The organism is Desulfosporosinus cupriresistens, from assembly GCF_001707885.1.
In the GTDB taxonomy this organism is placed as follows: domain Bacteria; phylum Bacillota; class Desulfitobacteriia; order Desulfitobacteriales; family Desulfitobacteriaceae; genus Desulfosporosinus.
This window is the reverse complement of the sequence record NZ_MASS01000005.1, coordinates 1-57374: the sequence shown is the minus strand read 5'-3', so window position 1 is coordinate 57374 and position 57374 is coordinate 1. Positions and strand designations below refer to the sequence as shown.

63 protein-coding genes and 1 riboswitch (1 of these 64 running past the window's edge) are annotated in these 57374 nt (G+C 45.8%); of the genes, 61 read left to right on the top strand and 2 right to left on the bottom strand.

Annotated features, from left to right (window positions below):
- From DSBG_RS03215 to selA, 48 genes are all read left to right on the top strand, one after another.
- A protein-coding gene (locus DSBG_RS03215) for a flagellin N-terminal helical domain-containing protein (RefSeq protein ID WP_068962786.1) crosses the window boundary here: on the top strand, window positions 1-939 show its 3' portion. Its footprint begins 825 nt before the window's first position; 939 of the gene's 1764 nt are visible here — the last part of the coding sequence; its start codon lies off the left edge, out of view; it ends in the stop codon at window positions 937-939.
- A gap of 429 nt (window positions 940-1368) precedes the next feature.
- Complete coding sequence (locus tag DSBG_RS03210; protein WP_068962785.1) at window positions 1369-1755, top strand: flagellar protein FlaG; 387 nt, start codon at window positions 1369-1371, stop codon at window positions 1753-1755.
- A gap of 22 nt (window positions 1756-1777) precedes the next feature.
- Window positions 1778-3511 (top strand): flagellar filament capping protein FliD, encoded by a 1734-nt coding sequence (gene fliD / locus DSBG_RS03205; RefSeq protein WP_068962784.1) that lies wholly within the window; start codon window positions 1778-1780, stop codon window positions 3509-3511.
- Between the two features lie 38 nt (window positions 3512-3549).
- Window positions 3550-3942: a flagellar export chaperone FliS gene (fliS, locus tag DSBG_RS03200; protein WP_068962783.1), complete on the top strand. Its 393-nt coding sequence runs from the start codon at window positions 3550-3552 to the stop codon at window positions 3940-3942.
- Between the two features lies 1 nt (window position 3943).
- On the top strand, window positions 3944-4276 hold the full coding sequence (locus DSBG_RS03195; protein WP_068962782.1) for a hypothetical protein: 333 nt from the start codon (window positions 3944-3946) through the stop codon (window positions 4274-4276).
- Window positions 4277-4288: 12 nt separating this feature from the next.
- Window positions 4289-4486, top strand: coding sequence for a YjfB family protein (locus tag DSBG_RS03190; RefSeq protein ID WP_068962781.1), 198 nt, complete (start codon window positions 4289-4291; stop codon window positions 4484-4486).
- Window positions 4487-4543: 57 nt separating this feature from the next.
- A complete protein-coding gene (locus DSBG_RS03185; RefSeq protein WP_068962780.1) occupies window positions 4544-5623 on the top strand; it encodes a glycosyltransferase in 1080 nt (359 codons plus the stop codon).
- A 126-nt stretch (window positions 5624-5749) separates the two neighbouring features.
- On the top strand, window positions 5750-6118 hold the full coding sequence (locus tag DSBG_RS03180; protein ID WP_083236705.1) for a flagellar protein FlaG: 369 nt from the start codon (window positions 5750-5752) through the stop codon (window positions 6116-6118).
- A 551-nt stretch (window positions 6119-6669) separates the two neighbouring features.
- Entirely contained in the window at window positions 6670-8883 is a 2214-nt protein-coding gene (locus DSBG_RS03175) for a chemotaxis protein CheA (RefSeq protein WP_068962778.1), read from the top strand.
- A gap of 204 nt (window positions 8884-9087) precedes the next feature.
- Window positions 9088-9534 (top strand): chemotaxis protein CheW, encoded by a 447-nt coding sequence (locus DSBG_RS03170; RefSeq protein ID WP_068962777.1) that lies wholly within the window; start codon window positions 9088-9090, stop codon window positions 9532-9534.
- Entirely contained in the window at window positions 9518-10696 is a 1179-nt protein-coding gene (locus tag DSBG_RS03165) for a protein-glutamate methylesterase/protein-glutamine glutaminase (protein WP_068962776.1), read from the top strand. The genes DSBG_RS03170 and DSBG_RS03165 overlap by 17 nt, the downstream gene beginning before the upstream one ends.
- A 3-nt stretch (window positions 10697-10699) precedes the next feature.
- The gene (flgC, locus tag DSBG_RS03160; RefSeq protein WP_068962775.1) at window positions 10700-11194 is read left to right on the top strand and encodes a flagellar basal body rod protein FlgC; all 495 of its coding nucleotides are present in this window, start codon (window positions 10700-10702) and stop codon (window positions 11192-11194) included.
- A gap of 7 nt (window positions 11195-11201) precedes the next feature.
- Complete coding sequence (fliE, locus tag DSBG_RS03155) at window positions 11202-11537, top strand: flagellar hook-basal body complex protein FliE (RefSeq protein WP_068962774.1); 336 nt, start codon at window positions 11202-11204, stop codon at window positions 11535-11537.
- Between the two features lie 98 nt (window positions 11538-11635).
- Window positions 11636-13234, top strand: a complete 1599-nt coding sequence (fliF, locus tag DSBG_RS03150) for a flagellar basal-body MS-ring/collar protein FliF (RefSeq protein ID WP_068962773.1) — start codon at window positions 11636-11638, stop codon at window positions 13232-13234.
- Window positions 13235-14239 (top strand): flagellar motor switch protein FliG, encoded by a 1005-nt coding sequence (gene fliG / locus DSBG_RS03145; protein ID WP_068962772.1) that lies wholly within the window; start codon window positions 13235-13237, stop codon window positions 14237-14239.
- A complete protein-coding gene (locus DSBG_RS03140; protein WP_068962771.1) occupies window positions 14223-15050 on the top strand; it encodes a FliH/SctL family protein in 828 nt (275 codons plus the stop codon). The genes fliG and DSBG_RS03140 overlap by 17 nt, the downstream gene beginning before the upstream one ends.
- Window positions 15007-16314 carry a flagellar protein export ATPase FliI gene (gene fliI, locus DSBG_RS03135; RefSeq protein ID WP_068962770.1) on the top strand — a complete coding sequence of 436 codons (1308 nt, stop codon included), beginning with the start codon at window positions 15007-15009 and terminating at the stop codon, window positions 16312-16314. The genes DSBG_RS03140 and fliI overlap by 44 nt, the downstream gene beginning before the upstream one ends.
- Before the next feature lie 11 nt (window positions 16315-16325).
- A complete protein-coding gene (locus tag DSBG_RS03130; protein ID WP_068962769.1) occupies window positions 16326-16775 on the top strand; it encodes a flagellar FliJ family protein in 450 nt (149 codons plus the stop codon).
- A 19-nt stretch (window positions 16776-16794) separates the two neighbouring features.
- On the top strand, window positions 16795-17007 hold the full coding sequence (locus DSBG_RS03125) for a flagellar FlbD family protein (protein ID WP_009623985.1): 213 nt from the start codon (window positions 16795-16797) through the stop codon (window positions 17005-17007).
- Window positions 17004-17435, top strand: coding sequence for a flagellar basal body-associated FliL family protein (locus DSBG_RS03120; protein ID WP_068962768.1), 432 nt, complete (start codon window positions 17004-17006; stop codon window positions 17433-17435). The genes DSBG_RS03125 and DSBG_RS03120 overlap by 4 nt, the downstream gene beginning before the upstream one ends.
- A 112-nt stretch (window positions 17436-17547) precedes the next feature.
- Entirely contained in the window at window positions 17548-18543 is a 996-nt protein-coding gene (gene fliM, locus DSBG_RS03115; RefSeq protein ID WP_068962767.1) for a flagellar motor switch protein FliM, read from the top strand.
- Window positions 18536-19804, top strand: a complete 1269-nt coding sequence (fliY, locus tag DSBG_RS03110; protein ID WP_068962766.1) for a flagellar motor switch phosphatase FliY — start codon at window positions 18536-18538, stop codon at window positions 19802-19804. Before fliM ends, fliY begins: the two co-directional genes overlap by 8 nt.
- A 30-nt stretch (window positions 19805-19834) precedes the next feature.
- Entirely contained in the window at window positions 19835-20182 is a 348-nt protein-coding gene (locus DSBG_RS03105) for a response regulator (RefSeq protein ID WP_491005700.1), read from the top strand.
- 1 nt (window position 20183) lies between these two features.
- The gene (gene fliO, locus DSBG_RS03100) at window positions 20184-20651 is read left to right on the top strand and encodes a flagellar biosynthetic protein FliO (protein ID WP_068962764.1); all 468 of its coding nucleotides are present in this window, start codon (window positions 20184-20186) and stop codon (window positions 20649-20651) included.
- 53 nt (window positions 20652-20704) lie between these two features.
- Window positions 20705-21418: a flagellar type III secretion system pore protein FliP gene (fliP, locus tag DSBG_RS03095; protein WP_242877394.1), complete on the top strand. Its 714-nt coding sequence runs from the start codon at window positions 20705-20707 to the stop codon at window positions 21416-21418.
- 35 nt (window positions 21419-21453) lie between these two features.
- On the top strand, window positions 21454-21726 hold the full coding sequence (gene fliQ / locus DSBG_RS03090; protein ID WP_068962762.1) for a flagellar biosynthesis protein FliQ: 273 nt from the start codon (window positions 21454-21456) through the stop codon (window positions 21724-21726).
- Window positions 21727-21889: 163 nt separating this feature from the next.
- On the top strand, window positions 21890-22669 hold the full coding sequence (fliR, locus tag DSBG_RS03085) for a flagellar biosynthetic protein FliR (protein WP_068962761.1): 780 nt from the start codon (window positions 21890-21892) through the stop codon (window positions 22667-22669).
- A complete protein-coding gene (gene flhB / locus DSBG_RS03080) occupies window positions 22666-23718 on the top strand; it encodes a flagellar biosynthesis protein FlhB (RefSeq protein ID WP_068962760.1) in 1053 nt (350 codons plus the stop codon). Before fliR ends, flhB begins: the two co-directional genes overlap by 4 nt.
- Window positions 23719-24106: 388 nt before the next feature.
- Window positions 24107-26176, top strand: a complete 2070-nt coding sequence (gene flhA, locus DSBG_RS03075) for a flagellar biosynthesis protein FlhA (RefSeq protein WP_068962759.1) — start codon at window positions 24107-24109, stop codon at window positions 26174-26176.
- Window positions 26166-27326 carry a flagellar biosynthesis GTPase FlhF gene (flhF, locus tag DSBG_RS03070; RefSeq protein WP_068962758.1) on the top strand — a complete coding sequence of 387 codons (1161 nt, stop codon included), beginning with the start codon at window positions 26166-26168 and terminating at the stop codon, window positions 27324-27326. Before flhA ends, flhF begins: the two co-directional genes overlap by 11 nt.
- Window positions 27319-28173 (top strand): MinD/ParA family protein, encoded by an 855-nt coding sequence (locus DSBG_RS03065; RefSeq protein ID WP_068962757.1) that lies wholly within the window; start codon window positions 27319-27321, stop codon window positions 28171-28173. The genes flhF and DSBG_RS03065 overlap by 8 nt, the downstream gene beginning before the upstream one ends.
- A 133-nt stretch (window positions 28174-28306) precedes the next feature.
- Window positions 28307-28957, top strand: a complete 651-nt coding sequence (locus tag DSBG_RS03060) for a flagellar brake protein (protein WP_068962756.1) — start codon at window positions 28307-28309, stop codon at window positions 28955-28957.
- Between the two features lie 3 nt (window positions 28958-28960).
- The gene (locus tag DSBG_RS03055) at window positions 28961-29557 is read left to right on the top strand and encodes a chemotaxis protein CheC (protein ID WP_068962755.1); all 597 of its coding nucleotides are present in this window, start codon (window positions 28961-28963) and stop codon (window positions 29555-29557) included.
- Window positions 29554-30036 (top strand): chemotaxis protein CheD, encoded by a 483-nt coding sequence (locus tag DSBG_RS03050; RefSeq protein ID WP_068962754.1) that lies wholly within the window; start codon window positions 29554-29556, stop codon window positions 30034-30036. Before DSBG_RS03055 ends, DSBG_RS03050 begins: the two co-directional genes overlap by 4 nt.
- Window positions 30036-30428: a hypothetical protein gene (locus DSBG_RS03045; protein ID WP_068962753.1), complete on the top strand. Its 393-nt coding sequence runs from the start codon at window positions 30036-30038 to the stop codon at window positions 30426-30428. Before DSBG_RS03050 ends, DSBG_RS03045 begins: the two co-directional genes overlap by 1 nt.
- A 202-nt stretch (window positions 30429-30630) precedes the next feature.
- Window positions 30631-31383, top strand: coding sequence for a FliA/WhiG family RNA polymerase sigma factor (locus DSBG_RS03040; protein WP_068962752.1), 753 nt, complete (start codon window positions 30631-30633; stop codon window positions 31381-31383).
- A 74-nt stretch (window positions 31384-31457) separates the two neighbouring features.
- Complete coding sequence (locus DSBG_RS03035) at window positions 31458-33041, top strand: flagellar hook-length control protein FliK (RefSeq protein WP_068962751.1); 1584 nt, start codon at window positions 31458-31460, stop codon at window positions 33039-33041.
- 11 nt (window positions 33042-33052) lie between these two features.
- Complete coding sequence (locus DSBG_RS03030) at window positions 33053-33574, top strand: flagellar hook capping FlgD N-terminal domain-containing protein (protein WP_068962750.1); 522 nt, start codon at window positions 33053-33055, stop codon at window positions 33572-33574.
- Window positions 33575-33708: 134 nt separating this feature from the next.
- Window positions 33709-34524, top strand: coding sequence for a flagellar hook-basal body complex protein (locus DSBG_RS03025; RefSeq protein WP_068962749.1), 816 nt, complete (start codon window positions 33709-33711; stop codon window positions 34522-34524).
- A gap of 42 nt (window positions 34525-34566) precedes the next feature.
- On the top strand, window positions 34567-35358 hold the full coding sequence (locus tag DSBG_RS03020) for a flagellar hook-basal body protein (protein WP_068962748.1): 792 nt from the start codon (window positions 34567-34569) through the stop codon (window positions 35356-35358).
- 5 nt (window positions 35359-35363) lie between these two features.
- Window positions 35364-35762 (top strand): flagellar basal body rod protein FlgB, encoded by a 399-nt coding sequence (gene flgB / locus DSBG_RS03015; RefSeq protein ID WP_068962747.1) that lies wholly within the window; start codon window positions 35364-35366, stop codon window positions 35760-35762.
- A 63-nt stretch (window positions 35763-35825) separates the two neighbouring features.
- Window positions 35826-36569 (top strand): flagellar hook-basal body protein, encoded by a 744-nt coding sequence (locus DSBG_RS03010; protein ID WP_068962746.1) that lies wholly within the window; start codon window positions 35826-35828, stop codon window positions 36567-36569.
- Window positions 36570-36571: 2 nt separating this feature from the next.
- On the top strand, window positions 36572-36751 hold the full coding sequence (locus DSBG_RS03005) for a CheW domain-containing protein (RefSeq protein ID WP_068962745.1): 180 nt from the start codon (window positions 36572-36574) through the stop codon (window positions 36749-36751).
- A 55-nt stretch (window positions 36752-36806) separates the two neighbouring features.
- Window positions 36807-37436, top strand: a complete 630-nt coding sequence (locus DSBG_RS03000; RefSeq protein WP_068962744.1) for a lytic transglycosylase domain-containing protein — start codon at window positions 36807-36809, stop codon at window positions 37434-37436.
- Between the two features lie 215 nt (window positions 37437-37651).
- Window positions 37652-38098, top strand: coding sequence for a hypothetical protein (locus tag DSBG_RS02995; RefSeq protein WP_068962743.1), 447 nt, complete (start codon window positions 37652-37654; stop codon window positions 38096-38098).
- Window positions 38099-38341: 243 nt separating this feature from the next.
- Entirely contained in the window at window positions 38342-38935 is a 594-nt protein-coding gene (locus DSBG_RS02990) for an adaptor protein MecA (protein ID WP_068962742.1), read from the top strand.
- A 247-nt stretch (window positions 38936-39182) separates the two neighbouring features.
- Window positions 39183-39332, top strand: a complete 150-nt coding sequence (locus tag DSBG_RS22835) for a hypothetical protein (protein WP_176716152.1) — start codon at window positions 39183-39185, stop codon at window positions 39330-39332.
- Window positions 39333-39482: 150 nt separating this feature from the next.
- Window positions 39483-40907 (top strand): L-seryl-tRNA(Sec) selenium transferase, encoded by a 1425-nt coding sequence (gene selA / locus DSBG_RS02980; RefSeq protein ID WP_083236704.1) that lies wholly within the window; start codon window positions 39483-39485, stop codon window positions 40905-40907.
- 24 nt (window positions 40908-40931) lie between these two features.
- Here selA and DSBG_RS22830 read toward each other — a convergent pair whose 3' ends face one another.
- Complete coding sequence (locus tag DSBG_RS22830) at window positions 40932-41090, bottom strand: hypothetical protein (RefSeq protein WP_176716151.1); 159 nt, start codon at window positions 41088-41090, stop codon at window positions 40932-40934.
- A gap of 227 nt (window positions 41091-41317) precedes the next feature.
- On the opposite strand from DSBG_RS22830, the gene bshC reads away from it, so the two are divergent.
- The 6 genes from bshC (at window position 41318) to DSBG_RS22825 (ending at window position 48577) form a co-directional block, all read left to right on the top strand.
- Window positions 41318-42895: a bacillithiol biosynthesis cysteine-adding enzyme BshC gene (gene bshC / locus DSBG_RS02975; protein ID WP_068962739.1), complete on the top strand. Its 1578-nt coding sequence runs from the start codon at window positions 41318-41320 to the stop codon at window positions 42893-42895.
- A gap of 173 nt (window positions 42896-43068) precedes the next feature.
- Window positions 43069-44115: an LCP family protein gene (locus DSBG_RS02970; protein ID WP_242877390.1), complete on the top strand. Its 1047-nt coding sequence runs from the start codon at window positions 43069-43071 to the stop codon at window positions 44113-44115.
- A 77-nt stretch (window positions 44116-44192) separates the two neighbouring features.
- A riboswitch (cyclic di-GMP riboswitch) is annotated at window positions 44193-44277 on the top strand.
- A gap of 221 nt (window positions 44278-44498) precedes the next feature.
- Entirely contained in the window at window positions 44499-46436 is a 1938-nt protein-coding gene (locus tag DSBG_RS02965) for a flagellar assembly protein A (RefSeq protein ID WP_083236703.1), read from the top strand.
- A gap of 257 nt (window positions 46437-46693) precedes the next feature.
- Window positions 46694-47908 carry a molybdopterin molybdotransferase MoeA gene (locus DSBG_RS02960; protein WP_083236702.1) on the top strand — a complete coding sequence of 405 codons (1215 nt, stop codon included), beginning with the start codon at window positions 46694-46696 and terminating at the stop codon, window positions 47906-47908.
- 2 nt (window positions 47909-47910) lie between these two features.
- The gene (mobB, locus tag DSBG_RS02955) at window positions 47911-48417 is read left to right on the top strand and encodes a molybdopterin-guanine dinucleotide biosynthesis protein B (protein ID WP_068962737.1); all 507 of its coding nucleotides are present in this window, start codon (window positions 47911-47913) and stop codon (window positions 48415-48417) included.
- Window positions 48410-48577, top strand: coding sequence for a hypothetical protein (locus tag DSBG_RS22825; RefSeq protein ID WP_176716150.1), 168 nt, complete (start codon window positions 48410-48412; stop codon window positions 48575-48577). The genes mobB and DSBG_RS22825 overlap by 8 nt, the downstream gene beginning before the upstream one ends.
- 151 nt (window positions 48578-48728) lie before the next feature.
- Here the strand turns inward: DSBG_RS22825 and DSBG_RS02950 are convergent, their stop codons facing one another.
- Window positions 48729-49649 carry a Na/Pi cotransporter family protein gene (locus DSBG_RS02950; RefSeq protein ID WP_068962736.1) on the bottom strand — a complete coding sequence of 307 codons (921 nt, stop codon included), beginning with the start codon at window positions 49647-49649 and terminating at the stop codon, window positions 48729-48731.
- 400 nt (window positions 49650-50049) lie between these two features.
- Here DSBG_RS02950 and DSBG_RS02945 point away from each other — a divergent pair, with 400 nt between their 5' ends.
- The 7 genes from DSBG_RS02945 (at window position 50050) to DSBG_RS02915 (ending at window position 57167) form a co-directional block, all read left to right on the top strand.
- Window positions 50050-51051: an aldo/keto reductase gene (locus DSBG_RS02945; protein ID WP_068962841.1), complete on the top strand. Its 1002-nt coding sequence runs from the start codon at window positions 50050-50052 to the stop codon at window positions 51049-51051.
- Window positions 51052-51183: 132 nt separating this feature from the next.
- Window positions 51184-51690 carry a GNAT family N-acetyltransferase gene (locus DSBG_RS02940; RefSeq protein ID WP_068962735.1) on the top strand — a complete coding sequence of 169 codons (507 nt, stop codon included), beginning with the start codon at window positions 51184-51186 and terminating at the stop codon, window positions 51688-51690.
- Window positions 51691-52178: 488 nt separating this feature from the next.
- Complete coding sequence (locus DSBG_RS02935; RefSeq protein ID WP_068962734.1) at window positions 52179-53672, top strand: TldD/PmbA family protein; 1494 nt, start codon at window positions 52179-52181, stop codon at window positions 53670-53672.
- The gene (locus DSBG_RS02930) at window positions 53669-54988 is read left to right on the top strand and encodes a metallopeptidase TldD-related protein (RefSeq protein WP_068962733.1); all 1320 of its coding nucleotides are present in this window, start codon (window positions 53669-53671) and stop codon (window positions 54986-54988) included. Before DSBG_RS02935 ends, DSBG_RS02930 begins: the two co-directional genes overlap by 4 nt.
- A 16-nt stretch (window positions 54989-55004) precedes the next feature.
- The gene (locus tag DSBG_RS02925) at window positions 55005-55766 is read left to right on the top strand and encodes a histidinol-phosphatase HisJ family protein (protein ID WP_068962732.1); all 762 of its coding nucleotides are present in this window, start codon (window positions 55005-55007) and stop codon (window positions 55764-55766) included.
- A 91-nt stretch (window positions 55767-55857) separates the two neighbouring features.
- The gene (locus DSBG_RS02920; protein ID WP_068962731.1) at window positions 55858-56349 is read left to right on the top strand and encodes a hypothetical protein; all 492 of its coding nucleotides are present in this window, start codon (window positions 55858-55860) and stop codon (window positions 56347-56349) included.
- 122 nt (window positions 56350-56471) lie between these two features.
- Window positions 56472-57167 carry a hypothetical protein gene (locus tag DSBG_RS02915; RefSeq protein WP_068962730.1) on the top strand — a complete coding sequence of 232 codons (696 nt, stop codon included), beginning with the start codon at window positions 56472-56474 and terminating at the stop codon, window positions 57165-57167.
- The last annotated feature ends 207 nt before the right edge of the window (window positions 57168-57374 follow it).

Below are 57374 nucleotides of genomic sequence, written 5' to 3'. Positions count from 1 at the left end.
ACTGGGACAGATGCAGGTGCAGATGGTACGATTGGCGGTTCAACAGCTGATATGGGCACTGCCGCAGCTGCTAATACAGGTAGTACAACGTATGCTACACAATCTACATCGACGATCGACTTCTCCACAACGGCTAATACCGTTGCTGGTGCAACAGCTTTAGTAGGCAAAGGCATCACGATTAACGGTACCGAATTAGAGTTTTATGATTCTAGTAATGGAGCCTATTCAGGTTCTCAACAAGGTATTGATATCAGCAGCGCTATCACTGCAACCGCTGGAAACAACGCTGCTGCTGTCGTAGCCGCAATAGTAAAACAGGCGAATGTTTCTGGAGTCACGTTGTCTGATGCAACCGGTGGCGTAATGAACGTAACTTCTGTTCAGACTGGAACAGCAGCGAATTCCATGACAACCCAAGATGGTGGCGTGCAAAAAGATTTCCAAGCTACTTTCCAAATCGGTGCTAATACTGGGCAAACGATGACAGTGGCTATTAAGGACATGCGTTCACAAGCTTTGAATATTTCGGGGACTACGGCAGGTGGTACTATTACTGCCTCGAATGGATCGGTAGCAACCCTAACAGCTGTAAAATCAGCATCCAATGGATCTGACAACAAAAATGTTGAATATACCCTTGATGTTTCTACTGCTGCTAATGCAACCGCTGCAATCAGTGTTATCGATGATGCTACCGCTGCAGTATCTGCTGAACGCTCCAATTTAGGTGCTGTTCAGAATCGTCTTGAACACACCATCAACAACTTGGGAACTTCTTCCCAAAACATCACCACTGCTGAAGGCAATATCCGTGATGTAGATATGGCTAAAGAAATGACCGCTTTCCAAAAGAACAACATTCTCCAACAAGCTGCGCAATCCATGTTGGCGCAAGCTAACCAACAGGGCCAAGGCGTTCTGAAATTACTACAATAATTGATTTAGTCGAATCATAGATACTATAAAAAGCCAGGGGCGTTTTTCGCCCTTGGCTTTTCTCTAGAAAAAAGATGTCAGGCTTTATAAAAGGGCCAACAGTGATCGGTGAAAACTATTTGAACCAGAAATTAGAATAGGTTAAGTATCGACTAGAGCGGTTAGACCAGATAGAGAGTCAAGTTGACCGAAATGAGAAAACTGGCTGAATATGCCAGAGACAACAAGCTTAGTAAGAAACAAATCAATGTAAAGTTCAGTAATAGGTGAGGCATATCGGTTATAAAAATGGCAATAAGCGTTGAAAACAACTAAAAGTAGATTCTTAGTAAAAATATAAATAGGAAGAAAAATAGTTAAGTAGTTCTAAAGATTTCTCTCCAGTGTGTCGATAAAGAACTAAGAGAAAATCGATTTGAGGTGTTCTATTTGGATATAGGGGCCATACAAACAGCTGTCAAAGAGGGGTCTGCTTATACTGCTAAGGAGGCTTTGGTTGTTCAGGCTGTGACCAAGGTTCAGGTCGGGAATAGCAGTGATGTATCTGCTGCTGCAGTGGGTAGCCCGGATAAAGTCCGTCAAGAACCGGTCAAGGTACAAGATGTGAAAAAAATGACCGAGGCCATGAATCAGTTCATGCGCGAGATTGATACGAATATTCATTTTAAGTATCATGAAAAGGCACAAGAACTGATGGTTCAGGTTGTTGACCAAGCAACAGATAAAGTGCTTAAAGAGATTCCAACCCACGAATTCCTTGATACAATAGCTTCAATTCGAAGTCTAGTGGGGGTTCTCTTAGACAAAAAAATATAATAGTAATGTAAGGAGGTTGGATATGACAACTAGTACGACAAGTTCAACAGCTTCGACTAGTTCGTTAGCCGGGACTTATGGACTTTCTGGTTCGGGTATTGACGTTGATGCCATTGTTAAGGCATTAATGACTGCTCAGCAAACAAAACTGGATAAACTTACGCAACAGAAAACAGTCTTACAATGGCAGAAGGCTGCCTATAATACGGTATATGATGATATAAGTACTTTCAGTAGTGCGATGTCTAATTATAAACTTCAAAAAACGTTGTCCCCCAATACGGTGTCGACGAGCAACGCCTCGGTGGTCACTGCCAAAGCAAGTGCAGCGGCCTTGGATGGCACACATTCTTTGGTGGTAGCCCAACTGGCCAGTAGTGCGAATTTGACAAGTACTGAGGCTATTACTCCAACAACTTATGTTTCAAAGAAATCGATCACCGAGCAACTTTATAATGGAACCGAGCCCACAGGGGCGTTAAAGGTAACGATCGCTAATGGAAGCTCGAGTGCGACGATTACCGTGGATCCCACAGGGACCTTAAATGATCTTGTCAGTCAGATCAATAAAGCAGGGATCAATGTTCAGGCAAGTTATGATAGTAATTTGGATCGCTTTTTTTTGGCCAGTACGAATACTGGGGCTGCGGCTAATATTAGTATCACTGACTTTACGTCAGGTGATACGGATGGGACAGATTTTTTTGTTAACAAATTGCACCTGCCTTTAACCCAAGTGGGTTCAACCGATACTTACAGTAGCGCGGGCAAAGATGCTGTGTTTCAACTTGATGGGGCACGCTTAACTGAACCCAACAATTCTTTTACTATTTCGAACATCACCTACAACTTGACTGGAGTCTCTTCGGGGACAATTCCTGCTGACATAACTGGAACCGGTTTTACAGGGGCAGTGACGAGTGTGAGTGTGAGTAATGATATCGATAGTGCGGTAAAGAGTATCCAGTCCTTAGTAGATTCGTATAATACAATCTTGGAGGAGCTCAATGCTAAGGTGTCGGAAGCAAGGTATACTGATTATCCCCCGCTTACGGACGCTCAGGAAGCCGATATGTCAGAGTCGGAAATTAAGAAATGGAATGAGAAAGCAGAGAGCGGGATGCTCTATAACGACTCTACTCTGACAGGTCTGATCAACTCCATGCGGAGTGCTTTCTCTTCGACTGTTAAAGGCGGTAACAGTACGTATAATAGTGCCTCTTCGATTGGGATTACCACGGCTGACTATACTGAGGGCGGCAAGCTTCACTTGGATACAGATAAGCTAGAGGCCGCATTGAGTGCTGATCCCAATGTGTTGTATGAACTGTTTGGAGCTCCTGGAACAGCGGTGACAACGACGACAGCTGGGGGTGTGACAACAACAACGAAAACGGCAGCTGATGGGACAACGACAACAACAACTGCAACGGCAGCGGCCGGGGCAGCTGATGGGACAACAACATCGACGGAATGGTCAAGCCAAGGGATTTCCGGACGGATTTATGATAGTCTTAACAGCGCAAGAACTAAATTGAGAACGATAGCCAGTACTTCGTCACTGACTGAAACAGATAGCAGTAGCAATTATGCGCTGAGAATCATTGCGCTCAACAAGCAAATTACATCAGCTGAAGATACCTTTGACATGATGCAAGATACCTATTATAAGCAGTATAATGCCATGGAAGTTGCTTTACAATCGCTGAGTTCGCAGAGCAGTTGGATAACCTCGATGCTTTCTTCCAGCAGTTGATTGTAGGTGAGTAATGTAGTAATTAGGAGGGAATGCAGATGTTGAACGCCCAGATGGCTAATGTCTATAAAAATCAGCAGGTGATGACGTCCTCACCTGCTCAGTTAACCTTATTGCTCTATAATGGGGCGCTACGATTTCTGAGTGAATGCATTTTGGCGACCGAACAGGGAAATATTGAAAAAGCACATCACGCTAATCAGCGTGTGCAGGCTATCGTGCACGAATTTGTCGTAACATTGGATATGAGCTATGAAATATCGAAAAACTGGGCCCGACTTTATGAATACACGGAACACTGTTTAATTCAAGGGAATATCAAAAGAGATGTGCAACAACTGCAGCAAGCTAAACATGTGTTGCAAGAGTTACGAGAGGCGTGGGTTGGGGCTATGGAACAGACACATGTCGCTAGAGCAGTAGGCAAGTAGGATGGCTGGCAGGAAAACAAGTGATTTGTGGCAGGATTTTCGCTTTTTGACCAAAGAGATGGAAAAGTTTTTGATCAAACAGGATATGCAGCTCTTTTACGACTTGCTGAGTCAGAGAGAACGTCTCCAGACCATCATCGACCAGACCGCTGATGATGGTTACAAAGATTCGCCCGAAGGGCAAAGGGTACTAAATGAAATCCAGCAAGATAGCCAAAGTGTCATCTCTAAGTTGCAGTTAAGGATGTGCGTTAGTAAACGGCAACATCACGTAAGAGAAGCCTATAGTGGTGGGAGCCCTACGGTTCTTAGCCGAATGAATTGGCAACGTTAAGGAGTGATCTATATGGATATAGCAGCTATGTCAGTTGTGCTTAATCAAAGTAAAGTTCAGCAACAGGTGGGCATCTCGGTCATGAAAATGGCGATGGGTGTTGAAGCGACACAAGGTGACTCAATAACGTCTCTAGCAGGCGAGTCAACGAAGGCTATGGAGTCGTCCATTCAGCCAAATTTAGGATCTACGTTTGACGTACGGGTCTAAGGAATCGCCACTAGTTTAGAATATCGAGCTAGTGGCTTTATTAAATTTCGAGAGTAAATGTGTTCATTTATATTAGCATTTTCAGGGAAGAGCGTGGTGGCAATGGAACTAAGCCTATGTATGATTGTGAAGAACGAAGAAGAGTTACTCGAGCAAAGCTTGCACCAGCTCTGCCCTTATGTTCAGGAAATCATCGTGGTGGATACTGGCTCCACAGATCGGACGAAGGAGATCGCGTTGAATTTCACTCAGCAGGTCTATGATTTTCCTTGGGTGGATGATTTTGCTGCTGCCAGGAACTTCTCTTTAGAGAAAGCGTCTCATGAATGGGTGCTAGTGATGGATGCGGATGAAGTCATCACCGAGTTTAAGACAGAATCCCTTCGCACTCTCCTCTCGGTCGAAGATCTGATTGTGGGTCGCATCAAACTGATTAATATTATTGAGGGGAAACGGATAAACGAGAGAATAAGTCGCCTTTTTAAGCGCAAGCTGTTTCACTATGAAGGGGCTATTCATGAACAGCTTGTCAGTAATGATGGGCGTCCTTATTCTACTGTTCCGTTGGAGATCACGGTAGAACATAGAGGCTATACCTCAGCGGTAATTCAACGTACTCAAAAAACAGCCAGAAATATTGCCCTCTTGAAACGAGAGTTGGAGAAGTGTCCTACAGATCCTTATGGGCTATACCAATTAGGTAAAACCTATTATCTTGACAAGAACTATGGCGAGGCAGCCGCTTACTTTAAACAAGCTTTAGCCTTGCCGTTGAATTTTCACCTAGAATACGTGGAAAATCTGGTTGAAACCTACGGGTATGCCCTAATTAATTGTGAAAGTTATGCTGAAACGCTAGGTCTCATAAACTACGAGAAGTATTATGCTGGTTCAATCGATTATCAGTTTTTAATAGGCCTTGTTTCTATGAATAACGGGAGATTTTCACAGGCTATAGAACGATTTTTGCGGTGTATAGGTGACAAAGAGGGGAAGATAGAAGGAATTAATTCTTATCTGCCAAAGTATAACATTGCTGTGATATATGAGTGTTTGGGATACCGGGCTGAAGCAATTAGTTACTACCAAAAATGCGGAAATTATCCTGCAGCACTTAAGCGTCTTAGAGAAATTTAGTTCTCGGTGTTAAAGTTCTAAAGCTGGCTTGCGATATTAAATTAAAAAGAAATTTTGAGAGTTCAGCTCTCAGTTGAACAGTCTACGCTAATTTTATTGATTACATTTTACAGGAGGGATTTGCGAATGATTAATCCCATTCAACCGAATACCCAGTCTACTACGATACCTATGGATACGTTTTCAGGACAAAAAATGGAACAGTCTCAAGAGACTCCTCGGCCGGTTGTCGATCGCAAGCAAGAAATTCCTTCTGCTCGCGAAGAGATTCCACGTGAGGAAGTAGAAAAGGTTGCCGAAAAGCTCAACCGACTCATGGGCATTATTGATAAGCGATTAGAGTTCAGAGTGGATGAAAAATCCCAACGAGTTGTGGTTAAGATAATCGATCAACAAAACGGGGAATTACTGGATGAAATTCCATCTCAACGGGCTTTAGATATTCTAAATACTTTTAACGATATGGTTGGCTTGGTGTTTGATAAACTAATCTAAGAGAGGGTCTGAAAACGAACATGAAGGCGCTTGGTAAAGCAATAGGAACGAATACAAACAGCAAACAGAATGCAAATTAGGCATCTTGTTTGATATTTGCCCTAAAGTCCTAAAGAATTGTGGCGAATGAATCATATATTGTTTTATTTATTGATGTTAATATTTAGAATGGTGTTGAGCTGGGAACTTTCTGAAAAGGAGGCTCCAGGCGCAAATTGGCATGTGAAACAAACAGGACGCTAATCGAGGCCTACTGTTTTTTTTTGTTCACAATTTCCAATCTGATTTTGTCGGATTTACTATATACGTATTACCAACTTGATGCTACTATTAGAAAATGAAAGATTATAGGATATCCATCTGAGTTTTTGGAGGAATTTAAGTAATTGTGTCGAATTTATTGGATCGTAACAATATGTAACCGTAACAATATATCTTTTTACTAATAAGCTTACATAATTAATGTGAATGATTTGAAGCAATGTATCATTAAAAGGGAACTCACAAACTAGTTCATATATGTCTTATGAGGAAGATAGGGGTGGCAAATCATGAGCCAGGATGACGACAAAAATCAAGGGGTGGATTTGGAGGAGTTCTTAGATTTTTACCTATTAGATTCCCAAGAACAGATCGAAAAGCTCGGAGCAGGGCTCTTACAACTGGAAAAAGAAGGGGGGAACATCGGGCTTATTAACGATCTTTTCCGCTCAGCTCACAGTTTGAAAGGTGCTTCGGGGACCATGGGATTCACACCGATTGTGTCAATGACCCACGCTGCTGAAGATTTATTGGATCGTTTGCGTCAGGGGAAAATTGATGTTTCGCTTGAAATGATTGACATCCTTTTAGCAGTAACTGATCGCGTCAAAGCGATGCTGGCTCAAGTTGAGCAGCGAATGGAGATCACCCTTGGCTACGAAGACTTAGTCTCCTCAATGAAAGACTTAATAAGTGGTGAAAAACCCACTCAGACGAGTTCACAGTCTGTTCAAGGAAATGAACAAAAATTGGAGAATGATTTTATCCCTCTGGATTTTTCCTTGGATCAGGCAGAAAGTGCAAAGATTAATAATGCTCATATGATGGGGTATGGTATCTATCAAGTGGATGTGAAACTTGCACCTAATACCCTCATGAAGGCAGTTCGCGCGGTCATGGCCACTCAGCGGCTCGAAGGAATGGGCACAGTGGTTAAGCTTTTTCCCAGCATTGAAGATTTGGAAGCTGGTACTGATGAAGGCTTTTCCCTTCTTGTACTTTGTGATGAACCTATTGCAGAGATGCGGAGAGAACTATTAGAAATTTCTGAGTTGGTGGATGTTGTCATTCACCCCTATCCAGATGGCATTGGGGGAACTGAAACAACTGCGCATACAACTAAAGATACGGCTGAGGTCGTAGAAACAATTATTTCAGAACTGGAGACTACGCCTAGTATTAGCTCTAAAGCTGTGACACAAGCGAAACCTCTTAAGACAATCCCTAGTCAAAAAGCTATGGTTGAACCGAAAGGGACAGGTTCAGATTCTGCAGTACTTACTGACGGGATTACCAATGGGGAAGGGAACACGCAAGTACATACGATCCGAGTGGATACGGTTCGGATGGATAACCTGATTAACCTTGTGGGAGAAATGGTTATTACTCGGACCCGCTTGGTACAGATTGGTTTGGATTTGAAAGCTCAGTACCAAACAGATAATATGGTCAATAGTTTAAACGAGGCCAACGTTTATTTGGGCCGTTTAATGAACGACCTGCAAGAGAGTGTCATGCGTTTACGTATGGTAGCGATCGGGACCGTCTTTAGTCGTTTCCCCCGTTTGGTTCGTGACCTCGCTAAGAAAACCGGCAAAGAGATTGAACTTGTTCTAAAGGGCGAAGACACAGAATTGGATAAGACTGTGGTTGAAGTTATCGGAGATCCTTTAATGCATCTCATCCGAAATTCGGTTGATCATGGGATTGAGTCCCCTGAAGAACGGCGTGCGGCAGGTAAGCCAGAACTTGGCACCGTGACGCTGGATGCCTATCATGAAGGGAACCATATAGCTATCCTGATTTCTGATGATGGGGCTGGTTTACCCCTCGATAAAATCAGGAATATTGCAGTATCTAAGGGTTTAATTGTTGAGAGGGAAGAACTCTCTGAACGGGATATTGCTAACTTGATCTTTTTACCGGGCTTTAGCACGGCAGAAAAGGTGACCGACATTTCCGGTCGGGGTGTGGGGATGGATGTTGTCAAAAAGGCTCTAAATAATCTAGGCGGAATGGTGGATATTACGACTCGTCAAGGGTTAGGAACAACGTTTACCATTCGGTTGCCGCTGACCTTGGCGATTATTCAAGCGCTTCTCGTCGAAGTAGGAGAAGAGATTTATGCAGTTCCGCTCTCTTCTGTTTTAGAGACCCTGTTGGTCAATCGCATGGATATCAAAACGGTGGGTCGGTTGCCAATGGTTCAACTGCGTGGGAACACGCTGCCCCTGATCTCTTTACAAGAGAAATTTGGTCTTCCTGCTCCAGAAACCGAAAGCAGTGAGGTTTTTGTTGTCGTTGTGGGCTTTGGCGATAAAGCACTGGGACTCATCGTGGATGAGCTGCGCGGACAGCAGGAAGTTGTCATTAAGTCCTTGGGCGATTTCTTGAGTAACCTGCCTGGAATTGCCGGCGCAACGATTCTCGGAGATGGCAAAGTGACATTAATTCTGGATATTGGCTCACTTATTCAAGACGTTTTAGTTACACGCAAATCGTAGTTCGATATTCGATATTCGTGGTTCGAATAAGAGTAAAAATTTGTCAATTTTCAAGGACGATTTAAATCTCATCTCGATCAATCACCTTGAATTTCGAACATCGATTAAAGAAACCTTAATAAAGTTCCTAAAAACTTTCAAGTTTTTAATCCTGGGTCGAACTACGAATATCGAACCACGAACATCGAAAAGGGGGTATAAACAATGGCTGAAGAACAATTAGTAACCTTTAGCTTAGGATCTGAAGAATTTGGAGTGGATATTATGCGTGTCCAAGAGATTATCCGCATTCCACCTATCACACGGGTACCAAAAGCACCGAGTTATGTAGAAGGTGTCATTAATTTGCGCGGAAATGTGATTCCGGTGGTCAGTTTACGCAACCGCTTTGGGATGACTCGCGTGGAAGAAACCGACCTGAGCCGGATTATCGTTTTGCAAGTTCAAAGTAAAGTTTTTGGGATTCGAGTTGATGCAGTAACGGAAGTCTTGCGCATAGACAGTGTAGACATTGAACCGCCGCCGCAGGTTGCTTTAAGTATGGACTCCCAGTTTATTCGTGGGGTTGGGAAAATTGGTGAGCGCCTGCTTATTCTTTTGGATCTAGATAACATCATAGGTGGAGAGACAGGCCATGAGCTCAGCACTTAAACCACCTATCGGGGTTTTGATCGTTGATGACTCTCCCTTTATGCGCTTAACTCTCCAAAAAATTCTCAATCAAGACCCGGGTATTAAAGTTTTAGACGTTGCGCGAGATGGACGAGATGGAATTCTGAAACTCCAATCTCTTCGTCCTCAAGTTGTGACGATGGATGTTGAGATGCCGGTCATGGATGGACTTCAGGCGTTAGATGAGATTATGCGCTGGCAGCCAACACCCGTCATTATTTTGAGCGCGGTGACGACGGAAGGAGCGCAGGCCACTTTGAAGGCCCTTGATCTAGGGGCATTTGATGTTGTGGCTAAACCGTCAGGTAGTCCGGGAGCTGACCTAAAGGCACTTTCGCGTGATCTGGTGGAAAAAGTAAAAGCAGCAGCCAATGTAAATCCTGCACGTCTTGGGCGCAAGGGGTTAAGCTCATCCTCAATAGGAGCACCCGTAACCACGGCGGCTGTTACTCAAACAACTGGGACAAAGATAATGGCTTCGGTTTCAACGGCGGGTACCTCTTTAGGACCTGGCCCGCGCCTTTCTGGCACGGGAAAGATGAGCTTGTTACCTAAACATGCGGTTGAAATTGTCGCCATTGGTACGTCTACAGGAGGGCCTTCTGCTTTACAAGCTGTCCTGCCAGCCTTGCCTGCTAATTTTCCCGTTCCGGTGCTTGTCGCTCAACACATGCCCGCGGGCTTTACCGGACCGCTGGCTCAACGTCTGAATGGACTCAGTCCGTTAAATGTTAGGGAAGGGATACACGGTGAAGTTCTCAAAGCGGGAACGGTTTATGTAGCCCCTGCCGGCAAACAACTGCAGGTTCAACGCAAGTCCGGGCAGCTGATTCTGCATATTGGAGTTGAAGCCCCCATACCTACGCTGTATCATCCTTCAGTGGATGTCATGTTTCTTTCTTTAGCAAAGGAAGTTGGCAAAGGAACCCTGGGGGTGGTCATGACCGGAATGGGAAATGACGGTACGAAAGGCATGAAAGAAGTCAAGGCTTTAGAGGGATTTGCGATTGCTGAGTCGGAGGAGACTTGTGTGGTTTACGGGATGCCCAAAACCTTGGTGGATGCTGGCCTAGCAGACAGAATTATACCGCTCGGGGAGATTGGACGAACGATCGTGGAATGTGTTATGAGGAGGGGATAAATCATGAGTCTTTTCGGCGCAATAAACATCAGTGCTTCCGGTTTAACCGCTCAGCGTTTGCGGATGGATCTCGTAGCCAACAATATCGCTAATATTAATACCACCCGTACAGGAGAACAGACCCCTGCGGGAAACCCCATTCCCTATAGTCGACAAGTTGCCACATTTGTCCCGCGTCCCCCGGAAACACCGTTTGCTAGTGTCCTCGGGAAAACCCTGGAGGGCCAAAATGTGGGGAATGGAGTCCAAGTGGCAAGAATTGATCAAATTTCGGATGCCCAAGACCCTTTTCGCTTAGAATATGATCCCAATTCTTCGGATGCAGTTAAAGTGGCTGAGCCGGGTTTACCCGTAGGCTATGTCCGTCAACCGAACGTAAATATTGTAACGGAAATGGTGGATATGATTTCGGCTTCTCGGGCGTATGAAGCGAATGTGACGGCTCTCAACGCTAGCAAGTCAATGGCATCTAAAGCTTTAGAGATTGGAAAGGGGTAATGCTTAAATGAGTATCCAGCCAATAGTACCCATTATGCCCCTAGGGGCAACGAACCCGATCACCTCTGCAAGCCTTGAAAGTAAGCCCGACATCAGTTCTGGAGATGGAGCTCAAAAGGCTGGGACGGATTTTGCCAAGTTTTTAAACGATGCCTTAAGCCAAGTTAATGCTTTACAAAAGAATGCAGATACCGCTAGCATGCAACTCGCAACCGGTAAGGTTCAAGATATGTCTGAGGTGATGGTGGCTTTAGAAAAAGCAAGTTTGTCTCTGTCCTTGACGGTATCTGTGCGCGATAAAGCGTTAGATGCGTATAACCAAGTAATGCGTATGCAAATGTAAGGAGTCAAGGTGTTATTTTATAAATACGTTTCGAGTTGCATTTTTTGGTGGGTCAATTATAAAAAAAATAAAAGTTTTAAAGAGAGGAGGAGCGAAAAATGGATTTTTCTTGGGCCGGAATACAACAGTCGGTAAAAACATTCTGGAACAAGCTTTCTAGCCCACAGAAAATAATTACGGTAATTGCTCCTCTTTTGGTGGCTGGTGCATTAGTTTACTTGATCACTTGGGCGGGAACTCCACAATATGTCCCGATTTTCACGAAACTCAGTGACACGGATGCGGCAGCAATAACGACTAAACTGAAAGATTTGAAAGTAGATTATAAGCTGCAAGATAATGGTTCGACCATTACAGTGCCTCAACAGTCGTCAGCTGATATTCGTTTACAGCTGGCCAGTGCAGGGCTGCCTGAACAAAGCAAATTCAGTTTTGATAGCTTAAATACCATGCACCTTGGAGAGACGGACGCTGATCGAAAATTGCGTTATGTTCTCGGACTGCAGAATGAATTAGAGAATACGTTAAAGACATTGAATGGGGTACAAGATGCGCGCGTACATATCGTGATACCTGAACCGTCACTATTTATCGATAGTGAAAAATCGGCAACAGCCGCGGTGACGGTAAAACTTGCTCCGGGCACAAAACTCGGTGATGATCAGATACGTGCCATTGCCAATCTTATGGCAGGATCGGTAGAAGGACTGCAACCGGAGAATGTGACGATTGTGGATACGAGCGGAAATGTCTTATCGGACGTTTTAGGGAAAAGCAGTGATCCTCAACGTCTCACAGGAACCCAATATCAACTTCAGCAAACAGTTGAGGAGGACATTCAAAAATCAGTCCAGACTATGTTAGATCGAGTGTTGGGTGTGGGCAAAACTGTCGTTCGAATCAATGTGGCGTTGGACTTCGATCAAATTAAACGAACAAAGCAGACGAATGGACCCGGAGCTGTGGTGAGTGAGCAGAGTTCCACAGAAAATACTACCAATGGTACGGGTACAGCTGCAGGAGGCACTCCAGGAGTGACAGCAAATGGGGCCCCGACGTATGCAACGGGAGCCTCGGGGGTCAATGCGACATCCACCAAGTCGGATGTTACCAAAAACTATCAGGTGGATACTACTCAAGAGGAGCAAGTGGTTAGCCCCGGTGCTGTAAAACATCTTTCTGTGTCGGTGATGGCAGATGCTGACACTGTTACTCAGGCCCAGCTCGATCAAATTAAAACGATTGTGGGTTCTGCAGCGGGGGTTGACCAAACCCGGGGAGATCAGATTCAAGTGGCCGCTATCCCCTTTAATAAAACAGATTTGCAGCAGGAAAAGCTGGCGATGGAGAATGCTCAGAAACGGCAGCAGCTCATCTATTATATTGAGATGGGAACAGCTGCAGCGGTTGGCCTAGTGTTTTTCCTAGTGATGCTCCGAAACCGTTCGAAGAAAGCGCGCGCTGAAAAAATGCTGGGACTAAACGGCCCTGAGCTCGTGACCCTTGCCGACGCAGAACTTCTCATGGCCCAACAGTCTGCTGAGGAAGAGGCAAAGTTAAGAATGGCCCAGAAAAATTTGAAGACAGTCGAGGAAACTCAGAAGCAAAAAACCAAAGAGGCTGTCGAACTATATTCGCGAAATAACCCGGATGAAGTTGCTCGGCTTATGAAAACCTGGCTATCGGAGGAGAGTTAAATGGCGCTGGCTTTATCGGGAATCCAAAAGGCTGCGATTCTCATGATCGCCTTAGGTGCAGAGAATTCCGCTCAGGTGGTAAAGCACCTTGCTGAGGGAGAAATAGAACAGTTAACCCTAGAAATGTCTAATGTTGGTAAGATTTCACCGGAACAGCGGGACTATGTCGTGGAAGAATTCCATCAGATGTGCATGGCCAATGATTATATCTCTCAGGGAGGCATGGAATACGCGCGGGAAGTGCTGGAACGGGCACTTGGAGAAACGCGGGCGTTTGAGATCATTAGTCGTCTATCCTCCTCTTTGAAGATGCGACCATTTGATCTGGTACGCAGGACAGACCCCAAACAGCTTTTTTCATTCATCCAAGGTGAACATCCTCAAACAATTGCCCTGATTATGACCCACCTTCCCGCGGATAAAGCGGCAACCTTACTTGCTAGCATCACGCCAGAACGACAGGCTGATGTGGCGAAACGCATCGCGACGATGGGTCGAACAAGTCCGGAAGTGCTTAAGGAGATTGAAAAGGTCTTAGAGCGCAAGATCTCTAGTTTGGCTCCTACCGATTATACGACATCGGGTGGGATACAAAGCATCGTGGATGTCCTCAACCGCGCAGATCCTGGAACAGTAAAAGTGGTCATGGATACTTTGGAGATGGAGGATCCTGAGTTAGCAGAACAGATTAAGCGGCAGATGTTTGTCTTCGAAGACATCGTTATGCTGGATGACCGTGGCATTCAGTTGGTCTTACGTGAAGTGGAAACCAAGGACCTGGGTCTGGCCTTGAAGGGATCCAACCCTGAAGTGGCGCAAAAGATCCTGGCCAATATGTCCTCGCGGGCAGGTCAGATGCTCAAAGACGATATGGAATTCATGGGTCCAGTACGGTTGCGTGATGTCGAAGAAGCTCAGCAACGCATTGTGAAGGTGATTCGTAAGCTCGAAGAAAGTGGCGCAATTGTCATTTCTAGAGGAGGTAGCGATGAGATCATTTACTAAAGGACGCGTTGTCAAAAACTATGATGTGGAGGTGTCTACCCCACGAATAGTGGAGTGGACTGAAGGGTTTCAGCAGCTGGACGCGTTTTTAACGGTGCTAACCGAAGAAGTTGAGGAGCAAAATCCGGTCCACCCCGAATGGCTGGATACTTCTGTGTACGAAGAAGAGGCGCTGAAGAAGGTAGCCGTGATTTTAGCAGAGGCTGAAGCGGGTGCCCAGGCAGTTCTTGCTCAGGCAGAAAGTCGTGCTCAGGAAGTGCATGCTCAGGCACAAGCTGACCTGGAACGTTTGCGCCAGGAAGTTGTGGAGACTGCACAGGCGGAAGGATATCAAGCAGGTTTTGCGGCAGGAGAAGCAGAGGGAAAACGCTTGTCTGAAAATGTAAACAAACTCTTCCGGTTGGCTCAGCAAGCAGTCCAAGAAGAATACGCCAAGGTCGATGAGGATTTACTCCAGCTGGCGCTGAAAATCGCTGAACGCTTAGTACGCTCCAGCATAACTGTTCAACCCCAGCGCTTGGTAGAAATCATTCGGGCCCTTACTTTGCTGCCCCAGGAACGTATAGGGTGGAGACTTCATGTGGCTACGGAAGATGCTGTTTGGCTTGAAAAATTGCCCGAGGGCAGTTTACCCCCTTGCCCGTGGGTTATGGACAAGTCTCTAAATCAGGGAGATTGTTTCCTGGAATGTCAGGAAGGAGTTTTTGACGCGCGGCTCGCAGCTCAATTAGATAAATTGGAACATATCTTACGAGAGGAGCTCGAACATGGCAGCTTGGAATCGATTAATTCCGACAGTGGAACAAACTGATTCGATCTCGGCTCAGGGACGAGTCTCTAAGATCGTGGGTTTGATGGTCGAAGCAGCTGGTCCAAGGGCTAGCGTTGGGGAATATTGCCATATCGTCACACGAGGCGGAATTGCGTTGCCGGCTGAAGTGGTCGGCTTTCGGGATTCAACAACCCTGCTCATGCCGCTGGGAGAACTCGAAGGAATTGCTCCAGGAGATCGTGTGCTACCCCAACAAGAAAAGTTAACGGTGCCGGTAGGGCCAGGGTTACTCGGTCGGATCCTTGACGGACTTGGAAATCCTCTGGATGGGCGCCCCTTGCTGACCGAAACGGTGTACCCTCTGCAAAACAAACCACCTAATGCCTTATTGCGTCCTCGAATTCAGGATGTACTCAGTGTTGGGGTACGAACGATTGACGGAATACTAACCATTGGCAGGGGTCAGCGGATGGGGATTTTTGCGGGTTCTGGGGTAGGGAAGAGTACTTTACTCGGGATGATGGCCAGAAATACAGTTGCCGAAATTAATGTCATTGCTTTGGTTGGGGAACGTGGCCGAGAACTGCGGGATTTCATTGAGAAAGATTTAGGACCTGAGGGGTTAGCCCGTTCGGTGATCATCGTGGCGACATCAGATCAACCAGCACTTGTGCGTTTGAAAGCCGCATTTACTGCGACCGCCATTGCTGAGTATTTCCGAGATCAGGGTAAAAATGTACTGCTCATGATGGATTCGGTGACCCGCTTTGCTATGGCTCAGCGGGAAGTGGGGCTCACGGTTGGTGAACCTCCGGCTACTCGGGGATATCCTCCTTCCGTTTTCGCTCTTCTGCCGAAACTATTGGAACGTTCAGGCATGGCAGAAACCGGAAGTATTACCGGGATCTACACGGTGTTAGTCGATGGAGATGATCACAATGAACCCATAGCGGATTCAGTTCGAGGGATTCTGGATGGGCACATTGTCTTAACCCGGGAACTAGCCATGCAGAATACTTTTCCAGCTATCGATATATTGCAATCCGTTAGTCGGGTTATGAATGATGTCATTAGTCCGGAGCACAAGGCCTTATCCAGTCAAGTGCGAGGCCATTTGGCGGTTTACCGTGAGGCGAAGGATTTGATTGATATCGGGGCATATACGTCGGGAAGTAATCCTAAGATTGATGCTGCCATTGCGCATATGGACCGTATTCAGACGTTTACACGGCAAGGGGTGGACGAACACGCTGGTTTTGAAGAGATGCTAAAGCAGATGCGGGAGATTATTAGGCCAGCATAAGGAGTGAAACGATGGCCCGATTTCGGTTTCGCTTGGAAGCAAGCCTCCAAATAGCTGAACAGGCTTTAGAAATGACTCAGAGGGAGTATGCCCAAGTGGTGCAGCGTTTGGAGCTCTGTGTCCAAGCCTGCAGGATTCAACAAGCACGTTTTAATGAGGCGGAAGAGGGGCAACGGGACGCAGGACGACATCGGCCTGAAGATTTAGGAATGTGGCAAATCTTTGTGTTAGAGCAAAAGCGGAGGCTGCGGCAATGTGAATCAGACCGGATAGAGCAAGAACGGGTTGTAGAGAATGTGCGCCACCGATTATTGGAAGCGCATCGTCAGGTCGAGAAATTCCGACGTCTTAAGGAGAAACAAGTTAAGGCCTTCTTGGCGGCAGAGTTGCAGAAGGAACAGAAGCTGTTGGATGAAACTGGCCAGGTTCTTCACTGGCGTCAGCAAAATAAATCACTCTAGGATAAAGGAGGGCGAATTTATGATTTATGTCACTCGCTTAAATGGCAAATCTTTTGCTTTAAACCCTGACCTGATTGAAATGATGGAGGAAACCCCGGATACGGTCATAACCTTAACCGGAGGAAATAAATTCGTGGTCTCCGAGCCCGTTGAAGTTCTTATTGAGCGGGTTGCTGAATTTCATCGGCGCTGTCGCCAGATTAGTAAAGTAGAGGAGTGTGCAAATTCATGAACCGAAAGTCTCTCATCTTTATGATCCTCGTCCTGCTCATGGGCTTGGTTCTTGGTGTAGGAGGGACAGTTGGCGCTCAAAAGTTTATCTTCAAAACTTACGGACAAAGTACATTGAGTGGAAGCCAACCGAAGGAAGTGGGAGTACTTTTGCCCATCGGCGATTTTACAGTAAATTTGCAAGGGGGAGCTTATCTAAAGACGACCATTACCGTTGAAGTAACAGATACGAAATCAGAGCAACGTTTAAAGGAAGAGGATGCGTTTTTGAAAGACCGGGTCAATACGGTCTTATCAAACAAATCCCTTGCTGATGTGCAAAGTTTGGATGGGCGGGAAAAATTGCGAGAAGAGTTAATTAAGCAACTTAACGAAGTCGGGGATAACAAAATAACGGATGTCTTATTTTTGTCCTTAGTTTATCAGTAATCGGATATAATCGTCTCGGTTCGTGGTTCGAAAAACAAATATCGAAGTTGTGGTTCTTGGATTCGAACATCGAAACACGAACATCGAATATCGATATGAGAGGGGGGATTCTATGGGGGACGTCTTGTCGCAAGCAGAAATCGATGCTCTGCTGTGTGCACTGTCCGACGGGCAAGTTGATGCGGAGGAAATGAAAACAACCAAGACCCAAAAGCGGATTCGAGTGTATGATTTTAAGCGTCCGAATAAGTTTTCCAAGGATCAGATTCACTCCCTCCAAAACATTTACGAGAATTTTTGTCGTGGATTGACTACTTACTTTTCCGGACACTTGCATTCTGTCATTGAAAGCAAAGTGCTTTCAATTGAACAGATTACGTATGATGAGTTTATTCGTTCTCTACCCAACCCCACTGTCTTAGGTCTTTTCTCTTTGAATCCGTTGGAGGGGACAGTTCTGATGGAAATGAGCCCCACGCTGGCTTTCACCGTAGTAGATCGTCTTTTAGGAGGGCAAGGGCAAGGTGCGGAAAAGAACCGGGATTTAACGGAAATTGAAAGAACCATTGTCGAACACCGTCTGACCCAAATCATTGATCTAACAGAAGAGGCATGGGCAGAGGTCTACCAGCTTAAACCACAGTTTATGGCCATGGAGATCAATCCTCAGTTTACCCAAATTGTAGCTCCAAACGAAATGATTTTGCTCGTAACTCTTGAAGTAAGGATCGGTGAAGCAGTTGGGATGATTAACATATGCATGCCCTATCTCGTCCTTGAGCCCATTTTAGATAAGCTTAGTACGTTCTTCCTCTTTTCCACTCAAGCAAAGATCACCTCTCCGGAGCAGGTAGAAGCGATACGGCGAAAAATCGAATGGGCGAAAGTAGATATGGTTGCGTTTTTGGGACACTCGCAAATCCTCGTTCGAGATCTCCTTGACCTGGCTAAGGGAGATGTGATCCCGCTCAATCAATCTGTCAATGATCCACTCCCGATTTATGTAGGGGAATTCATGAAATTTAAGTCCGTCCCAGGACTTCATGGAGAGCATCTCGCCGTTCAGCTTACGGAAATAGTAAAGGATGGAGGGGAACAAGATGGGTAACGGTATGCTCTCCCAGGAAGAGATTGACGCCTTGCTTCGGGGTACGCTTGAACCTGATCCAGATCAGGTTCAAGAACCGGATTCAGCGGTGTTTTCGGAACCGGTTCAAGAGACGCCATTAATAGAAGACTTTTTAGATGCGATAGAAAAAGATGCCCTTGGAGAAATTGCTAATATTTCAATGGGCACTGCTGCAACAACGTTATCCCAGCTCCTGGGCAAAAAGGTAGACATTACCACGCCAAAGGTTGATCTGACGTCCTCAGATCAGATTCGCAAGGATTATCCTATCCCTTCCGTGATTTGTGATGTCAAATATAAGGCTGGCATAGAGGGTTCGAATCTTTTGATTCTTTCCCAACGAGACGGTTCAGTAATTGTTGATTTGATGATGGGGGGCGATGGTAAAAATCCATCCTCAGAACTCTCAGAGCTTCAAATTAGCGGAATTTCTGAGGCCATGAATCAGATGATGGGGTCAGCGGCCACCTCTATGTCGACCATGTTTAATGCCATGGTAGATATTACTCCACCTAATTTAGTGCTCAATGACTTGTCGCTGGAGGATGATGTCATTCGGGGTTTCCTGTCTGCCAATGAGCCGCTCGTGCGGATTTCCTTTCGGATGGTTGTAGAAGAAGTCATTGACAGCATTCTTATTCAAGTAATCCCGCTCAGTGTGGCTAAAGGGATGGTCAACAAGTTAATGAGTGTGATGTCGGGTGACTCGTCGGCCGCTCCAGCGGCTCAGGTTGCGCAACCTGCTGTACCTTCCCAACCTGCGCAGGTAACTTATCAAACTCCACCGCAATCTACGCCACCCGTTTATGAAACACCGCCTTATGCGGCGGCATCGGACGGCTACCCTCCTTATGGGATGCCACAGGTCAATACTCAAGGCGGCTATTATCCACCGCCATCAAATTATTCTCCTGGGCCTACGACACCCGTTCAACCGGCCCAGTTTGCACCTCTTCAACCAGGACACCCGCCAGTACAGCCGGACAACCTGAGTTTGATTTTAGATGTTCCGTTACAAATCAGCGTAGAATTGGGAAAAGCCAAAAAAACAATTAAAGAAATCCTAGAAATGGGTCCAGGTTCAGTCATTGAACTCGATCGCCTGGCCGGTGAATCTGTCGATATGATTGTCAATGGCAAGTTGATCGCTAAATGTGAAGTTGTTGTCATAAATGAGACATTTGGAATTCGCATTACCGATATCGTGCATCCAATGGAACGGATGAATTCTCTTAAATAAAGGAGGCCAACTGAGTTGAGTGATACAGTAATGATTGTTGATGATGCCGCGTTTATGCGTATGATGCTGAAAGACATTTTGACCAAGAATGGGTTTACCGTCGTTGGTGAAGCTGAGAATGGGGCTGTGGCTGTAGAGAAGTATATCGAATTGCAACCGAACTTGACGATTATGGACATTACCATGCCGGAAATGGATGGTCTGCAAGCAGTAAAAGAAATCCGCAAACGGGATCCCAAAGCACGTGTTATCATGTGCAGTGCCATGGGCCAACAATCGATGGTTATTGAAGCGATTCAATCCGGAGCCAAAGACTTCGTCGTTAAGCCCTTTCAAGCGGAACGTGTGGTTGAGGCTGTTACGAAGGCTTTGAAGTAGTATGTTCAACGAAGACCAAAAGCTTCCTTCAATTAGTGCGGCTCCAGCCGCTGCGCAGTCAAATTTCTCATTGTGGGGGCTACTGGGAACATTGCTGATTTTCTTCCTTATTTTACTCGTGTCCCTTTGGGTTATCCGTCGCCTTAATCGGGCGAGTGGTCGGAATATGAACGCGCCGTGGGTAAGGGTTCTCGACCGACAGATGTTAGGTGGCACGCAGAGCCTCTACCTCGTTGAGATTGCAGGACAACTACAAGTTCTCGGGGGATCGGATCATAACTTGGTGAAAATCAGTGAGATCAATGATCCGGCCGTTGCAGCTGAAATTCTGCAAGAGATTGCGATGCGTCCGACAGAAAGAGTGGAAGGATGGGCCCATAGCTTACAAAAACTTGTGGTCAGACCTTCCCGAAAGAAGGAGTCTTTTTCTACGGAATTGGAACGTTTGCTTAATGAGGTGGAAAAATAATGTCTTTTCCAAGCCGTTTAACGAAACTCTTCACAATCGGGATACCCTTTGCTATGGCGCTTGGGTTGGGGATGCTGGCAAATCCCAATACGGTCTGGGCGGCAGGCCTGAATTTGGATCTGGGAAACTCGGCGGCTCAACAAACTAGTACGTCTATACAGCTGTTGCTGCTTATGACGGTGTTGTCTTTGGCTCCGGCTATTCTCATGCTGATGACCTCCTTTACCCGGATTATCATCGTGCTGTCCTTTGTGCGTAATGCACTGGGAACTCAGCAACTTCCTCCGAATCAGGTAATGGCGGGATTAGCACTGATTTTAACTTTTTTTGTGATGGCTCCGACGTGGAACCAGATTAATACGAATGCAGTTCAGCCTTATATGAAGAATCAGATCACCCAGACGGAGGCTTTGACCAAAGCAGAAGAGCCTTTAAGAAATTTTATGTTTAGACAGACACGGGAAAAGGATTTGGAGCTTTTTGTGGGCTTATCTAAAATGGAGCGCCCTAAAACCTATCGGGAAGTTCCGACGTATGTACTCATTCCGGCCTTTGTTATAAGTGAGTTGAAAACGGCATTTCAAATGGGATTTGCGATATTTATTCCGTTTATCGTCATCGACATGATTGTCTCCAGTACACTGATGTCAATCGGAATGATGATGCTTCCCCCTATGATGATTTCATTGCCCTTTAAATTGCTATTATTTGTGTTAGTTGACGGGTGGCATCTAGTGGTTCAGTCGCTGGTGACCAGTTTTCATTAGAAGAGTGGACTAGTACAGAAAGGGGACTGTCGGCGGTGAGTCAAAATCAAGTACTGTATATGGCTAAGGAAGCTGTAGGCACCGTGCTTCTTGTGGGAGGGCCTATCCTTGGGATGAGTTTGTTGGTCGGTCTTCTGGTTAGCATTTTTCAGGCAATGACGCAAATCCAAGAGCAGACGCTTTCCTTTATTCCTAAAGTAGTCGCAGTGGTTGCCATTCTTCTAATGCTGGGTCCGTGGATGCTATCGGTACTGACGGCGTATACAACAAATTTGTTAACCCAATTGGTGACGTTTGGAAGCCAGTAAGCGAGGCGCGATGTGCGATGCACGAGGCGCGAGGCTTGAATTCGATTCTGCGAATCGAAGAACGGAATTGAACTCAAAATTTTAAATGATTGTGCGAACTCTGTTCGCTTCGATTCGAACATCGAACTTCGATCCACGAACATCGAAACGGGGGTATAGAGATGTGAGCCTGACCGAACTGCTCCAATGGAACCTTTCTTTATTTCTCCTGATCTTATCCCGCTGGACCGGTATGATTATGTTAGCTCCAGTATTTGGCGCTCGAGGCGTTCCGGGAGTCGTCAAGCTAGGTTTGGCTGCAAGCTTGTCAGTGATTGTCTATCCCTTGATTTCTGCGGCGAAACCGTCAATTCCTCTTGAACTGTTACCCTATGTAGCGGTGGTAATTAAGGAGGTTTTGGTGGGACTAGTCATTGGATTTCTAATATATACTATGACTGCCGTTTTAGTTGGGGCGGGGCAACTAATTGATTTTCAAATGGGTTTTACTATGGGGGCCGCGATTGACCCGGTTTATGGTGTACAAACTCCGATGATGGGTAATTTTCAGATGGTTTTAGCCACAATGCTTTTACTGGCTACCAATTCTCATCACTATCTTATTGCTGCAATGGTCAAGAGTTATGCCTATATTCCCCTTAACCCATCCACCTTACCCAGTAATTTTGCCTTTTACGCCCAACTCGTTGCCCATGTGTTTGCTTTAGCGATTCAAATGGCCTTACCTGTTTTTGGGGCCCTTCTGGTTTCGGATGTCGGTGTGGGACTTTTATCTAGAACAGTACCCCAACTCAATATTTTTTCGGTAGTTTTTCCGGTCAAGATTATTTTTGGATTTATCATTCTGTTCCTCTCGCTTCCCTTTTTCGGGGAAGCCGTATCGCACCTTTTTAATCTGAACATGTCTTGGCTCCTAGAACTTTATCAGGGGTGGAAGCAGTGAGCGAGAAAAAACATGCAGCCACGCCCAGGCGCAAACAAGACGCGCGTAAAAAGGGCCAGGTCTTTAAAAGTCAGGAAGCAATTTCAGCACTAATGCTCTTAAGCTTAGTGGCCGTTCTCAAATACTGGATTCCGAATATGTTGCAGCGCATGGAGCAACTTTTTCCGTACGTTTTAGGCCTCTCCACAGAGTGGACCGAACATTCGGTATCAAGTATGATGCCCAACATTCTTTGGCAAGGAATCCAAATCATGTGGCCTATTTTAGGCACAGGATTAGTGATTGCCTTAGCTGCGAATTATATCCAAGTCGGAATCCTCTTTACTGGAGAGTCTATGAAACCTCAACTTTCCCGGATTAGTCTGATCAGCGGCGCGAAACGGATGTTTGGCGTTAAGGCTTGGGTCGAATTGGCCAAATCCCTGACCAAAGTGATCCTCATTGGTTATTACCTTTATGCCAGTATAAGAGACCGGATTGAACTCTATCCCGCTTTACAGCAACTAGACCTTGGGCAAGGGGCTATTTTCCTAGGTCAAGCCCTGATGGAACTTGCCTGGAAGATCTCGATTTCTTTTTTAGGTATAGCCGCTTTAGATTATCTCTATCAGCGGTGGGAGTATGAAAAGAACTTGCGGATGTCGCACGAAGAATTAAAACAGGAATATAAACAAACAGAAGGAAATCCCGAACTTAAAAGTGAGATTAAGAAGAGACAACGGGCCATGGCCATGAGTCGGATGATGCAAGATATGAAAAAAGCAGATGTTGTCATCACTAACCCAACCCACTTTGCTGTTGCCCTGCGCTATGACCAAAATGTTCATAAAGCACCCTACGTGGTCGCTAAAGGACAAGACCAAGTCGCCCTGCGCATGCGCGAACTGGCAAAAGAATATGACCTTGTGATTATGGAAAATAAGCCGCTGGCACGAGCCCTCTATGCTCAAGTAGACATAGGGCAAGGAATTCCAGCGGATCTTTATAAAGCAGTAGCCGAAGTCCTGGCATTTGTCTATCGGCTGAAAAAGAAAAGGAAAAGAGCATAAAATATCCCCAGTTGCACGCGATGCATGCTTGTGTCAAGAGCCTAATAAATCGACTTTGCGTCAACAACGCAAACAGCGCCACACTCCCTTGAAATGCAACAAAAAACTGTCCCACCCGTAGCTGAGCCCAGACGACGCATCAAGAACAGCCTAATCCCGTCGACCCAAGCCAGAGGAAGTTTCTCTGCTTAGAGAGCGCTTTAGTGGAATTCGCGTCAATGAGCGCGGAGGTTAAAGCGTTAAGAAACGCAACAGTTCACATGCAGAAAGCCCAGAGGTTTTGCGTTTTAGCTTTAGCCTCAAGTGAATAGCGAATGCAGCTTGTGCGAACGTGCAGAGAAACTTCCTCCCGCCAAGAGGCAAGGCAAACTTAAAAGGAGGAACACCAATGGCCATCTTGTTGAAACGTAAACTACTAGATAATACAGACATTATAGCCGCAATGGGGATTGTGGGTATCGTGGTCATGATGGTTGTTCCTTTGCCCGCAGGGTTTCTGGATATCTTAATTACTTTGAATATTACGGCATCGGTTCTAACGATGATGTTGGCAGTGTTTGCCCAAGACCCGTTGGAATTTTCGGCTCTACCTTCACTTTTGCTAACTCTAACGTTGTTTCGTTTGTCGTTGAACGTCTCAGCTACCCGTCTTATTCTCCTTGACGGCCATGCTGGACTGGTCATTCAGCAGTTTGGAGAATTTGTCATTCGAGGAAATCCGGTCGTAGGTTTTATTATCTTTATTATCTTGGTCCTTGTTCAATTTATCGTGATCACCAAAGGGGCAGAGCGTGTTTCCGAAGTTGCGGCGCGTTTTACCTTGGATGCAATGCCGGGAAAGCAAATGTCGATTGATGCTGACCTCAATGCGGGCATGATAACCGAACAGCAGGCTCGTGATCGTCGTAAAGCGATTCAACAGGAAGCGGATTTTTATGGAGCAATGGATGGTTCGACTAAGTTTGTTAAAGGGGATGCCATTGCTGCTATTATCATTTTATTCATTAATATTATTGGAGGGTTCATTGCTGGTGTCGTAATGCAGGGGATGCCTTTGCTTGACGCTCTCCACAAATATACCTTGCTAACGATCGGGGAGGGACTTGTTTCTCAGATTCCGGCGCTCCTGATCTCTACCGCTACGGGTCTAGTTGTTACCCGGGCAGCTTCGGAAAGCAATTTAGGCAATGATTTAGCTAAACAACTGTTTCGAAATCCCAAGGCCTTGTTCATCACAGCGGGTGTATTAACCTTGTTGGCTGTTCTCGGTTTACCGCCAGTGCCAATGTTACTCGTTGCTGCTGCTTTAATCGCTGCAGGAGTTATGTTGCAACGAAACTCCAAGGTATCGGTTGTCGAGGAGACGGCGGCTGCTCGAGAATCGGAGATTGAAGAAAGCAAGAAACCAGAAAATGTCTTAAACCTTTTGTATATTGACCATATGGAACTCGAACTGGGTTATGCGCTGATCGCCTTAGTCGATGTTCAGCAAGGAGGAGATTTGCTGGATCGGATTGTTCTTATCCGGCGTCAAATAGCCAGCGAGCTGGGATTTATTGTTCCAGTGATACGGGTACGCGACAATATGAATCTGCAGCCAAACCAATATATTATCAAAATACGAGGCTCAGAAATTGCTACAGGTGAAATTCTGGCCGACCACTACATGGCCATGAGCAGTGGGTTTGACGATGATAGCATACCGGGCACTCCTACAAAAGAGCCCGCCTTCGGGCTGGATGCTAAGTGGATCAATGCGATGTACCGAGAACAGGCGGAACTGAGCGGGTGGATGGTAGTAGATGCTCCGACCGTTCTGGCGACACACATCACAGAAGTAATCAAAACTCAGGCTTGGGAGATCCTCAATCGTCAAGATGTTAAATCTCTTATTGACCATGCTAAGGAACAAGCTCCTGCTGTGGTGGATGAATTAATCCCAGATCTACTAAGCTTGGGCCAAGTGCAGAAGGTTCTAGCGAACCTGCTGCGTGAGAGGGTCTCGATACGGGACATGGTGTCGATTCTCGAAACTCTTGCCGATCAGGCCCAAGGCACAAAAGATTTGGACCGTTTGACTGAACATGTCCGGCAGGCGTTAGCTCGTCAAATCTTACAACCGCTCGTCGGTAAAGATAAAACTTTACCGGTGATCACCCTAGATCCTCAGATTGAACAGCAGATTCTCGACAGTATTCAACCGTCCGATTATGGCACTTTTTTAGCGCTTGATCCGAAGATGTTACAAGTGCTCGTGCAAAATCTTACACGAGAGATCGAAAAGGTTACGCTTAAAGGGTTTACACCAGTAATTGTTTGTGCTCCGCTGGTGAGAATCAATTTGAAACGAGTTACGGAGCGTCAACTCCCACAACTTATGGTTCTTTCATATAATGAGTTAGTCCAAGGAGTACAAATCCAAGCTGTAGGAATGGTGGGGATGAATCGTGCGAGTTAGGCGTTTCGTTGGTGATAATGTGGCCGAAACCATGGGAAAAGTGAAGCGGGAATTGGGGTCAGAAGCGGTCATCCTTCAGACACGTGAGTTCAGAGAAGGAGGTTTTCTGGGTTTATTTGGAAGACTGAAAGTGGAAATCACAGCGGCTATTGAAGAAAATCCAGTGGCAGCAGTGAAACCCCCAACGCCTAATTATGCGTATCATGTCAAGGATGTAAAGCTCCCAGGTACTGAGCCAGTGTCTGATACCAAAGGTCCATCCGGAGACATTCAGGATGAACTTCAGCATATGCGTCTGATGCTGGAGAAAATGAATAAACATATCGAAGGACTCGGAGAAGAGAAAAGTAATTGGCCTCCGATTCTTCAAAGATGGGCGGATCATTTACAGAACAGAGGAGTAAATAAAAACTTGGTTAAGTGTCTGATACGCCAAGTGCAAAAAACTCTGCCTGAAGTTGAGTGGGGCGATGATCTCCAGGTGTACGCTCGGATTGAAGCAAATGTTCGCCAAATATGCGGACAGACAGGGTTGATACAGCCAGGGCTTGAGAAGCCACGGATTGTCGCTTTGGTCGGGCCCACCGGAGTGGGTAAAACGACAACAATCGGCAAACTTGCGGCCGGATTTAGTATTGTTGATAAACGCAAAGTCGCTTTGATTACGGCAGATACATATCGAGTTGCTGCAGTGGAGCAACTTAAGACGTTTGGCGAAATTATCGGGGTACCCGTTGAAGTCGTGATGACTCCTTCGGGATTACGCGAGGCGCTCGATTTTCATGCGGATAAAGAACTTATCTTTATAGATACAGCAGGACGAAGCCCCAACCACGAGTTACATATGTCTGAATTACGTGCCTTTTTGGATAAAGCAAAACCGGATTTCACAATGCTTGTTATGAGCGCAACAACGCAATCCTCCGATCAACTTCAGATCTATAAACGTTTCGAAGCCCTCGCCACACATCTTATCTTTACAAAGTTAGATGAAACATTGAGTGCAGGATCCATAATCAATCTCTTGGAACAGACAACAATCCCCACGGCCTATTTAACGAACGGCCAGAATGTCCCGGACGACATTGATGCCGCGACGCCGAGTCGTTTGGCTTACTATGCGTTAGGGGAGGAGATGCCTAATGCATGATCAAGCGAGCGAATTGCGCGAGTTGGTCAATAGAGAAAAAAACAATAACAAAATGCGAGTTATTGCCGTAACCAGCGGCAAAGGGGGCGTGGGCAAAACTAATTTCACGGTTAACCTGGCCTTAGCGCTCGCTGAATATGGACAACGCATTGTTATTCTCGATGGAGATTTGGGCCTCGCGAACGTAGATATTGCCTTTGGCCTTACTGCACGGTATACGATTGAGCATTTATTGTCTGGAGAAAAGACAATTGAACAGATTCTGCTTACCGGTCCTCGAGGTATAGGGATCATACCGGGGGGGTCTGGTGTTCAAGAGCTTGCGAATTTAGAACGGGATAGATTATCGAATGTCATAGTCAATCTCGGACGGCTGGAGAAAATGACCGATCTATTGATTATTGATACAGGGGCGGGGCTGGGGAATATAGTGACGAATTTTTTGCGGGCTGCGGATGACATCATTATGGTGACCACTCCGGAACCTACGGCGTTAATGGATGCCTATGGTTTACTTAAAACTTTGAAGAAAGAAGTCGGCGAGGTACCGATTCATGTGGTTATTAACCGGGTACGGACAGAAGCAGACGCCTGGGCGACGTTTAAAAGGTTGGAAATTGCAGTGCGCAAATTCTTACACGGGTCGATTGATTTGATGGGTTGGGTTTACGATGACTCGCTCATGGGGCGCTCCGTCATGCAGCAGGAACCACTGGGAATTAGTTATCCTGAAAGTCCAGCCTATCGTTGTATTCAGTGGATTGCTGGTACAGTTGCGGGGATTTATCTTAGACCGCCTCGACAAGCGGGCGGAATCCGGGGGTTCTTGAGTAAGCTATTACGTTAGTTTTAAGAGTACATCAGTATTCACTTAAGGGAAACTCGCTTTAGATGCATCTTTAGATGATCTTATCTAGGAACATAATCAATAGTCGAACCACGAACTTCGAATATCGAACTTCGAAAAAGGGGTGATTGATTTGACGTATAAGAAGAAGCTTTTGCCTGGGCTGATAGCTGAGCTTATTGTACAGGAAGGCGAGTACGAAGGAAAATATCGGACGCGAATTGAAGAGGTGGGAGAAAGACTTCTGTCAGTTGGCGCTCCGTTCGAACATGGTGAGGTGGTCCCTCTGCGCGAAGGGACAAAAGTGAAACTAATATTTTGGGATGAAGTGTCGGCCTACTCGTTTGTGGCTAGGATTATGCAACGAATTGCAGCTCCGATTCATTTATTTGTTCTTGAGCTGCCGGATTCTATATTAAAGGTCCAACGCCGCAATTATGTCCGAGTTCCAGCTCTCTACCCGATTACCTTTCAAACAGTGACCAAAGAGGGTCTTAGTGACAGTTATAAAGGAACTATGCTCGACTTAAGTGGTGGAGGTATTCGCTTTTTGACGGAGGAATGTGTGGAAAATAGATCGATACTCTATTTTCAGGTAGGTTTGCCAAACGGAGATTTGCGGGCCCCGGTTCTTGTTTGCCGGGCTGAAAAGCTAGAAGATAGCAAACCCCAGCGATACTGTATTTCAACAGAATTCCATGAGATCCTAGAGAGAGATCGAGATCGAGTCATTCGCTGCGTCTTTGATATCCAAAGGGCGATGCGTAAGAAAGGGTTGGTATAAAAAATGGAGATTACACAGTTCCAACTTGACGCCTTGCGTGAAGTCGGAAATATCGGGTCAGGCCATGCGGCAACAGCCTTGTCCACCCTTTTGCAACGCAGGATTGAGATGTCAGTACCAAAAGTTTGGGCGGTACCCTTCGAACAGGTCTCCATCATAGTAGGTCAACTTGATACGCCTCAAGCTACAATCTATGTGAAAGTTGAAGGGGAGGCTCCGGGAAAAGCTGTTTTTTTCTTTCCAATAGAAAGTGCTGAGATCGTGGTTCAAGCTCTGTTTGGGATGGATGAACCACTGGATCTATATACTAATGAGATGGCTCAATCGGCTTTGAAAGAAGTTGGGAACATCTTAGTTAGCTCTTTTCTAATTTCCTTAAGCCAATTTTCGGGAATTCCCCTTCAGCCTTCCGTGCCCGCGTTAGCAGTGGATATGATTGGGGCGAGTTTAGATGCTATTTTTCTTGAAGAGGGCTTACTTGACGACACGGTGTTGTTTATCGATACGCAGCTCTCTGGAATCCCTAAGATTAAAGGGCAATTTATCTTTTTACCAGACGATGGGTCCTTAAAAAAGTTGTTAGGAGCAATAGGAGTATGAATGGTGTGATCAGTGTCGGGATGGCTGATTTTAAAACGGCCAGATCTCCTGATATTTTGTTAACTGCCGGGTTAGGCTCTTGTATTGGTATTTGCATTCATGACCCGCATCTGAAAGTAGGGGGGATGGCTCACATTATGCTTCCGTCAGCTAGTGGGAGTTTAGGGGGAAATCCGGCAAAATATGCAGATACTGCTCTTGTGTTATTACTTCAAGAGATTGCTAGTATGGGAGCAGTGAGTTCTCGTCTGAGAGCGAAAATGGCAGGTGGCGCTCAGATGTTTTCTTTTCCAGGAAAACCCCCAGTTCTTAAGATCGGGGAACGCAATGCCGAAGCTGTAGAGCAAGAATTGAAGAAAAATGGAATTCCGCTTCTGATTGCTGATATCGGAGGAAGTTTTGGGCGCACAATTCATTTTGATGTTGGGACCGGGGAATTGCGTATTCGAACAATTAAGCATGGCGAAAAGGTGATTTGATGTCCGTTCAACATAGTGAAAGTAAACTGTTTCAGGTCTGGGCTTTGCGTCTTGCCATAATAACAACGTTTATTGTTGTGTTACTTAGCTGGCTCAATGGGGTGAGGATCTTCGACTTAATTGTTAGGGCTGGGGTTTCATTTGGGGTTATATATCTCTTAATGGTCGGAACTTATAGCTTGTTTGAAAGGACTGCACCCCCAAAACCCGAAGATGAGCATTCGGATTCCGGGCGGGGAGGGTTTATTGATATCTCTGTCGGAGATGATCAACTCCACACGTCACCGGTACAAGACTCAAGATTTCCAGGCCAGGTTGATCAGGATTTAAGCGCAGGACTGCCGGACAGTGAGCGACAAGCGGAAATAGTGCGCCGTATGGGCTGGGAATAATTCGAGGTTCGATATTCGAACAACTGCTTTTGAGATTTCGGCGTAGTATATTAAGAAAACTCATTTTAGTGAAGCTTCAATCTTAATCTGAAGTATAGTTGTCCTTGTTAAGGAGCGAAATGTACGATTTGCGACATTTTAGTTTGCAATTTTCGAACCACGAACATCGAATATCGAACATCGATTAGGGGGGGAGTAAGACTTGGTACCGAAAGCTTATGAATCTGCTTCGCGAGGACCGTTGAAACAAGAACAGATCGAACGATACTTGCCTATGGTCAAGCGCCTTGCGGGTCGTTTAGCAATGTCTCTTCCGCCTCATATTGACGAGGATGATCTCATCGGCTATGGGGTCTTTGGGTTGCTGGATGCCTTGGAACGGTTCGAAGCCGCCCGGGGGGTTAAATTCGAAACGTATGCTTCGATCCGTATTCGTGGAGCTATGATTGATGGATTACGAATTATGGATTGGGTTCCTCATTCAGCAAGGCAGAAAGTGAAACGGGTTCAAGATGGGTTTGTTGAATTGGAATACCGGCTGGGACGGGTGGCCACTGCGGAAGAAGTGGCGGATTTACTTAAGGTAGAAGTGAAGGAAATCGAAGGGGTTCTAGCCCAAGCCCAGCTCTTAACTCTGATCTCATTCGATGAAACTACCACAGATCATGAAGGAGATAGTAGCGGCACGCCACTTAATTTACTCATGGACCATGAAGCCCAAGAAGCGTTTCAAGCGATAGAGAATGAGGAACAAGAAAAGATCCTTGCTGAAGCCGTGGAAAAATTGCCTGATAAAGAAAAGTTAGTGGTTGCGCTTTATTACCAAGAAGAACTCACCTTAAAAGAGATTGCAGCAGTTTTAAAACTCTCTGAATCTAGGATTTGTCAACTCCATTCTCAAGCGATCCTGCGCTTGCGTAGCAGGTTTAGCCGTCAAAAGAAGAATTTACTGTAGAAAATAATCGTGCTAATGTTTTATTAGGATTTTGCCGATATAGACAATAGAAGTCTACGTAGGAGGTGAAAGAAGTGGCGGGTATTAATGTCCTTTCGGATACCCTCAAGGGTGGAAATAAATTGGAAAAGACACTAACTCTTAAGGGAAAAGATGTGGCAGACAGCTCTGACGCTGCTGTAGCGTTTGCTGCGATGCTTGGTAGCTCTATGAATTTACACGCAGATTCGAAAGGGCAGAACTCCTCTACAGCAGGCCAAGAATCAGAAGAAAAACAGAGTACTGATAATCCTGTGCAAAGCGTACAGAATCAGAGTATGCTAGGGTACGGTAATTTTGCGCTTTCATTTGTTTCGCAGCCTATGCTGCAGAGTGATCTTCCGGCAGGCAAGGAGGCCAATTCCGGAGACGTTGTGAGCCAGGGAGATGAGAATTTATCACTTACTAATTCAACTTTGGCTAAGGCACCCGTTGTTTCGGGCATCAATCTTGGATCAGCTATGTTGAATCTACTTTCTCTGGTATCAGATGAGGTTTCTGCGCAGTCAGGGATGACGACGCCTAAACCTCAGGGGGCTAACCCTGGAATCACGGAGTTGGATAAATATAGACAGGTTATAGCAAATCTTTTAGGGGCACTCTCTGGAGATATCTCAGAAGCCTCTCCAATAGGGAGTCCATTAAGCAGGGAAGATTCAGAGAACTCCCCAAACCGGAATCTTTATCAGGAAATGATGAGGGTTGTTCAGGGGTGGGTGACGGCTACGGACGACGTGGCTAAAGACGATCTGGTTTCATCTCCCAAAGGGAATCCTTTAAATTTAGAAAGCAAAGAAATTCAATCGTTGCTTGACGATTTAACCCCAGGGATTGGTACAGGTAGCCCGGCGTTAAAGGCAAAGGCAGTCACGTTGCTGGCAGCAGCCCTAAACCCTATCCTAAGTCAAGGGACTAACGAGGCAAAAGCGTCTCAACGAATGAATGAAATACAAGGGAGTTCGGAACCCTTCATAAAACAATTGAAGGAAACTGACTTTAACACCGTCAAAATGCCAGCGAAAAATACAGCCTTGCTTACCAATTCTCAGCAGAAATCTGCTGGAGTAGGTTTACAAGAGGGAGAGGACACCCACTCCAGTGAACTTTCCGGGGTAAAAGATGTGAATAATCAGAATTCAAGCGCTGGTTTTGGGGTTGCAAGCAACATGATTGCGGTGAACCTTGCAGACGGAAAAACAGTCGCTATTCCGGTATGGGAACAGATTTCCACCGTACTTCGTGAGCAAGTTAAGAGCAGGTCTCAGGATTTGAAACAACTGGACATTCAGCTGCATCCTGAAGATTTAGGTAAAATCCAAATCAATATACACTGGGAGAATGGGCGGGTCCATCTACAGGTACACGCTTCTGAAGCAGCAACTGGCCAGATTCTTCAGAACCAACTTTCGGATTTGCGTCACACTCTTACTAGTCAGGGTGTGAACTGTGGTTCGCTGCAAATGGGACAAGGTGGCGATCAGCAAAAGAATCCTCAAAGGGATGCTTCACAAAGGACTTTCAAGCAAGGCTCTAATCTTAATGAGGATGAAGACCTAATGTCAGTCACCAACCCCTCTCTTGAACAGGAAGAGAGCAACCGGATTAATGTCACGGCTTAGGAGGCAATAACATGAGTAACACAATTAGTGGGACAAGTTCTACAGCCAATACAGCGAGTACAACGAAAAATACTAATACAACCTCTGGTAATTCGCTAGGGAAAGACGATTTTCTCCAGTTATTAGTGGCTCAGATGCAAAATCAGGATCCCTTGAATCCAACGGATAGCAAAGAGTCGATTGCCCAATTGGCTCAGTTCAGCGCTTTGGAGCAGATGACCAATATCTCTACATCCATGGACGCCTTGAACGCAACTATGACCTATCAGTCCCAACTATCTTCACTCTCACAAGGGGCAGCTATGATCGGCAAATGGGTGAGCGGGGTGGATACGGATGGAGAGACTACCATTGAGGGAACCGTTGAAGCTGCGAAGTGGCTTGATGGCGATCCTAAGTTGCAAGTTCGTAAGGCGGATGGAAATCTTGTGGATTTGGAGTTAGGAATGATTACATCGGTTCAGGATCAACAGACTAGTACTACAGATACTACTACAGATACTACTACAGATACTGCAGCGGGGGCTGCATAATGAAACTTTCCTAAGGGAGTTTTTAACATTAGGAGATGTATAGCCTGAACTTTAGCCAGCGGCGGTTAGGCGTCGGATAACATAAAAGTCTGTTTTTCGTGGTCACTAAAATACAAAGAGGAGGAATATGGATTATGATGCGTTCGTTATATTCAGCAGTTTCGGGATTAAAGAATCATCAAATCAAGATGGATGTTATTGGCAATAACATTGCTAATGTCAACACAACGGGTTTTAAAAAGAGCAGGACGACGTTTGCTACTGCACTGAGTCAAACTCTTCAGGGGGCATCCGTATCGACGGCCACTTCAGGAGGGAACGGAGGGACGAACCCGATTCAGGTTGGACTGGGAGCCTCTCTCAGCTCTATTGATCAAATGATGACCCAGGGAAGTGCATCGTCTACGGGAGTTGGTACAGATTTGATGATCAATGGGCCTGGCTTTTTTGCTTTACAGCAAGGTTCGCAAACAGTCTATTCGCGTGCGGGTGCCTTCCATAAAGATAGTGATAATTACTTAGTTGATGCAGCAGGCTCAAAGGTATTGGATGACACCGGTACCCCGATTCAAATTACGGCAGGTACTGCAAGCTTTACCATTGATTCTATGGGAGCGATTACAGAGGTTGATTCGGCAGGTACAAGTAGTACAAACCCACAATATATTCAGCTTGCGACGTTTCCGAATGATACTGGCTTGCTAAGTATTGGTGGAAGCTATTATTTACCTTCAAACAATTCCGGGACAATTAACATCTTTGGTGGTACCACCACCAACTATCCCTCAGGAACGACGTTATCTTCAGGCAATTTAGAAATGTCTAATGTTGACCTATCTTCGGAATTTACGGATATGATCATTGCCCAACGTGGCTTCCAAGCGAACTCACGCGTGATTACAGTTTCAGACTCCCTCTTAGAAGAACTAATTAACCTCAAACGCTCATAATACGAGCTTTAACTTCATTGTGAGAAGACGGAGGGTTGCCTCATGCGCTTAATAGGAACAGCTGCGTCGGGGATCCGTGCGCAGCAGGTAGCGATCGATACCATAGGAAATAACATAGCTAATGTGAATACACTGGGATTTAAAGCGAATCAGGTGGATTTCGCTGAGGCTTTGTCGACAGAGGTACTTTACAGGAACAAAAAAACCGGAGGAAAAACTGACGTAACTACTCTAGACTTAGGGTCTGGGATAGTGTGTAATGGCATTGGAACGGATTTTCAACAAGGCACGCTTACCCAAACGGATCGTTCTTTAGATCTGGGGATAGATGGAGCGGGGTTCTTTCAGGTCAGGACGCCTGACGGAACGATGGGCTATACTCGTGTTGGAGCTATGCAAGTAGATGGTTCGGGGCAACTTTCTGATATGCAGGGAAATATTGTCCAAACGAATGGTTTGATTCCTTCAGGGGCTACGGAAGTGGCAGTTGCTGCGAATGGTGATATAACCGGAGTTAGCGATGGAGAAAATATGACATTCGGGCAGATTGTTTTGGTAGGTTTTCAGAATCCTGAGGGGTTACTAAGAAAAGAGAACAATCTCTTTGTGCCGACTGTTAATTCAGGCGAACCACAGGTTGGACAACCAGGCAACACCACAGCCGGTAATCTGGTACTTGGAACTATTCGCGGTCAGTCTTTAGAACAATCAAATGTCGACTTGGCTACCTCAATGACGGATCTTATGCAAGTCCAGCGAGCTTATCAAGTGAATGCCAGGTTGGTTCAGGACGGTGATCAGATGTGGGGCATTGCTAATGCCTTGAGGAGGTAAGGAGAATGTTCGGTTGGTTAGATGGGCCAGTATTAAACGTTTTGCAGAAAGGACTGGATGCTTCGAGTATGAGGCAGAAGGTGTTATCTAATAACGTTGCCAATATAGATACCCCGCAGTTTAAACGTTCAGATGTTGATTTCCAAGAGGTTCTTGGCGCTGCCTTAGGAGAAAAGAGTACAGGCTTGCCCATGAAGCTGACGGCTCCTAAGCACATCCGCGGTATTGGTGAAGGCGATGGTTCGGGGATTGAGACGGATTATTCAACTTCATTGCGTAATGATGGGAATAACGTGGATGTCGACCAAGAGATGTCCAATGTAGCTGAAAATGGGCTGTACTACAATTCCCTTACTCGTACTATATCTTCTCAACTAGGATTGCTCCGGATGGTTTTAAAGTAAGGGCAATCCCAAGAAATTCTTCGACGATTAGAACTCGAAGTAATTAACAAAGGCGGGGTAAGCATGATACGAGGATTATACACTTCAACCACAGGAATGTTGGCCGCGCAAACACAAAGCGAAGTTATTGGGGATAATGTTACCAATGTGAAGACACCGGGTTATAAAGAAGAGCTTGCTAGTAATATTTCTTTCCCTTCGATGCTGATTCAACGTATGGGAGGAAACCAAGCTTCTGAAGTTGTAGCGGTTGGTGGGATGGGGACGGGGTTAGGAGTTGATCGTCTCACTCTGTCAAACGTTCAAGGATCTTTAGATACGACGGATATTAATACGGACTTTGCCTTAAGTACACCAGGATATTTTGTGGTCCAAACGCCGGCAGGAGAACGCTTTACGCGTAATGGGCATTTCCAGAGAAATGCCGATGGGATGCTTCAAACTCCCGACGGGTTTGCTGTGCTGGGAGTAAATGGCCCAATAGGGCCGCTTAGTTCTGATTTTAAAGTAAGCTCAGATGGCACAATTATTGATCATGGACTAAGTCTCGATCGCTTGCGGGTTGTAGAGATTCCGGAAGATGCGTTGCAACGTGAGGGACAATCATTATATAGGGCGACTCAACCGGTTCAAGTTTCGGTTGGGGCACAAATTCGACAGGGAGCGGTTGAAGCATCTAATGTCGACCTTTCAGGACAAATGGTTCAAATAATGTCCGTTATGAAAGCCTATGAAGCAAATCAAAGAGTGATTCAGACTCAAGATGAGATGTTAGGAAAGGCAGTGAATGAGGTCGGGAAGATATAGTTGTGAAGGATGTGTCAGGATGGCGGTTCAAGTCGTTGTTTGACCCACCCCCGCCACTGGTTACCGCTTCCTTTATCACGGGAATCGTAAATCTTCCGGAAAGGATGATCATCCAACTTATTCCGGAACAGATCTTGGAAAGTAGCGAATTCCAGATACTAAGTCAAATCACTGCAAGGTAGAGCTATTTGCTCTTTCGGAGACCTATTTAGAGACAGTGAAAGGAGGTTGACTGGAATGAATGTTGCCCAAATATTTCTCTTATTGCAAGCTCAACAAATGAATGCTGCTTGGCAGACCGCTCAATCGGAACAGGGTGGGTCGTCTGCAGCTGAGGGAATAGGTAATTCAAGCTCGCTGCTTTTTGCTACTTTACTTCAAGCGGCTCTGGGAGGCGGGACGAATGCTTCCCAAGCTGTAGCGCAGGTCAACGGCTATCCCGGAGTCTCTGTGGATCAGGTGAAGGGTGAAAGTGTTGGTTCTCTAGGAAATGTTATTAAGTTGATGGCCCAAAAATATGAGGTTGATCCAAGCCTAATTCAGCAGGTGGTCAAAGCAGAATCAGGGTTTAATACGAAGGCAACGTCACCAGCCGGTGCGATGGGCTTGATGCAGTTGATGCCAGGGACGGCGGCTTCTTATGGAGTGCAAAACGCCTACGACGCGACACAAAACTTAGATGGGGGAACGCATTTCTTAAAAGATTTGCTCGATCGGTTCCAAGGAAATGTTCCGTTGAGCTTAGCAGCTTATAATGCTGGGCCTGGGGCGGTTGATAAATATCAGGGAGTCCCTCCGTATAAGGAAACTCAGGCCTACGTGCAGAAGATTATGGCAGGGATGAACCAAAAGGATTGGGAAGCGTAGAATCCACTAGGCCGTAGCCCATAAATGATAGGGATTATACCTGAATGTTGAGTCCCTTATAATTACTAAGAAATGTTGACTTTAGCATAAAAAATATATAGAATCTGCTTAACTTAAGAAGTGTTACGGCCGTTGCCGTCCTAAAGTTTGTCCGAGCTGTGGTGCTGGCAAAGAACAGATCGTTAAAGTGGAATAGGGGACTCAAGAGGTAAAAAATGATAGACTACTATCGTTATCTATGGAGTACGACGTGGCCGAATATGATCGTACTCTTTTTGATATGGGGGGGCGTTCTCTCTCGATTAGGTTGGAAAATCCTGAAGATGTGGCGTTATGAACGCGATGCTTGGGGTTTTTTGTTGCTGACGGGGAAAGTTTTAATCTGGGCTGGGGTTTTAGCAATTTACACAGCACTATTATTTTTTTCCCAGCCAGATTGGTTAGCTCAACCAGGTTTTATCCAGGGCTCAGTTCAGGGCAAAGCCTATGATTCAGGATCAAGGTCCTATGTCTTAGATGTTCGTAGTGGTTCAAAACAAGAACAGTTCTATGTCGACAAAATTGTGTATGAGCAAATTAAGGTGGAAGACACGGTAAAGCTGATGTATCTCCCGCAGCGTCGAGAGGTTGTGCGCTGTGAGCTTGTAGGAAATTTGCTTTAGGAAGCAAATTCTACTAAAATAGGGGTACTAGGTAAGAGTGAGTACTTTTTTTGAGGTTGGGACTGACCTTTTAACTTTTTCTATGGTGAAAAGATTGGCTTGGGAAGCTGGAATATAGTCTTAATTCAGATTGGTTAAGAAAATTAAGCTGAAACTCCGATTTCACAAAAAAAGTTATGGCGTAATATGCTATAATGGGAATAAGATAGGGTAAGAACATGATGCGGAAAGGAGAGTGGGGATATGCGTGTTCAAAAAGTTAACGAGCATACCATCCGCATCTTTATCTCCTTGACAGAACTAACTGACAGGGATATTACGATGGCTGATCTATTTCAACGATCAGCGAAGACGGAACAATTGTTTTGGGAACTCATCGCGCAGGCAAGAGAAGAAGTAGAGTTTAATTTAGATCAGCCCTTTTGGATTCAGGCAACTGTGGCGACGAATGACGAGTTTGTGATCACGATCATGAAGCAGGAAGAACAAATCGAGGGGTTAATTAAGGATAAGGCCGCTCGTAAGTCCTCTAAAGGTCGTGTGACAGAATTAGTTTATGCGTTTGCCGACTTTGAAGATGTCTTATCCGCAGTGCGGCGCTTACCTGAATTTAATCAACTGCGTTCAGGCCTTTTTGAATTTGAAGAAGAGTACTACCTTGTCTTGAACCGTATGGGAACAGGTAAAAAAAGACTTTTGGCAGAGGCAATCCTGGATGAATACGGAGAAATTGTAGCCACGACGGGTGTTTTCCTGTCTGAACACGGGAAAATTATCATCCCAGTAAAGGCTGTGCAAACGCTTAATGCTTCTTTCAATAAGCCTTCACTCAGCTAAATGGAGAAGGTAGGAATAAGAAAAAGGGAAGCAAATGTTGCTTCCCTTTTCTTATTTTCGATGGTTAGCCACCACCATGTTTCATTTATACATATTATATGTAGATAAGTAAAGTTTAAGCTCCTGTTGAATTCGCCAAATTTCAGTTGGAGTTATAAACTCCAACTGAAGTGAATTTTCGTTAAGTCCAGTTTAGAGAGAATGGATCTTACCCACAGGAAAAGATAGCTGGAATTTGTCGTAGACAATGGATACAAACGGCTTTACCTTTAAACTTATGGACTTTTATGGTTTTACCGCAAAAGATGCAGGGCTGGAACTGTTCTTTTGTGAGAGAGAGCCTATCGAAGGGAATAATAATAGCCTGACGAGTTGGTTGCTTAAGTGGGGGGGTTGAACTGAGCTTGGACATCAAATACCTCCTCGAAGTAACTTATGTGTTGTTATTATCATATGCCAATCGTGATGTCGAAATCCTAAAAAGTGTGCGGGTCGGATTATAGAAAATTGGTCGATAATCGTTATGGCCTATAAGGAGTGGCAATCGGTGGATCAAGAGAAACAAAAGCGGTTAAGGGCACTTCCTGCTGTTCACGAAGTGATTTCTCGGCTGGAATACGAAGCGGAATTCAGTCCGTTTTTGACGAATGAAAGGCAGTTACCTCGTTTAACGCAGGGCGTTCGACAGGTTCTCCAAAAAGCAAGAGAAAATGTCAATCGAAATTTTTCGGATTCCTTTGCTGAGTCGGAATCTTCCCTCTGGGTATGGTTGAAAAGCCAGCTCTTACAGGAGCTGACCCATCCAAAAACTAGTTTGCGGCGTGTTATTAATGCCACTGGCGTCGTTTTACATACGAATTGCGGTAGGGCTTTACTTGTACCAGAGGTCGCACGTTATGTTGCCGAACAAGCTGAAAGGTACAGTAATCTTGAGTTGAATATTGAGTCCGGGGAGCGGGGATCGCGTTATGTTCATGTTGAACCGCTACTCTGTCGTCTGACTGGGGCAGAAGCGGCTATGGTGGTTAACAATAATGCTGCAGCGGTTCTTTTGATGATGAATACGTTTGCCCAAGGGAAAGAAGTCATTGTTTCACGTGGCGAACTGGTGGAAGTTGGCGGATCATTTCGGATTCCTGAGGTTTTAAAAGCCGGGGGGGCAAAACTTATCGAAGTTGGAGCAACGAATAAGACTTGGCTTAGAGACTACGAAGCAGCAATCGGACCTGAAACGGCTCTGATTTTAAAGGTACATACTAGCAATTACCGGGTTGAGGGATTTACTCATTCCGTTTCGGGAACAGAGTTGGTGAAGCTCGGTGAAAAGCGAGGTTTGCCTGTCATGGAAGATTTAGGAAGTGGAAGTTTTCTTGATGGGTCAAGTCTTGGATTTCCTATCGAACCGACTATTGAGCAAACGGTTAAGGCCGGGCTTTCCCTCGTGACCTTTAGTGGAGACAAATTACTTGGCGGTCCACAGGCTGGGATTATCGTGGGCAAGCGAGCGTTTATCGAACGTTTGAGGGCGAATCAATTGACTCGGGCGTTGAGGGTTGACAAATTGACCTTAGCAGCCCTCGAAGGGACCCTGCGTTTATATGAAAATGGAGGGGTAGCTGATATCCCCGTTTGGAGAATGCTCTCCCTCCCTCTGGATACTTTGAAATCGGTCGCGTTTGAGCTTGGAGCAGCGTTGCAGTCGAATCAGGCCATTGTCGCAGAGTTGAAAGAAGATGTCTCTCAGGTGGGTGGTGGGGCATGGCCCACAGTTGGGCTCCCAACTTGGGTGTGTGCCATCCGTCCAAAGAGTGGAAGTGTCATTGAGTTAGAGAAATTTTTGCGTCTAGGTCCGGTGGCTATTCTGACTCGAATTCATAAAGATTGGGTGCTTATTGATGGTCGAACTTTGTTGAGTGGGGACATTGCAGAAATTGTACGGCGTTTAGAAGACTGGGGGGAGGAAGTTTCTTAGCATCCTACGCCGGTAGGTATTCCTTTAGGGATCACGGCTTCGGCGATACTCTCCACTGGAGACTATCGTGATCGCACACGCTGCATTTGCTATTCGCTTGTCGCTAAGGCTAAAACGCAAAACCTCTGGGCTTTTCTGCATGTGAACCGTTGCGTTTCTTAACGCCTTATCGACTGCTCTCATTGACGCAATTCCGCTAAAGTGCTCGCTAAGCTAAGAAACTTCCTCTGGCTTGGGTCGGATGGGGACAATTTGCGTTGATGTAACTAGGGGCGGTTCTCGGTTGCGTCGCCTTGTTGCTTACCTGTCGTTATCGGCCTAGTCAAGCCGGTGATACCTGAAGAATTGCGATTTCGAATCGAGCATGATAGAATACCCACGTGTACAGGAACGGTAGTGGGGGGATAGATATGAAAGATCCAATGCAAACGATGGCTACTTGTTTTGAACAGGTGGCTTTATTCTTTCCAAGCGGTAATCCCAAGATTCAGGAAAACTTTGAGCGGCGTGCAGCTTATCTCGATACTAAGGACTATTTCAGAGATAGTTTGGCTGACACTTTAAAAACGTATCATACTCATTTAGGGGCCAGTGTGGAAACCCAACGGATGATTGAAGAGCTTAGACAAAAAGAAACGCTTGTGGTGATTACTGGTCAGCAGGCAGGGATTCTGACTGGGCCGTTGTATACCTTATATAAAGCGATGACTGTTATTTTGTTGGCTAGAGAGCAACGTGAAAAGCTTGGCCGCCCGGTTGTGCCAATTTTTTGGATTGCCAGTGAAGATCATGATTGGTTAGAGATTCAGATGACTTCTTTTTTAAATTCAGAAGGGAAACTGCTCCTTTGTCGTCTGCCGGGTGATGGGGGAGGGGAGTCTGTTGGAAATCAACCGGTTCCCGCATGGGAAACGATTGAAGCCCAACTAACGGGGATACCGGACAGTGAATTTCGCTCGTCTGTGCTAAATCAATGTCGCAACTTTGCGGAGCAGGCTGAGAATCTGACGCAGTGGTTTGCTCTTACCTTACAATGGTTGCTCCAAAAATGGGGACTTATTTTCTTTGATCCCTTGTTGCCTGAATTTAAGCGGCTCGCGGCTCCGATGTATGAGCAGATTTTGAAGATGCACGTCGATGTTCGAGATGCATTGGCTCAACGGACGAAGGAATGGGTTAACCTTGGTTTCAAGTCCCAGATCCAGCCAACCGGGGGGGAGGTCAATCTTTTTCTTGCTATACCAGAACGAAGGGCGATCCTGCGTAATGATCAAGCATTTTATTTAAGGGGACAAGAGGGACAGTGGGATTTAGATGCCCTTAACCTTTTATTAGCTCAAGAACCGGAGCGTTTTTCCCCTAATGTGGTGACCCGTCCGGTTGTTCAGGAATATCTATTTCCGACCTTGGCCTATGTTCCAGGACCAGGTGAACTAAATTACTGGGCCCAGTTAGGTGAAGTCTTCTCAACCTTTGGATTCGTTATGCCTATTCTTTACCCGCGTCTGTCTGTCGTTGTGTTAACAGCATCCTGGCAGAAATCTTTAAGCAGAGAAAGCTTAACCCTTGACGATGTTTATCGTGGCTTGGAGGAACACCGTGCACGCTGTGTGCGAGAAAGCGATACGCAAGACATCGATCAGCGCTTAGAGCGGTTGCGTTTACAAATTGAAGAGGGATATGCGGAACTCGAACCCTTGGAAGAGATCCATGCCAATGTCCATGAATGGTTGGTTCGAAATGAACAGAAAGTTAAGTTTCAGTTAGAGTATTTAAAGAAAAAGATTTGGCAGGCGCAGCGCAAACGATGTCGTGAAGCGCTTAATCGTTTGCAACAACTCGAGGATGGGATTACCCCCAATCATAGTAGACAGGAACGTGTTTTAAATCCCATGAGCTTTGTCACGCTTTACGGACTTAGCTTTGTGGATCGGGTTGCAGAACTTCCTATGACCGGAGATTTTTCGGAAAAGCAAATATATTTATGATTTTGATTTAATAAGAAAGACGTTAATTATATGAATTTAGTGACAAGGATTATTCACTCAGCACGGAGGCGAATAATCCTTCTTTATTTATGTAAATATTTTGCGAATTTTCTATCATATAAACTAAAGTTGGTTATAATAGTACAAAGATATTGAATGATGGAGTTGGTAGTGTGCGGCGCACGATGAGTTTGATCCTCCTGGCAGTTGCTTTATTGGGAGTTTCGACAGGGGGCTTTTTTTGGTATACAGGGTTGAGCGGAGCTAGGGCTAGTGGGATATTGCCTAATTCTAGTCCTATAGACTCCCCCAATGATGGTCTGTCAAAACGAGTTACTGTTTTACTCATTGGTGCCGATCAACGACTTGATCAGGCAAAGTATAATACCGACTCATTGATTTTAGCCAGCGTTGATCCGGAAACGCAACGGATTAGTCTGCTTTCGATTCCGCGCGATACAAGGGTTGCTGTGTTAGGGCATGGCTACGTGAAGATAAACTCTGTCGTGGCATTAACTGATTTGCCCACTTTGCAAAATACGGTGGAAGAGCTGACGGGTGAAACGATTGCAGGGTATATCCAGACGAATTTCCAAGGGTTTAAGCAAGTTATTGATACTTTAGGTGGAATTACGGTTAATGTCGAGAAGAATATGTACTATGAAACAGGTGATCTTGAGGATGGGTATATTAACCTTCATAAAGGCGTGCAGCGCTTGGATGGTGCTAAAGCGTTACAGTATGCCCGTTTCCGTTACGATTCTTTAGCAGATATTTCACGGACGGCAAGGCAGCAAGTTGTTCTGAAAGCAGTTGCCCAAGAGATGTTTCAGTTAAGCACTGTTCCCAAGCTTCCCGTCCTTATTCCACAGCTTATGCAGGCAGTAAAGACCAATTTAGCTAAAAAGGATATTTTGGCATTAGCCAAGGTTGCCAGCGGGTTGCAAAGCTCAAATGTGATCTCTCAGACATTACCGGGGTCATTTCTGGATCTGGATGGGGTAAGTTACTGGAAGGTCGACCCGCTCGAAGTAAAGGCAGTGGTTAAAAACCTATTACTTGGAAAGACAACCGATAAAGTTATTGACAAGGAAGAAGTGGATTTATTAAAGCCTGTCACTCCCACTCCCAGTCTATCACGACCGAAAGTCCCTGGTAACAGCGAGGATCCAAATGGACAGAAATCTTCGGGTTATCAGCTATTCCAATCTGAAGAATAACTAGTTCATAAGGGTTAAACATAATTATCAGTTTTCTGTGGCCATCCATGTTATAATCTTACTAAATTAAATAATGGTTTTGAAAATGGCAAACTTAGCGAAAGCTAAGGACGCAAAGCCATAGATCGTACAGGGAAGGCTGACGACAGCTAGGCTACCAAAAATCCACTTTTTTTGCCAATAGCTTTTTTAAAGTTTTTGGCATTTTTTAATTAAAAAATTCATTTGAAATAACAAAATACTCCTTTGTGAATGAGGTATTATAAGCTGGTGAGAGGTTGGACTAAGAGATGAATGCAGAACAGAGCTACTAAAGTGTTGAACTTTAAGTCTTGAGGCTGGATCATAGAAAGAGGTAAATTTCAGAAAGAGGGGCGATTCACATGCGAGAAGAAATTGTTCAGGGGCATTCTTTAGAAGAAATTAGACAAGATTGGGCGTTCAAACTCAAGCTTTCACCAAACGATATTACGCTTGAAGTGATAGAAAAACCTGGATTTTTCTCTCGTCAGTGGAAAGTCCGCCTAATTTGGGATGACCAAAGCGGGTCAAATTTAGTATTGCCTTCTAGCCAGGCTGTTTGGGATGGGAGTAAGTATATTATTGTCTTAGGAGAAGGGGTCAAACAGTTTCGTCCTTTTTTACTAGCTGGTGAAGTCTGGTTTAATGGTAAACACCAGGATAAACCGTTTCAGGTTAGTTTTGGAGAGCGGGTCGAATTTCTGCCCAACGTCTCAGTGGGGCAGTTGACTTGGGATCTGCAAATCCTGCATCAGGGATTGTCAGTGGTAGCGAAGGTTAGGCATGAATTACCTGGGCGTTATATTCTTCGCGAGGATTTACCTACCCGCGAAGAAATTGATTTGGCCCAGTATGTTACTTGGGAGAACCTACCGAGTCAAGGGGAAATTTGGGATGAGGATAAGCTGAAGTTGGATCTAGAACAATTAAAGGTTGTTCATGGATTTCGACCAGAGAGCTGGTCGGAGATCATGTCGGTCAAGGGTGTTGGTGAGGTTATTATCGCAGAAGCCACATTGCCTGTGCCGTCCCAACACGCCAGATTAGAAGACTTAGTTGGCAGTCCGCAGATGCTCTCAGACACAGGAGAGGAAACCGTTGACTATTTTGCCTCTAAAGTACAACTGCTTGAAGAGGGCGCGGTTCTCGCTCGCAAAATCCCGGGTAAGCCAGGGGTTCCAGGAAAAGACGTGCTAGGCAAAATTCTCCCGGCAGCCGGCTTTAAGGATTTCCAATTTAGGCTGAAAAAGAATGTTAAGCTTTCAGTCGATGGATTAGAAGTGGTCGCTGCGTGTGGTGGACAACCTGTTCGTTTGGATGAAAGAACATATATGGTTGAAAATGTTTATATTCTCCATAAGGATGTTGATCTGGCAACGGGAAGCATCAACTTCCCGGGTGATGTTTTTGTGAATGGGAATGTTCAAGATGGGTTTCATATTTTTGCTGGGGGAAAGTTAGAGATTAAAGGATCAGTTTCGCACGCAGAGATTAGGGCTGAAAAAGGAGTCAAGATTTATCAGAACCTTGTAGGCGGAAAGGTTATTATTGGAGGAAAATTTGTGGTTCGTTCGAAACTCCTCCGCAGTGTGTCCGACTTACGGGATCAACTAAGCATATGTTTACAGATGACGGCGGAGTTGATTAAGTCGCCAGGGGCTGTAAATTTCAAACCAGGACAATGTCTCAAACTAGTTATGGAAAGACAATTTCCCGACCTTCCTAAATTGGCTAGTAGCGTGGAAAGGTTTGTGCTAGAGAATAAAGATGACGAATTGATTACGCAAGGTTTCATAGTTTCAATCCGAACTGCCAAACACTTTTTGGCAGGACTAGGGCCATTAGATATTCAAGCGTTCCCTTTTTTGCAACGAGTCGATCAAGCCCTTGAACAATTTATTGAAAAAGTTGCTGTTGAAGTTCCAGAAAAACTTAGTTTTGTGGTTAATTATGTACAATCAGCAGTCATTGAATGTGGTGGATCATTTGAATGTCCAAAAGGGGTCTACAATTCGAATATTCGGGTAGAAGGAGATATTGTTATTGAGGGTGTATGCCGGGGGGGGAAGATCTTCGCTGGAGGGCAGGTCCGCATTGGAGAATTAGGAGGTTCTGGGGTTAGTTCAACCTTTGTTCAAATTAGCGCCGACAGCCGTCTTTCAGTGAAGTATTGCCATCCCAATGTCATCATCGTCGTGGGAAAGGAAATTATTCAGATCGAGGAAGCATACCGACAATTGGAGATCTTCAGGGAGAAAGGTTTTGTACAAGTCGAAAAGATGCGGGTGAATCCGCTTTAAACGTAAAATACATAGCAAGCAGTCGTTTATTTTCATACGAACATACTGGATATTCCACTAGTTGCATTGCTCCAATTCAGTGTATTATTGCAACCAAGCGACGACGCACCTAATAAATTTCTAAATGGGTCTGTAGCTTGGCGCCGTACAGTAGCCTTTCTTTAACTGCGTATGGGATTATGTTACACTTAGGGCAAGAAAAATGGTTATTAGCATTTTTAAGTTTATATAACTTAAAGAGGAAGGAATAGAGACGTTTGAAAATAATGATAGAATTAGAAGAGGCAAAGGAGTTAGTCCTTGAGCGTATTCATCCAGTGGAGACTGAGTACGTTTCAATTATAGACGCCTATCATCGTGTGTTAGCTCAGGATGTGACATCACAAATAGCTATGCCTCCGTTTGCGCGCTCGCCACTGGATGGATACGCTTATCTAGCCACGGCGTCAGATTCTCAACCGCTCCAGCTTAAGATTGTGAGTGAAATTCCGGCGGGGACCTGGTCAGAACGTGAGATCTTTAGTGGTGAGGCAGCGAAGATATTTACTGGTGCCCCGATTCCTCCAGGTGCCAACTGTGTTGTGCGGAAAGAAGACACTGAGTCGGCGCTGGATAAAGTTACGATCTTGCGCCCGGTGTTACCTGGTTCCAATGTTGTACCCCAAGGGGAAGAGATTAAAGAAGGGGATATTCTCTTGAGGAGGGGTTTCTATCTAACCCCACCAGCCGTTGGTTTGCTCGCAGCGGTTGGTTGTGATCATGTCAACGTCTATCGTCGACCACGTGTGGGGTTACTCTCCACAGGAACAGAACTTATGGATGTGGGGCAACCTTTACAACCAGCTAAGATTTATAATAGCAACAGTTATACGTTACGCGGGATGCTCCAAGTAGCTGGTTATGAGGTCACAGTGATTCCTATTGTTTCTGATCAAATCGATGACACTCTCGAAGCCTTGAGAAGAGTTGCGGCCACGGATATAGTAATATCGACGGGTGGGGCCTCGGTGGGTGATTATGATATAATGCGCCATGCTCTTACTCAGTTTGGGTGTGAAATGTTATTCTGGAAAATAAACTTGAAGCCGGGGACCCCGGCTTCAGTGGGGCAAAAAGGAAAGCAACTCCTTTTTTCTCTTTCTGGGAATCCCGCGGCTGCCATGGTGACATTTGAACTTTTAGTTCGGCCGGCGCTCCGTAAATTGGCGGGACATTCCGCAGTCGAAGCCGAGAAATTTCTGGTCAAAATGGCAAGCGGCTTTAGAAAGCCAGGGAAACAACGCCGCTTTTTACGTGCTCAAGGGGTGCTTAAAGATGGTGAAATTTGGGCAGACCTTGCTCCAGCTCAGGGATCGGGAATTCTACGTTCCATGATTGGTAGTCATCTTTTGGTGGACGTACCTGCGAATCATGGGGCGGTAGAACCTGGGGAACTTCTGAGAGCGGAATGGATTGCAAACTGGGAGAATTAAGAATGAATGAACGTCAGCAAATTCCTGTTATTTCGATTGTGGGCGCAAAGTCTAATTCTGGGAAGACTACGCTCTTAGAAAAGATTATTCGTGAAGCAAAGCGCCGCGGGTGGAGAGTAGCGACCCTGAAACATGATGTTCATGGGTTCGAGATGGATCAACCGGGCAAAGATACGTGGCGCCACGCCCAAGCTGGTGCAGATGTTGTGGCAATCAGCTCACCCCATAAGATTGCAATTATAGAGAGCGTCACAGGCGATCAGTCCCTCGATGAGGTCCTTGCCCGAATTCAGGGGGTGGATGTGATTTTTACCGAGGGGTATAAGCACGGTAACAAACCAAAGATAGAGGTGTATCGTTCGGCAGTGCATCAGGAGCTTTTTTCCAACCCAGAGGAACTTATTGCCATTGCTAGTGATATCGCGTTTGATAACGGGATTCCTTGCTTTGGTCTGGATGATGCCCAAGGGATTTGCGATTTAATTGCAAGGATGTTCGGACTTGGGTGAGGGGACTTGTGTGACACAGCGCTCGGTGCTTGCGACGCAGAGCAAACTAACCATTCAAGCTCCTGGCTTTGGGGAGCGGGGTTCATCCGCACCTCCCTGTGCACTGCCCCGTATTTGGGGTCGGTCGCTTGAACGGAAGTTTGCTGATCTGCTTACGTAAAGACCTCGTGCTCGTGTCACACTGCGTCCTGGCTTGGGTCGGAGAACGAAAGGAACGGGAGAGGGGACGGTTCTTGAGTTGCATCATTGAGTTGTGCTAGTATCAGGAAACGGCACATTTCATGTGCACCGTCTTGAATCTTGGGTGGTTTTCACGGGAGAATCTTTTTTAGGACCCGAGTTGTCCAAGGTAATAATGGCAAGGCTAGTAGGGATGAAAGAAGATTAAAGAGTGTATGGGCGTTAGCAACTTGGCGAGAGAGGCTCCCGCCCATGAGAGTGAGGCCATAGGCAAGTGGTCCGACAAAGGGCAAGAAGAGTAGGACTCCAAATACGTTAAGTAAAATATGAAATAGAGCTACTCGCTTTGCTGCCCGTGAGGAGGCTAGAGCTGCTAAAACAGCGGTAAAGCAGGTGCCAATGTTGGCACCAAAGATGAAGGCGAGTGCGGTAGGGAGGGTAATCCTGCCGTCTTCGGTGAGAAGCATGACTATGCCTGTCGTGGCGCTGGCGGAGTGAAGTAGAGCTGAGAGTACGGTGCCGGCGAGGACTCCTTTGAGATGGTTGTCGCCTAGTTGTTGGAGGAGATGTTGGATCGATGGACGGTCAGCGAGTGGGCTCATGCCTGCATGGAGTAAGCTTAAAGCGAAAAAGAGAATACCCAGACCAAAGATGGATAGGGAAAGAAATCTCCAGCGGGTCGGTATAAAAAGATAGCCTAAAGCGCCGAGAATCATTATGCAGGGGGTTATGCTTTCCAAGGGAAAAGCGAGAAGTTGCGTGGTCAGGGTGCTTCCAATGTTACTGCCTAAGATTAGCGCCAGGGCATTTTCAAAGGGGAGTAGCTTAGCATCCACAAAAGATACAGTCATGACAGTCAAGGCAGTACTTGATTGAAGCAGGGCAGTGGATATTGCCCCACTCCAAAATCCTCGTGCTGGAGTCGCGGTCATCTGCAGGAGAGCTTGGCGGAGGCGATGTCCGGCAAAGGACTGAAGGCCCTGACGTAACATTTTCATCCCCCAAAGGAGAAGGGCAAGGCCCAGGATTAGGGTGAATACATACAAGAGGATTCAGCTCCTTTCGGGAGGGGGAGGAAGTGGGAGGAAGTGTCTTAGCACAGTCGCACACGTTCCATTGCTATTCACTTGTCGCTAAGGCTAAAACGCAAAACCTCTGGGCTGCTCTGCATGTGAACCGTTGCGTTTCTTAACGCCTTATCGACTTCGCTCATTGACGCAATTCCACTAAAGTGCTCTCTAAGCTAAGAAACTTCCTCCTGGCTTGTGGGTCGACGGGGGTTGGTACAACGAGGCTTGTGCGCTGTTTGCGTTGTTAACGCAAATGCGCTGTGTGTGCTTTCGGGTCAAAGGGGGAGTAGGGAACAAGGGACTATAGGGTGCAGTTGCGCATATGGACGAAATAAATAGTATAAGAAATAAAAGCGTTGAGCTTGCGAAGGGATCTGAAAAAATGGAAAAGAAAAGATTAGGAAAGTCTGACTTATGGGTGGCTCCATTGGGGTTTGGAGGAATTCCGATTCAACGGGTTAGTCAAACGGATACTGATGGATTGCTTCGTTTAGCAGTGGAAAAAGGGATTAATTTTATTGATACGGCCCGTGGTTATACGGACAGTGAGGAGAAGATCGGGGCTGGGTTAAAGGGGATCCGGCAAGAGGTCATTTTGGCTACTAAAAGTATGGCCCGAACGGGCGCGGCTATGGCGGAAGATGTTGAACGGAGTCTACGTAACTTTCAGACTGATTGGATTGACCTTTATCAGTTACATAATGTTCGAACGAATGAGGAGTGGGCGGAACTAACATCGCCGGGCGGGGGACTTGAGGCGTTGGAAAAAGCCCGTGATGCGGGGAAGATTCGTTATATTGGGATTACTGGGCATCTCCCGGAGACGTTGTCCCGATTTATTAAGGATTATTCGTTTGTTTCCGTGCAGTTCCCTTACAATTATATTGAGCAAGAAAATCGTCAAGAACTACTTGCAGAAATTACACGGCAGGGACTCGGCACCATTATTATGAAGCCACTTGCTGGGGGGGCATTGCGACAAGTTGGGCCTGCCTTGAGGTTTCTGCTGCAGAAATCCTTCAGTGTTGTTATTCCTGGAATGGATACAATAGAACAGATTGAGGAAAACAGTGCTCAGTTGAGCCAAACGTTTACTGAACAAGATGCCCAAGTACTGGAGTTGGAAAAAGGAGAACTAGGGCAGGAATTTTGCCGTCGCTGTGAGTATTGTCTTCCGTGTACTGAAGGAATTAATATACCAGGACTTTTTCTACTCGAGGGATATTATAATCGCTATAATTTAAAGCAGTGGTCACTGGATCGCTACTTGGGAACGGCCATTAAAGCTGATGCCTGTACGGAATGCGGGGTGTGTGAAACACGCTGCCCGTATCAACTTTCGATTCGTGAAAAGCTTAAACAGGTTCATGCTTTACTTAGTTAAGCAAATTACAGGAAAACAAATTATTTGCCAACTAAAAGAAAAAAGAACACTAAGCTGTGTTCGGAAAATAATTAGATAGAAGTGAGTGACACCGGACCGACACTTGCATAAGTTAGCCAAAGAGGTGATTTTATGCGAGTTCGTCAAGGGGATGTTCGCGACTGGCCTTTTATGTATGCCCTGTCTAAAATAGGAATTATAGATAGTGTTTCTCCCTGGCGCAAGCAGCCAACGGAAGAAACGCTGAATTACAGAGAGGCTATGCTCAAAGGATTCTGGTCTTGGATTCAGCAGACAGGATCAATTGTCTTTATTGCGGAGGTCCAAATAGAAGAGGAGAATTCAAATCTGGAGACGCAAAGAAAACAACCAATCGGGTATTTGGTTCTTCATGCTTCGGCACGGGAAGAAATAACTGGTCTAAATCAGGGATGGATCATGGATTTAGGTGTCCTTGCAGAGTGGAGAGGCAAAGGGGCAGGTCGCTTATTGCTCGAGACTGCGGAAGAGTATTGTCGTGAACACCATGTTCCATATCTCGGTCTTGCTGTCACCAGTCATAATGTGAGAGCACTCCACCTCTATGAAAAATTCGGCTTTGCCGAGGAACGAAAGCTAATGGTTAAATTATTAGACTAGATTGGGTATTTTATAAGGACATTCGAGATTAGTATCTTGCCCAAAATGGCAAAGAGCTGTGCTGGAGAGTAGGGATCGCCAGCACAGCTCTTTGTTGTATTTATTTATGCGCTGGTAGATAGGCATAAAAAAGCTTGCGACGAACTATTCGTCGCAAGTGAAGTAAAAGAGAGGAGTGGGGATTAAAAAGAAAACGTGAGACTATTAAAAGTGTGTCCCGAGGCTTTCACATTTATACAAGCCTTGTGGGATATATTTTTACTAGTTAGAAAGTATAAACTGACATCACTGAAACTAGGCGGCCACTTTCGCAAGGGGTTGGTGCTGGGCTGATAAAATGGAGTTTGGGTACGGCACAGAAAGGGCAGGTAGGCTGTTTAACTATTTGACTGCGTATATCGACTTTGGCGGTTTAGGTTTTTTTTACGTGGTATAATAACTCCATTGGATAAGAAAGTGCAGATACGCTTAATTATAGGAGGTTAATTGTGGAACAAAAGGAGATTCAAGCGTTGGTTCGCTCAGTTTTGGCAGAGGTTGGGGCTTTTGATGGCTATATCATTGTACGTGCCCAATCTCGCCGGGAATGGAGTATGCGCCTAAGTAACGGAAAGTTTGAACGGGTATCAACAGGCTGGGATAGTGGTCTGGGAGTGCAGGCATTCACGCGAGGTGGGGCAACGGGGTTAGCTACGTCGGATGTGTTAGAGGAAGGGGTTGGGCAGAAACTTGTCGAAAAGGCTATTCAGTTAGCCCTCAGAAATGAAGCAATTGGGACCAAACAGAATCGCCGAATTTGGGAGGCCCCTCAGGTTCAGGCTGAAGAAGCAAATCCTGCCCAAAAGGTTTTTGGAGAAATTCCGTTAGTTGAACTTGAGGAGAGGGTGATGACCTTACACACTCGTTTGCGGGGTGTTTTTCCCGAGGGAGTCTGGCAAACGAGTTATCGTCAGGTCGAAGAGGAGTGGTGTATCGGGCGTACCGATGGGACGTTGGTGTCTTTTGTCGTCCCCAGAGCGGTGCTTATGCATCAAGGGACGGTACGGAATCAGGGCAAGGCTCAGAGCGCCTTGATCCATCGCAGTGGGAAGGACGCAACAGTGCTTTTTGAAGAATTAGAGGATCATACGCTCGAAAGAAAGGCGATGGACCGGGCTGAATTTGCTCGTGCTGTATGTGCTGCGCCTCAGTTACCGAGCGGTCATTATCCACTCATTATTGACTATGGCCTTGCAAAGGGACTTGCGCATGAGGCTTTTGGACATGCGGTCGAGTCAGATCACATGACAGAGTCCGTATTGGGTGAAGAAGGTAAACTGCGTAAGGGTCTACGGGTCGCGAGGCCAGGTATTAGTATTATCGATGGTCCACTCGTTGGAGATTGGGCGTATCAACCTTATTCTGCCAATGGGCTTCTCAGACAAACTGTGACGATAGTTAGGGATGGAGTTTTGGAAGCAGGGTTGGGGGATGTCTTCTCAGCTGAAGAAGCTGGAATGCCTGTGAGCGGAGCTGGACGGGCAGAGAGCTATAGACATATTCCGCTACCGCGAATGAGTAATATCCGGTTGCTTGTTGATCGCATGTTTCCATTAACGCCAGCGGAGCATTTAATGGACGAAGTGAAGGCCGTGCGGGCGACTCTTTTACAATATGGTGAGTTACGTGAGGGAGAAAAAAATCTACTTCTTTTGGGTTATCGTGGCGGTCAAGTCAATCCTAAAACAGGAGACTTTGTCTTTCAATGCGACGGAATCATCGATGTTGCAGATCCTGAGCTTCCAATTTATCAGCCCTCGATCTTTAGTGGGAAGATTCTTTCAGCTTTGGAAGCGATTCGGGGAGGGCTTGGCGAAGGGTGTTATGATGCCATTGGCACCTGTGGAAAGGGTGGACAATCTGTTCCATCAAGTGGTGGAAGCCATCGTTATCTGCTCATGGACGCCGATCAGCAAGTCAGTTTGGGAGGGGAACGCGGATGAAACTCGTTGCACAATTAGAGGACCTTCTATATCAGTCTCAGCGGGCCCCGAAGAAGGAGGAACTGAGGTTATCTGCTTGGCGTATTTTAATCCATGAATCGGAAGCGGTGTCCCTGGGTCTCAAAGATAATTCCTCGGGGAGTGTTTATACTCCACCAAGTTATCGTCAAGGTGAAAGTGGCGAGGTTTTCTTGGTCTGGGCGGATGGGACATGCAGTCAGGCGATGGTTCAGTTGTCATCGCTTAACGATCCCGAGTATTGGCGTAAAGAATTGGAACAATGGAGGCAGGCGTCCTATGAAGACCCAGACGCAACACATATCCCTTCTCCAGAGCCGTTGCCGCTGGTAGCTGTTGAGGATCGAGCAATACAAAAAGTCATCGCCGGGGCTGACGATATTTTATTTGATCAAGTCAAGCGCTGGTTAACCGATAAACCCTCGAAGGCCATGATGCAGGGAGGTATTCAAGCTGCCTGGGGTTATCGGCATGTTCGGACATCGACAGGGCTGGCGGTTACATATCAACAATCCCAATTCATGTCTTGGTTTTCCTTTGACAGCTTGATTGGTGGCGGGTTTGCTAAGCGGCGGCTTAGTAGTCCGCAAGAACAGGAGAATTTGTGGTCACTGACAGTGAATCAGTACGAGGGAATGCAAAAGGAAGCCCCGCCAGTTGGGCCCCAGACTCAAGTAATCTTTGCGCCCTCGATGACGGAGGAAATGCTGGGGCAATTTGTGCTCCCTAATTTTTCAGGAGATCGGGTGATTGAGGGGCAAGGTGCTTTTTCCAAGGAGAATTTTGTTGAACACAGAACGGTGTTCCATCCGCACTTCTCTTTAAGCATTGATCCACTCCGCCCGCTGGAATTGGGATCCTATCTGGTAACGCCTGAGGGAGTACCTGCGCAGCTTACCGTGTTGGTTCGTGACGGACAACTTCAGACGCCTTTTCTGCGGGTTAAAGATGCCGTGCGCTGGGGTGCGAAACCGACTGCTCTACCGCAAGGAACTGCGGGACTCTACCTTAAGCATCAAGCCGAGGTTCCCTGGATCGAGGCTTTACAGGGTGTGGAGGATGGTGTGCTTGTTTTATCCGTGCTTGGATTACATACTCAGGAGGCGGTTTCCGGGTCGTACTCCCTGAGTGCGCCCCATTGTTTGCGCATTTTGAAGGGGCAGATTGTCGGACGCACGGATGTGAAATTAACCGGTAATTTCATGGCGGATTTACTCGCTTCAACCACGAAGACGGCTCATTCAGAACTTCATACGCATCCTTATTTAATGGTAATGACTGGAGTACAAACTCTTTAAAGGGAGGAACTAAGAGATGTTGGATTTGCATGTTCATCTTGTCGGGCATAACGATCGGGAAGCAAACAGGGAAAATATTCGAGCTTTTTTAGATCAAGCGTCTCGACGGGGGTTAAAGGAGATTGGATTTGCCGATCATGACTATTACTGGGAGCAAATGAACTTTCCGTTGATCCGGGAAGTGGCTAAAGACTATCCTCATTTAAACGTTCGAATTGGACTGGAGGCAGAATATCGCCCGAATGAAGAAGGAAGAATCAAACACCTGCTGGAGCAATTTCCATTTGATTTTGTGATAGGGTCAGTCCACGAGATTAACGGGTGGGCTTTTGATATTCCCGAAGAGGAACCTAAGCACTGGCAGAAAGATCCGGATGAGCTTTACAGTGAGTATTTTGAAATTGTGACGCGCGCTGCAAATAGTGGGCTATTTACGACCATTGGTCATTTCGATCTTATTAAGATTTTTGGGGTACGGCCTAAAACGGATATTTTAGTACTTGCTGATCAAGCGTTAATGGCCGTTGCCAAGCATGGTTTAGTCTTGGAAGTGAATACGAATGGCAGGTATAAACCTGTGCAAGAATTTTACCCCGATCAACGTTTAAGAGAAGAAATTCTGCGACGAGGGATTGATTTCACTCTAGGCTCGGATGCCCACTCGGCAGAGGTTGTTGGGCGGGATATTGACGAAGCGATTCAGTTGTTACGTCAGATAGGAGTCCATTCGGTTATTGGCTTTGCAAGTTTAGATAAAGTGAGCTATTCCCTAGAGTAACATTTTAAGCCCTGAACAGAAGCTTTCATGCTATAATTATTTAACTATATGTCTTTATGGCGTGGGTGATTGGTGGAGGGGGTTGCCTACTTTGGCGGATTTGTTCGATGAAAAATGGCTCCTTGAAGAAAGTGCGGCACAGGCCTTGGTACAAACATTAAATACCCAACAAGAAACGAGTTATGAAATTGTCGAGCATGCAGATCGACCGGACATTGTGATCGAGAATCAACTGGATGGAAGACGCCTAGGTGTGGAGGTGACCCACCTTTTCTACGATTCAGAGGAGGCGCGTTTAATTTTCGGACGATCCCATGAGCATGATCATCCCCCGGAATACATTGAACAATATATTGGACGCCTTAATGCTTTGTTGCAACAAAAGAGCGAAAAGGCTAAAGGATACAGTCATGAATATCCTTTGGCCCTTTTAATTCGTGTCGTTTCGCCCTTGTTTCACATGTACAATTTTAAGACTTATGCCTCAAGGATTGTTGTTCCACCTTCTGATTTTCAGATTATTTGGTTACTCTTCTATGATTTTTTGGAGCGGCGTTGGACTATATTAGAACGGCTGCGCTAAAATTTCAATTGGAGATTAGGAATGATTCGGATGTCTTGAGATATGTGATTTTAAGGGATAGACTTTACATTCCGGTGAAACACTAGTAAGTGTATGAGTCGGTTTGTGAAGGAGACATGCAAATGCCTTGGATAGAAATTGAGCTTTCCCCCCGAGCAGAATGGAATGAAGATGGCCTGGAAGATTGGGCACAAGCCCTAGGGTCCTTTTTGTCGGAAAAAGGAACTGGGTTAGAACCGCAAATTCGTATGTTACCTGGATATTATGTACTTCAACTGGGAGAAGCAGGGATTGGAGAACTAACTCTAAGCCGCTCAGAAAGGCTTGTTATTTTGGACGGATTATCGTTAAAGGGACATGTGGAGTGTGATTTCGCTCGCTTTGCAGTTCGTTTTGCACGTCATATGGGGGCAGTGGGTTTTTGCGTCTCTGGTGCTAGTTCAGCTGAAAGAAACTTTTGGCGTAAACTAGGTGGCGTTATTCAGCCCGATCCTGTTCCTTTGAAGGGTTCCATTAAGCGTGGGAAAGTAACTATAAAACAGCTTGCCAAATTTAGTTTACTGGTGACCTATGAGAATGAGCCTGTCCTTTGCTTGGAACCGATTACGTGTAATGCTCATGCGCCAGGGCTGGCAAGCCTTGCTCAACGTCGCTTGGAGAAAATGTATGGTGGAAGTCCGTTAGGATTTGCCAGTCGGAAGGCTGTTCATTGCCCATGGGTTATTAGCCGGGAGCAATGGGATGATTTACTGTCTTTTAGCCGATTGCAGGCCTTTGATCTGTTGGAAGACCTTGTTAATACCAGTCAAGAAATATAAGTGTTCTCTTTATGCCCCACATGAAAGGCTTTTTGATGTGGGGAATTTATTTGTCTCATGTCTGGAAATTCTATATAATGAGACTATTGATAGAGATGGGGACAGAGGAGAGGTATAAGATATGGCTGCTAATGATTTGGCCCATGAATTGGCTCGTACGCTGAAAGAATCGAATGAATTCAAGCAGTTTCTCAAATCCAAAGAAAA

What these genes read in the sequence shown, in the direction of transcription:
- fliD (WP_068962784.1), top strand. Translation starts at nt 1,778, where the DNA reads ATGACAACTAGTACGACAAGTTCAACAGCTTCGACTAGTTCGTTAGCC.
- fliS (WP_068962783.1), top strand. Translation starts at nt 3,550, where the DNA reads ATGTTGAACGCCCAGATGGCTAATGTCTATAAAAATCAGCAGGTGATG.
- DSBG_RS03195 (WP_068962782.1), top strand. Translation starts at nt 3,944, where the DNA reads ATGGCTGGCAGGAAAACAAGTGATTTGTGGCAGGATTTTCGCTTTTTG.
- DSBG_RS03190 (WP_068962781.1), top strand. Translation starts at nt 4,289, where the DNA reads ATGGATATAGCAGCTATGTCAGTTGTGCTTAATCAAAGTAAAGTTCAG.
- DSBG_RS03185 (WP_068962780.1), top strand. Translation starts at nt 4,544, where the DNA reads ATGTGTTCATTTATATTAGCATTTTCAGGGAAGAGCGTGGTGGCAATG.
- DSBG_RS03180 (WP_083236705.1), top strand. Translation starts at nt 5,750, where the DNA reads ATGATTAATCCCATTCAACCGAATACCCAGTCTACTACGATACCTATG.
- DSBG_RS03175 (WP_068962778.1), top strand. Translation starts at nt 6,670, where the DNA reads ATGAGCCAGGATGACGACAAAAATCAAGGGGTGGATTTGGAGGAGTTC.
- DSBG_RS03170 (WP_068962777.1), top strand. Translation starts at nt 9,088, where the DNA reads ATGGCTGAAGAACAATTAGTAACCTTTAGCTTAGGATCTGAAGAATTT.
- DSBG_RS03165 (WP_068962776.1), top strand. Translation starts at nt 9,518, where the DNA reads ATGAGCTCAGCACTTAAACCACCTATCGGGGTTTTGATCGTTGATGAC.
- flgC (WP_068962775.1), top strand. Translation starts at nt 10,700, where the DNA reads ATGAGTCTTTTCGGCGCAATAAACATCAGTGCTTCCGGTTTAACCGCT.
- fliE (WP_068962774.1), top strand. Translation starts at nt 11,202, where the DNA reads ATGAGTATCCAGCCAATAGTACCCATTATGCCCCTAGGGGCAACGAAC.
- fliF (WP_068962773.1), top strand. Translation starts at nt 11,636, where the DNA reads ATGGATTTTTCTTGGGCCGGAATACAACAGTCGGTAAAAACATTCTGG.
- fliG (WP_068962772.1), top strand. Translation starts at nt 13,235, where the DNA reads ATGGCGCTGGCTTTATCGGGAATCCAAAAGGCTGCGATTCTCATGATC.
- DSBG_RS03140 (WP_068962771.1), top strand. Translation starts at nt 14,223, where the DNA reads ATGAGATCATTTACTAAAGGACGCGTTGTCAAAAACTATGATGTGGAG.
- fliI (WP_068962770.1), top strand. Translation starts at nt 15,007, where the DNA reads ATGGCAGCTTGGAATCGATTAATTCCGACAGTGGAACAAACTGATTCG.
- DSBG_RS03130 (WP_068962769.1), top strand. Translation starts at nt 16,326, where the DNA reads ATGGCCCGATTTCGGTTTCGCTTGGAAGCAAGCCTCCAAATAGCTGAA.
- DSBG_RS03125 (WP_009623985.1), top strand. Translation starts at nt 16,795, where the DNA reads ATGATTTATGTCACTCGCTTAAATGGCAAATCTTTTGCTTTAAACCCT.
- DSBG_RS03120 (WP_068962768.1), top strand. Translation starts at nt 17,004, where the DNA reads ATGAACCGAAAGTCTCTCATCTTTATGATCCTCGTCCTGCTCATGGGC.
- fliM (WP_068962767.1), top strand. Translation starts at nt 17,548, where the DNA reads ATGGGGGACGTCTTGTCGCAAGCAGAAATCGATGCTCTGCTGTGTGCA.
- fliY (WP_068962766.1), top strand. Translation starts at nt 18,536, where the DNA reads ATGGGTAACGGTATGCTCTCCCAGGAAGAGATTGACGCCTTGCTTCGG.
- DSBG_RS03105 (WP_491005700.1), top strand. Translation starts at nt 19,835, where the DNA reads ATGATTGTTGATGATGCCGCGTTTATGCGTATGATGCTGAAAGACATT.
- fliO (WP_068962764.1), top strand. Translation starts at nt 20,184, where the DNA reads ATGTTCAACGAAGACCAAAAGCTTCCTTCAATTAGTGCGGCTCCAGCC.
- fliP (WP_242877394.1), top strand. Translation starts at nt 20,705, where the DNA reads ATGGCGCTTGGGTTGGGGATGCTGGCAAATCCCAATACGGTCTGGGCG.
- flhA (WP_068962759.1), top strand. Translation starts at nt 24,107, where the DNA reads ATGGCCATCTTGTTGAAACGTAAACTACTAGATAATACAGACATTATA.
- DSBG_RS03065 (WP_068962757.1), top strand. Translation starts at nt 27,319, where the DNA reads ATGCATGATCAAGCGAGCGAATTGCGCGAGTTGGTCAATAGAGAAAAA.
- DSBG_RS03055 (WP_068962755.1), top strand. Translation starts at nt 28,961, where the DNA reads ATGGAGATTACACAGTTCCAACTTGACGCCTTGCGTGAAGTCGGAAAT.
- DSBG_RS03050 (WP_068962754.1), top strand. Translation starts at nt 29,554, where the DNA reads ATGAATGGTGTGATCAGTGTCGGGATGGCTGATTTTAAAACGGCCAGA.
- DSBG_RS03045 (WP_068962753.1), top strand. Translation starts at nt 30,036, where the DNA reads ATGTCCGTTCAACATAGTGAAAGTAAACTGTTTCAGGTCTGGGCTTTG.
- DSBG_RS03030 (WP_068962750.1), top strand. Translation starts at nt 33,053, where the DNA reads ATGAGTAACACAATTAGTGGGACAAGTTCTACAGCCAATACAGCGAGT.
- DSBG_RS03025 (WP_068962749.1), top strand. Translation starts at nt 33,709, where the DNA reads ATGATGCGTTCGTTATATTCAGCAGTTTCGGGATTAAAGAATCATCAA.
- DSBG_RS03020 (WP_068962748.1), top strand. Translation starts at nt 34,567, where the DNA reads ATGCGCTTAATAGGAACAGCTGCGTCGGGGATCCGTGCGCAGCAGGTA.
- flgB (WP_068962747.1), top strand. Translation starts at nt 35,364, where the DNA reads ATGTTCGGTTGGTTAGATGGGCCAGTATTAAACGTTTTGCAGAAAGGA.
- DSBG_RS03010 (WP_068962746.1), top strand. Translation starts at nt 35,826, where the DNA reads ATGATACGAGGATTATACACTTCAACCACAGGAATGTTGGCCGCGCAA.
- DSBG_RS03000 (WP_068962744.1), top strand. Translation starts at nt 36,807, where the DNA reads ATGAATGTTGCCCAAATATTTCTCTTATTGCAAGCTCAACAAATGAAT.
- DSBG_RS02995 (WP_068962743.1), top strand. Translation starts at nt 37,652, where the DNA reads ATGATAGACTACTATCGTTATCTATGGAGTACGACGTGGCCGAATATG.
- DSBG_RS02990 (WP_068962742.1), top strand. Translation starts at nt 38,342, where the DNA reads ATGCGTGTTCAAAAAGTTAACGAGCATACCATCCGCATCTTTATCTCC.
- DSBG_RS22835 (WP_176716152.1), top strand. Translation starts at nt 39,183, where the DNA reads ATGGATACAAACGGCTTTACCTTTAAACTTATGGACTTTTATGGTTTT.
- DSBG_RS22830 (WP_176716151.1), bottom strand. Translation starts at nt 41,090, where the DNA reads ATGAGAGCAGTCGATAAGGCGTTAAGAAACGCAACGGTTCACATGCAG.
- bshC (WP_068962739.1), top strand. Translation starts at nt 41,318, where the DNA reads ATGAAAGATCCAATGCAAACGATGGCTACTTGTTTTGAACAGGTGGCT.
- DSBG_RS02965 (WP_083236703.1), top strand. Translation starts at nt 44,499, where the DNA reads ATGCGAGAAGAAATTGTTCAGGGGCATTCTTTAGAAGAAATTAGACAA.
- mobB (WP_068962737.1), top strand. Translation starts at nt 47,911, where the DNA reads ATGAATGAACGTCAGCAAATTCCTGTTATTTCGATTGTGGGCGCAAAG.
- DSBG_RS02945 (WP_068962841.1), top strand. Translation starts at nt 50,050, where the DNA reads ATGGAAAAGAAAAGATTAGGAAAGTCTGACTTATGGGTGGCTCCATTG.
- DSBG_RS02940 (WP_068962735.1), top strand. Translation starts at nt 51,184, where the DNA reads ATGCGAGTTCGTCAAGGGGATGTTCGCGACTGGCCTTTTATGTATGCC.
- DSBG_RS02930 (WP_068962733.1), top strand. Translation starts at nt 53,669, where the DNA reads ATGAAACTCGTTGCACAATTAGAGGACCTTCTATATCAGTCTCAGCGG.
- DSBG_RS02925 (WP_068962732.1), top strand. Translation starts at nt 55,005, where the DNA reads ATGTTGGATTTGCATGTTCATCTTGTCGGGCATAACGATCGGGAAGCA.
- DSBG_RS02915 (WP_068962730.1), top strand. Translation starts at nt 56,472, where the DNA reads ATGCCTTGGATAGAAATTGAGCTTTCCCCCCGAGCAGAATGGAATGAA.